We start from the raw sequence: 56,908 nt of genomic DNA, 5'->3' as shown, positions 1-56,908 counted from the left end.
CCTTTGCCCACCCTACAAACTACGAATTCACCTCACGCCTCATGCCGCCGCTGCGCCTTGCGGATGTACATCGCGCTATCGGCCTCTTCCAGCGCGCGGCCCAATTCCGCGTGCAGGCCGAGGATCGTGACGCCGGCGGAGGCGCCCGCGGTTACGCTGCGGCCACCGAACACAAAGGTGAGGCGATCGATCGCCTCCTCCAGCAACGCCGCCTTGGCCCTGGCGTCGGTTTCGCTGAGATTCCACAACAGCAGCGCGAACTCGTCGCCGCCGAGCCGGCCGATCACGTCAGATGCGCGCACATGGGCCAGCAGCGTCTTCACGATGGCCTTGAGCACCTCGTCGCCGGCGGCATGACCGAAAGCGTCGTTGATCGGCTTCAGGCGATCGACGTCGAGCACGATCAAGGCGCCGCTCGCGTGGTACCGCTTGATGAAGGCGATCGCGCGGTGCAATTCGCGCTCAAAACCGCGCCGGTTCGGAATATCCAGCAGGAAGTCAGTATCGGCCGAGGCCTGCAGCTCCTCTATTCGTGCCCGAGCCCGCGCCAATTGCGTCTTGAGCCGGCGGATCGTCGATTTGGGGTCAACGGACGGGGCCGGGGGCGGGTTTGCGGACTTGCGGATCCCGCGCGGCGCGGCTTTTGGTCCTGCCGGGGCCGTTTTCGGGCGTTTTGCGGTTCCCGCAGCCGTCGCCCTGGTTTTCTTCTTCATGACCTTCCCTGTGCAGGCATGCGTATGAAGGCTTGCCCGGATTCACCAAGACAGGATAGTCCATTCCTAATCCCTTGCCATGCCTTGGATGACGCCCGGGCCGCCCCTATAATCGGCCTATGTTTCTGGATTCCCCAATAGAATTGACGAGATGACCGCACCGATCGCCATCATTATGGGAAGCCAGTCGGACTGGGAGACCATGCACCACGCCGCCGACACGCTGGCGGCGCTCGGGATCGACTGCGAAAAACGCATTGTCTCGGCCCATCGCACCCCCGACCGGCTGTTCGCTTTCGCCAAGGGCGCCAAGGCGGCCGGCTTCAAGATCATTATCGCCGGTGCCGGGGGTGCGGCGCATCTGCCGGGTATGGCGGCGGCGCTGACCGAGCTCCCGGTGTTCGGCGTTCCCGTCGAATCCAAGGCGCTGTCCGGCCTCGATTCGCTCTATTCGATTGTGCAGATGCCCGCGGGCGTCCCCGTCGGCACCCTTGCGATCGGCAAGGCCGGCGCGATCAACGCCGCCCTGCTCGCCGCCAGCGTATTGGCGCTGCACGATCCGGCGCTGGCGACGCGCCTAGCCGCCTGGCGCAAGCAACAGACCGATGCGGTCAAAGAGCGGCCGGAGGGCTTGGCGTGACGGCTTCCAACAATGTGAAGCTGAAGCCCGGCGACACCATCGGAATTCTTGGCGGCGGGCAACTGGGCCGGATGCTGGCGATGGCCGCGGCGCGCCTCGGCCTCCGCTGCCAGGTGTTTTCGCCGGACCCGGATTCGCCGGCCTTCGACGTGGTGCTGAACGCGACTTGCGCGGAATATGCCGATGTCGAGGCGCTCGAACTGTTCGCCAACGACGTCAACGTCATCACCTATGAATTCGAGAACGTGCCGGCCGCCACCGCCATGGTGCTGGCGGCGCGCCGTCCGGTGCTGCCGGCCCAGAAGATCCTGGAGACCACGCAGGACCGGCTGGTCGAAAAGGATTTTGTGAAGCGGCTCGGTATCGGCACCGCCGACTATGCCGATGTGTCGTCGGTGGAAACCTTGCGGGCGGCGATCAAGAAGATCGGCCTGCCCGCCGTGATCAAGACCCGCCGCTTCGGCTATGACGGCAAGGGCCAGGCCATCATCCGCGACGGCGACGATCTCACCCGGGTCTGGGAAGACCTCGGCACCAAATCGGCGATCCTCGAGGCCTTCATTCCGTTCGAACGCGAGATCTCGGTGATCGCTGCGCGCTCGGTCGACGGCCAGGTCGAGAGTTTCGACGTCACCGAAAACGAGCACCGCGACCACATCCTGAAAATCTCGCGCGCGCCGGCGCAGATATCGGATGCGCTGGCAGCGCAGGCACGCGGCATCGCCGAGCAGATCGCAACCGCGCTGAACTATGTCGGCGTGCTCGCGGTCGAGATGTTCGTGGTAGCGGAAAATGGCGGGCCGAAAGTGCTGGTCAACGAGATCGCGCCGCGGGTGCATAATTCCGGACACTGGACGCTGGACGGCGCCTCGATCTCGCAGTTCGAGCAGCACATCCGCGCCATCGCCGGCTGGCCGCTCGGCAAGCCGGTCCGTCATGGCGAGGTCACCATGACGAACCTGATCGGCGACGACATCCTCGGCTACGAGCAGTGGCTGACGGTTCCCGGCGCCACCGTGCACCTTTACGGCAAGGGGGCGCCGAAGCCGGGCCGCAAGATGGGTCACGTCACCGAAGTGTCGCCGCGCAAAAAATAGCCGCAAGCCCGCATCACGCGGGCTTGCGTTTAGGCGGCCTCGCGCTAGGCCGGCCTGCGGCCCTCAACGACGCCGGAGGGCTCCTCGCTAAGCCAGCGATAGATCACCCCGCCCAGCACGCCGCCGATCAGCGGCGCCACCCAGAACAGCCAGAGCTGCGCCAGCGCCCATCCGCCGACGAACAGCGCGGGGCCCGTGCTGCGCGCCGGATTCACCGAGGTGTTGGTGACGGGAATGCTGACGAGGTGGATCATGACAAGCGCCAATCCGATCGCCAGCGGTGCAAAGCCCGCCGGCGCCTTGCCATGGGTCGCGCCCATGATGATGAACAGGAACATCATGGTCATCACCACCTCGGTGATGAAGCAGGCAACCATGCTGTATTTGCCGGGCGAATGCGCGTCATAGCCGTTCGACGCAAAACCCTTGGTGACGTCGAAACCGGCAGCGCCGCTCGCGATCACATAAAGCAGCGCCGCCGCCGCAACGGCGCCGATCACCTGCGCGATGATGTAGGGCGCGATTTGCCCGGTTGGAAAGCGCCCGCCGGCCGCAAGCCCCACCGTGACGGCCGGATTGAGATGGCAGCCGGATATATGGCCGATCGCGTAGGCCATGGTGACGACGCTCAGTCCGAACGCAAAGGACACCCCCACCAGTCCGATACCCACCTGCGGAAAGGCGGCGGCGATGACGGCGCTGCCGCATCCCGCAAATGTCAGCCAGAACGTGCCGATGGCCTCGGCGGCATATTTCTTCGTATCCATGGTTGTCTCCCCAGATTGTCGTTGCCGGGTTGCTCAAAACACCGGGAACAGCCTCGATCTGGGCACATAACTTCCCAAATCAGGGCCGAACAGCGTCAGATTTGCCGCATTTCATGGCTTAACTTGGTCCGGCTGTTCGCTTCACAGGTGGACATCACAGGTTTTGTCTGGTAAATGCCCGCCTTCAGGTTAAGGGCTAGGCCTTTCGCCAGCTCTTCGCTTTACCAGAATTCCTATCCGATCAATTGAAAGAGGATGCCGCGTGCAGGTTCTCGTCCGCGATAACAATGTCGATCAAGCCCTCAAGGCGCTGAAGAAGAAGATGCAGCGCGAGGGTATTTTCCGCGAGATGAAACTCCGCGGCCATTACGAAAAGCCCTCCGAGAAGAAGGCCCGTGAAAAGGCCGAAGCCGTGCGCCGCGCGCGCAAGCTGGCTCGCAAGAAGCTGCAGCGCGAAGGCCTGCTGCCGATGAAGCCGAAGCCGGTGTTCGGTGCTGGCCCCGGTGGCGACCGTGGTGGTCCCGGTGGCGGTCGTGGCGGCCCGGGTGCAGGTCCGCGCGGACCGCGCTGAACGACCGAGCAGATTTGAATTGGAAAGCGCGGGCCCCGGCCTGCGCTTTTTTCTTTGGATTTTTTTCCTTTAGGTTTTTTGTTTGTCGGCCCGTGGGCCTTACGGGTTCGGTCCGCCGGTTGCGGCTATTTTGACCGATGCATTTTGCGGCGTGCCGGGCTACCTATGCGCCATGAACGCGCGAGCATTTCGTCATATGGCCATTCCGGCCGCCTGTTCGCTTTCTCGTGGCGTGCGCCGTACGGCCGTACTCGTCGCGCTGCTGACGATGCCGCTTGGCGGCTGCTCGTTCGATCTGGGATCGTGGGGCGCGGACAGCCCAAAGCCGCAGCCCGTGGCGCAGAAACCGACCGACAATATCAGCGCGCGTAGCGTCAGCGACTCGCAAGGCTATGCCACCCGCGGCCAGGTGCTCGCCAAGTCCGGCAAGAACCAAGAGGCGCTGGCGGAATTCGATCGCGCCCTCGCCCTCGATCCGTACAACGTCCAGGCGCTCTACGGCCGCGGGCTGATCTATCAAGGCGAGAAACAGTACCAGCAGGCGATCGAGGATTTCTCCGCCGCCAACGGCCTGACGCCGCAGAAGGTCGAGCCGTTGCTCGGCCGCGCAACAAGCTTTCTCGCGATCGACAAGGCCAAGGAAGCGGCCGCCGACCTCGACGAGGCGGTGCAGGCCGATCCCAATAGCGCACCGGCGTGGTCAGCCCGCGGGCAGGCCTATGAACGGCTCGGCGACAGGGCCAAGGCGGCCGCTTCCTATGGCCGCGCCATTGCGATCCGCCCCAAGGACGAAGCCGCGCGCAGCGGCCTGGCCCGCACCGGCGGGTAGCCTTTTCAAGCAAGGTCCCGTTCCGGTTCAATCGGAACACGGCTCTAATTTAGACGCAAAATCGCGAAATCAACCCCATGCAAAGTAGAAGCCCCGGTCGCGGCCTGCGTCCGGGGCGCGACAAGACACGGTCTTATGGATTATTTCGGCAGGACCGCGTGGAACAGCGACTTCGCCGTCGACAGTACGTCTTCGGCTACAGCCGTGCTGCGCTCGCGCACCGACGGCTCCGGCACATCGGCCCGCAAATCGAGCGGGCGCGAAACCGGGATTTCGGCCGGCGGCGTCGGACGGCGCGGATCGACAGACGCATTGGCGGCGTAAGGCGGCCTGCCCTGATCGAAGGTCTCCCCGCCTGAAGGCGTCGAAACCGAGATCGGCGGCGGCAGCGGGCGAAGCGCCGGCGCGGTTGCGACCCGCGGCATTTCGCTTCGTGGCGTCTCGATCCGGGGCGTCTCGATCCGCGTAGTCTCGACTCGCTGAGCTTCTGGGGTGCGCACCACTTCGGGTGCACGTGGCGAACCATCATTGTTGACCCGCAGACGCTCGATCGCAGCGCGCGCGAGGTCGTTGGCGTCGCGGCGGTCATCCGGCACAACAGCGGTTTCGACCGGCGGCGCGGCAACAGGCGCCGGCGGCGCGGCCGCGACGGCCGGCGCCACGGGCTGCACCGGTGACGGCAGCACGACCCTGATCTTTTCCTTTTCGCGTTCGCGCGGCGCGGCGCGGGTGGCGCGCGGCTCGGCCGGAACGCTCGCGGTCTCGGCCGGCGCGTCGGCGGGCTTCGCGTCAGCCTTTACGTCCGCCTTCACATCCGCTTTGGCTTCAACCTTCTCGACCACCGTCGGCCGTTCGGCCGCGGTCTTCTCGAGCAGTGCTTTTTCGGAAATGCCCTTGGCCCTGACGCCCGCCGTCGGCGGGTTGCCGGTTTCAGCGGCCTTGGCTGGCGCTTTGGGGTCGGCAGCCGATGCGGCGGCGGCGACAGGGGCGTCCGTGCCCGGCCTGGTGACGATGTAATGATTGACGATGTAAGCCCCGATGACGGTCGCTGCCACCGAAGGCAGGATGTCGATCGTGAATTTCGAAATATACTTCTTCAGCATGCCGGCCACTCCCCGCGGCAAGTTTGATGCGGGAACTTCTGGGCATATTGAGGGATCAACTAAGACGGATCGGTGGCAATTGTGCAGATCCTCATGAGGTTCCGTTTCTACCGCCCTGAGGCGACCCCGCCGGGCCTCCTTGTTGCGGGACTTTCCGGGAGCCGCACTATTAACGGCTTGTCAGGACCTGCGGCCGAAATGGGTCGGTTGCGGCGCTGCCGATAACGGACGGTCAGGGCTTCAGCTCGACCTCCAGGAACACGATCTCGGTTGCCGTCTCATTGAGCACGTCGTGCTCGACACCCGCTTTGCGGAAATAGGATTTACCGACGGCGAGCTGCGCCTTCGAGCGTTCGCCGTTCGGCGCCACGATGGTCATTTCGCCCGATGTCACCGGCACGATCACATAATCCATCCCATGGGTGTGGTGGCCGGTAGCACTGCCCGGCGCCAGCCGCCACTCGGTGACGCGAACTTCCGGGGTGTCGACCTGAACGTCTGACGTGGCGCTGAGCATTTTGGATGAACTCCGGGGAACGACAAGGGAACTACGGCACGAATACCATGAACAGGAACACGGCGAATACCACCATGTGCACCAGCCCGAACAGGATGTTGGTGCGCCCGGTGCCGAAGGTGAGCATGCTGAGGACGAAGGTCAGCACCAGCAGCACCATTTCCTGCGTGTTGAGCCCGAGCACCAATTGCTTGTCGAGCGTGTAAGCCGCGATGGCGACGGCGGGGATCGTCAGCCCGATGGTCGCAAGCGACGAGCCGAGCGCCAGATTGATGCTCTTCTGCAGATCGTTCTTGCGGGCGGCAGAAATGGCGGCGACGCTTTCCGGCAGCAGGATCAGCAACGCCACCAGCACGCCCGCGAAAGCCGGCGGCGCGCCGATGCTGGCAATCGCGATATCGACCACCAGCGAGAATTTCTTGGCCAGCAGCACCACCGCCAGCAGCGAGACCAGCAGTAGCGCGATGCTCAGCGCCAGCATCCGGTTCGACAGCAGCGATCCGTCAGCCGCGTCGCCTGTGGCATCGTTGATGAAATAATCGCGATGCCGGATGGTCTGGGTATAGAGAAACACACAATAGAGAATGAGCGTAACGACGCTGACAAAACCGAGCTGGGCGGCCGAATAGATCGGCCCCGGCGCCGTCAGCGTATAATTGGGCATGATCAGCGTGATGGTCGCCATCACGAACAGCACGCTGAGATACAGGTTGGCGCCGGAAACCTGAAAATCCTGCTCGCGATAGCGCAGCCCGCCGATGAAGATGCAGATGCCGACGAGGCCGTTGCACACGATCATGATCACCGCGAACACCGTGTCGCGCGCCAGCGCCGGCACCGGCTTTTCGCCGAGCATGATGGTCGCAATCAGCGCGACCTCGATGATGGTGACCGCCAGTGTCAACAACAGCGTGCCGTAGGGCTCGCCGATCCGCTCCGCGATCATTTCGGCGTGATGCACGGCCGCAAACACGGTGCCGAACAGGATCGCCAGCAGCAGCGCTGCGAACAGCAAACCGCCGGCCGTCGGTGTGAAGGTCAGCCCGAGCGCGGTGGCGACCACGAACAGCGCCACCGCCAAGGCGGGGAAAATCCACGACGATTTCGGCATCGGGCCGTGCGCGCTCATGCGGTCAAAATCCTTGAAATCATTGCCGTCCGACTATGCAGTAAACCATCGCCGCCGTCAGCCTTTTGCGGCGTTGATGAATTGCCGCGCTGCTGCCGTCGCGCCGTAAGCGTCGAGATCGTTGTGGCCACCGTCGGGGAACCTGACGAACGTCTTGGGCTCGTGCGCGAGCGCGAACAGGCGCTCGCCAAATGCGATCGGGATCGTGGCATCGCGCGCGCCATGCAGGACCAGCATCGGGGCCTTCACCCCGGTGATGCGCCGGTCGGAATAGAATGGATCTTTCATCGCCCAACGAACGGGGAAGATCGGAAATGCGGCAGCGCCAACGTCGGCAAGCGATGTATAGGGCGCCTCCAAAATGATCTTGCCAATCGGCTGCTCCGCCGCCAGCGCCACCGCGACGCCGGTGCCAAGCGAAAAACCCCAGGCCACGATCCTGTCCGCGCTGTATCGCGCTGTCGTGAAGGCATAGGCCGCAGCCGCATCCTGCAGCAATCCGCGCTCGCTCGGGTGTCCGCTCGAACCCGCATAGCCGCGATAGGACAGCGCGACGATGCCAGTGCCGTCGGCGATCAGTTCGCGAAAGCGCCCGAAGAAGCCGGCGAGGAAATCGCCATTGCCGTGGAAGTACAGAATGACGGGACGGCCGGGCCTGGCCGCAACATGCCAGACAATGACCTTCTCACCGTCCGCGGTGGTCAGCACATGCTCTTCGGCTTCCGGAAAACCGGCCGCCTGCGGCGTCGTTCGTGTGGCCGTTGGAATCGGAAACAGAAACGAGCGCTGCGCGAAGAACAGCCCGGCGAGCCCACAGGCATAAGCGACCGAAACGACAATCAGCAGCCATTTCAGGACGGTCATGACTTCCCGTGAGCGGGTTACATCCCCTTGACGATGTTCTCGGTCACCTTCTTGGCGTCGCCGAGCAGCATCATGGTGTTGTCGCGGTAGAACAAGGGATTGTCGATGCCGGCATAGCCCGACGCCAGCGAGCGCTTGATGAACATCACGGTTCCGGCCTTCCAGACCTGCAGCACCGGCATGCCGTAGATCGGCGAGGTCTTGTCGTCCTCGGCCGCCGGATTGGTGACGTCGTTGGCGCCGATCACGAAGGCGATGTCGGCCTGCGCGAATTCGGAGTTGATGTCCTCGAGTTCGAACACCTCGTCATAGGGCACGTTGGCTTCGGCCAGCAGCACGTTCATGTGGCCGGGCATGCGGCCCGCGACCGGGTGGATGGCGTACTTCACCTCGACGCCTTCCTTCTTCAGCAGATCGCCCATTTCGCGCAGCGCATGCTGGGCCTGCGCCACCGCCATGCCGTAGCCGGGCACGATGATCACCTTCTGCGCGTTCTTCATGATGAAGGCCGCGTCGTCGGCCGAGCCGAGTTTGGCAGGCTTCTGCTCGCCACCGCCACCGCCGGCCGCCGCGGTCTCGCCGCCGAAGCCGCCGAGGATGACCGAGATGAAGGAACGGTTCATCGCGTGGCACATGATGTAGGACAGGATCGCGCCCGACGAGCCGACCAGCGCGCCGGTGATGATCAGCGCGGAATTGCCGAGCGTGAAGCCGATGCCGGCCGCGGCCCAGCCGGAATAGGAGTTCAGCATCGAGATCACGACCGGCATGTCGGCGCCGCCGATCGGAATGATCATGAGCACGCCGAGCACCAGCGCGATGATCGTGATCAGCCAGAAGTCGAGCGCGCTGCCGGACCGCACCAGACCGAAGATGAAGAACACCAGCGCCAGAGCCAGCGCGATGTTGATGATGTGGCGCGCCGGCAGGATGATCGGCGCACCGCTCATGCGGCCGGACAGCTTCAGGAACGCGATCACGGAGCCAGTGAAGGTCAGCGCACCGATCGCGACACCGAGCGACATTTCGATCAGGCTCGCGGCGTGGATCTGCCCGGGCTTGCCGATGTCGAACGCTTCGGGCGCGTAGAACGCGCCGGCGGCCACCAGCACCGCGGCCATACCGACCAGCGAGTGGAAGGCGGCGACCAATTCCGGCATCGAGGTCATCGGCACCCGCCGCGCGATCACCGCACCGATGCCGCCGCCGATGGCGATGCCAAGGATCACCAGCACCCAGGCGAGGCCGTCCGCCGGCGGATGACTGGCGAGCGTGGTCGCGACCGCGATCGCCATGCCGACCATGCCGAACAAATTGCCCTGGCGGGACGATGCCGGACTGGACAAGCCGCGCAGTGACAGGATGAACAGCACACCCGCCACGAGATACAACAATGCAGCCAGATTGGCGTTCATCTCAGGTCCCCTATTGTCTTCGCCACCCCGAGGTGCACGCCGCTCACTTTACCTTCTTCTTGTACATCGCCAGCATGCGCTGGGTGACAAGGAAGCCGCCGAAGATATTCACGCAGGCGAAAATCAGCGCGATGAAGCCGAAGCCGCGCGCCCAGCCTGAGCCGCTCGAGATCATGGGAACGCCGACCGCGAGCAGCGCGCCGACCACGATCACCGACGAGATCGCGTTGGTCACCGACATCAGCGGCGTATGCAGCGCGGGGGTCACCGACCAGACCACGAAGTAGCCGACGAAAACGGCAAGGACGAAGATCGACAGCCGGAACACGAAGGGATCGACGGCCTGTGCAATATGATCCATGGCGGCTCTCCTGGGCTGGCTATTTAGGCTGGAAGTTCGGATGGATGACGGCGCCGTCTCTGGTCAGCGCCGTGGCCTTGACCAGTTCGTCTTCCCAATTGACCGCGAGCGCCTTGTTCGGCTTGTCGATCATGGTCTCGATGAAGGAAAACAGGTTTCGGGCGTACAGGCTCGAGGCGGACTGCGCGACACGGCCCGCGACATTGGTGTAGCCGACGATCTTGACGCCATCGGCATCGACGATTTCGCCCGCTCTGGCGCCCTCGACATTGCCGCCGCGCTCAATTGCCAGATCGATCAGGACCGAGCCGGGCTTCATCGACTTGACCATGTCGGCGCTGACAAGCTTCGGCGCCGGGCGGCCCGGGATCAGCGCGGTCGTGATGATGATGTCCTGCTTCTTGATGTGTTCGGCGGTCAGCGCGGCCTGCTTGGCCTGATACTCTTTCGACATTTCCTTGGCATAGCCGCCGGCGGTCTGGGCGTTCTTGAACTCCTCATCCTCGACAGCGAGGAATTTGGCGCCGAGACTTTCGACCTGCTCCTTGGTGGCGGGCCGCACGTCGGTCGCGGTGACGACGGCGCCAAGCCGGCGCGCGGTCGCGATCGCCTGCAGGCCGGCGACGCCGACGCCCATCACGAACACTTTTGCCGCGGGAACCGTGCCCGCTGCCGTCATCATCATGGGGAAAGCGCGGCCGAACGCCTCAGCGGCCTCGATCACCGCGCGGTAGCCGGCGAGGTTGGCCTGCGATGACAACACGTCCATCACCTGCGCGCGGGTGATGCGCGGCATCAATTCCATCGCGAAGGCAGACACGCCGGAGTCGGCGATAGTCTTGAGCGCCGCCTCGTTGCCGTAGGGGTCCATGATGGCGATGACCAGGGCGCCGCGCTTGTATTGGCCGAGTTCAGAGGCCTCCGGCCGCTTCACCTTGATGATGATGTCGGCATCCTTCAGCGCGTCCGCACTGATGGTGGCGCCGGCCGCGGTATATTCAGAATCCGGCAGGCCCGACTTGATGCCTGCTCCCGGCTCCACCACCACTTCGGCGCCGATCGCCTTGAACTTCTTCACGGTGTCGGGGGAAGCAGCCACCCGCGGTTCGGACGGATCGATTTCCTTGGCAACGGCAATCTTCATGGGGCCTCCGGCGGCGCGAGGGCGCGCGCGCAAGCAAACTAGCGTTATTTCCGCTTAGTTGGATACCGGTTTCATAACCGGGCGACGTGCATATTTTTCTGGTCACCGCCGCCCGGGCGGTGCAGCCGGCGACGCATCAGGTCAGGAAGTAGCCCATCAGGGCGACGATCACGACGACGGCCATGGTGCCGTATTTGACCAGCATGATGAACCCTTCATAGGTCTGCTCATGGGCCGGATAATCGTTGCCGTCAGCGGTCGTGTAGGCCACTTCGCTATGGTCTGCCATCGGTATCCCCAGTCAATCCACGATCTGGCGTGCAATTACCGCAAAGCCGCCAGCAGGGCAACGGGACAAAGCCTATCGGGTCATTCGGAAGGCCAATTATCCCGAATCCAGCGGGTCAGGCTTTCCTCGCTGACCTCGCCCGCGGCCAGGGAAAGAATGATGGCCGTCGCGTGCGCCGGATCGGGCGCGAACGGGATGTCGTTGACCCGCAAAAACACCATCATGGCGTGGAATGCGGTGCGCTTGTTGCCGTCCACAAAAGCGTGGTTCCGGGCAAGACCGAACGCATAGGCTGCGGCGAGCGCGGCCATATCAGTCTGTCCATAAGCCCATTGATTGACCGGCCGCATAACCGCCGACTCCAGAAGGCCGTGATCCCGGAGGCCTTCTGGTCCGCCAAACATCGCCAGTTGCTCGGCATGCATGTCGATGACTTCGTCGACATCGAGCCAGATTGGCTCACTCATTTTGCAAGCGCGGCAAACGTATCGCGGTATTCGTGCATGATCTGGCGGGCGATTTCCATCGTCCGCGCATGCTTGGGGTTGAACGGCGAAAGACGCAGGCTGCCATCCGGTTGCTCGACCGGATAGAACTTGTCGCCCTCCTTGAGATTCAGTCGGGCAAGGAGCTCTTTCGGCAGGATCACGCCGACCGAATTGCCAATCTTCCGAATTTGAAGCGCGGTATCCTCGATCTTGTACTCACGAGGGGCTTCATTCATGCCGCGAGGGGTCTTGGTCATAGCACCGGCTCCGTTATACGGAACGTATAACACGGCGGCCCCGCCTGTTCAACAAATGTTTTACCGGAAATGCCAGTGCGGCGCGAAAGCGCCTAGCCGACCACGAAGTCGAACCGCCCGGCGAGCCATCCAGCGTTCTTGGCGGTGCGCACCAGCAACGCCTTGCGGAACAGGCCGTCGGAGCGGTTCTGCGATTCGCCCGGGAAATAGAGCTGGGTGGTCAGCACGCGGCCGCCGCGCGGCTGTACCTTCACATGGATGTGGCGGGTGCGGCCGGGATAAACGCCCGGCACGACGCTGCGCAATCGATAGCGCCCTTCCGCATCGGTGAACTGATGACCGCGCAGCCGGAAACCGGAATTGTCATACTGGCCCTTGCCATCGGCCTGCCAGAAATCCAGCAAAGCGCCAGAGACCGGCTTGCAGGCACGGGTAAGCACGAACCCGACCAGTTCGACCGGCTGCCCTGCCATCCCCTCTTCAAACAGTTCGATCCGCTCGGGCGAGGACGGCTTGAAATACGGCCCTTCGGTCTGCGCCAGCGTTGCCGCCTCGCCGTCGTGGCAGGCGGGCGTGGGCGGAAGCGGCGCCTGGGCAACACTGCTTTCGATCCCGAACAGCGAACCGGCCACGAGGGCGCCCGCTCCAAGCACTGCGCGTCGTGTCGGCGTGTCGACCATGGGCGCTCCACTCCTGACGTTGCCGTCATGATGGGATGCGACGACGGCTGAAGTTTGTCGCCGCGGCGCGTGCGTCAGCCCATCGTTTCCAGTTCGTCGATCATGCCGGCGATGACCGACAGCCCGCCGTCCCAGAACTTGGGATCCTTGGCATCGAGCCCGAACGGCTTCAGCAGTTCGGAATAATGCTTGGTGCCGCCCGCCGCCAGCATCGCAAGATAGCGCTCGGCAAAACCGTCGGAGGCATTCTCGTAGACCGCATAAAGCGAGTTCACCAGGCAATCGCCGAACGCATAGGCGTAGACGTAGAACGGCGAATGGATGAAGTGCGGGATGTACATCCAGAAATTCTCGTAGCCCGGGCGGATGTCGATAGCCGGCCCGAGGCTTTCGCCCTGCACGCTGAGCCAGATCTCGCCGATGCGCTGGGCGGTCAATTCGCCGTTCTTGCGCTCGGTGTGGATGGCGCGCTCGAACGAATAGAACGCGACCTGCCGCACCACGGTGTTGATCATGTCCTCGACCTTGCCGGCGAGCAGCGCCTGACGCTGTTTCGCATTCTTGGTCTGTCCGAGCAGCCGCTTGAAGGTCAGCATTTCGCCGAACACGCTGGCGGTTTCGGCTAGCGTCAGCGGCGTCGGCGCCATCAGCGCACCGTTTTTGGCGGCCAGCACCTGGTGCACGCCGTGGCCGAGCTCATGTGCCAGCGTCATCACGTCGCGCGGCTTGCCTTGATAGTTCATCAGCACATAGGGATGCGCCGACGGCGTGGTCGGATGCGAGAACGCACCGGGCGCCTTGCCCGGCCGCACCGGCGCGTCGATCCAGCGGTCGGTGAAGAAACGCTCGGCGATATCGGCCATCTCGACCGAGAAGCCGCGATAGGCCGTCAGCACCATGTTGCGGGCTTCGGGCCAGGCGATCGTGCCGGTCGCCGCGAACGGCAGCGGCGCGTTGCGATCCCAATGCGCCAGCTTCTTCTTTTTGAACCAGCCGGCCTTGAGCGCGTAATAACGATGCGAGAGCCGTGGATAGGCCGACCTGACCGATCCGACCAGCGCATCGACCACCTCGCGCTCGACGCGGTTGTTGAGATGCCGGGAATCCGCGACATCCGCAAAGCCGCGCCAGCGATCGGAAATCTCCTTGTCCTTGGCGAGCGTGTTGGTGACGAGCGCAAAGGTCCGCTCATTCTCCTTGAAGGTTTTCGCCAGCGCCTGCCCCGCGGCCTTGCGCTTTTCCGGCGCGCGGTCCTGCAGGAAATTGAGCGTCGGCTCGATCGCCAGTTCTTTTCCGCCGACCTTGAAGCGCAGGCCGGAGATGGTCTGGTCGAACAGCCGGTTCCAGGCGGCATAGCCGCTCTGGGATTTTTCGTGAAACAACTGCTCGACGCGATCTTCGAGCTGATACGGCTTGTCCTTGCGCAGATCCTCGATCCACGGGCGATAGTAGGCGAGTTCGTGCGTCTGCAACGCGCGCTCAATCACGGTGTCGTCCACACGGTTGAGTTCGAGCCCGAAGAACAGCAGATGCACCGATGCGGCAGTTAGCCGTTCCGAGACGTCGCCGTAGAATTTCGTGATCGCGGGATCGACGCTGTCGCCGGCGTGGATGAGGCCGGCATAGGAGCCAAGGCGGCCTGCGAGGTCGTCGATCGCCTCGTAGCGCTTGACCGCTGCGGCGAGCCACTGCCCGCCATTATCCTTTGCAACGTTCTCGGCCAGCTTGCCCTTGTAGTCTGTCTCGAACGCGATGCATTCGGCATCCATCTCCTGCAAGTCACGCGCGACTTCGGGGGCGTCGATGCCGGAATAGAGGTCGGCCAGATTCCATTCCGGCAATTTGCCGGTTTTCGATTTGGCTGCGGTGGCCTTGCTGACGGCAGTTCCCTTGCTGATTGCGGTTTTGCGGGACGTCTTGCTGGCGCGGGATGTCGCAGATTTCGCGTTCATGAACACTTTCAGATTGGCGTGATGATTTTTGACGAGGCGATCAGGCGAACGCTGCCAGCTGCGGCGCGAGCTGCACCAGCAGCTCTTCGGTCTCCGCGATCATCGGCTCGAGTTTTTCGTGAAAGGCGCTCCGAATCGCACACCACAGCGTGATCGCCTTGACCATCAGCCACGACGTGGACGGGACCGCCGCCCTTGCGTGCAGCGCGACGATATCGAGGTTTCGATGCTCGAACAGCAGCCGGCCCGATCCGTCTTCCAGAATATAACGCCCCCCGATCCGGGACACACACAGCTCGCAGGCCTGATCCGGAAGCGGGCCCAACAGATAGAACTGGGCATCGCCTTTTTCGGTGATGCCGGTTTCCCATTCGCGGCCGGTCGATGGCGCGAGCGCAGCCTGCAATGCCGCGCAGATTGTATTGAGTTCCCGTTCGCTCCAGATGCCGGTTTCCTGTGTGCGCTCGAACGCAACCACGCTCATTTGCTTTCCGCTCCGAACAGCAGCCGGTGCAATTCCGGCTCGTAGTACAATAATAGATGCCTAGCGAACGCCGCCTGTTCAAGACCCAACTCGCTGGCCCACGCGCCCATAATTTCAGTTGGAACGCGGCTGAACCCGTTCTCGACCTGTGAGATGAACGTATAATATTTGAGACCGAGGCGCGCGGCGAGATCTGCCTGCGACAATCCGGCATCGGCCCTGCGCAGCTTGAGCCAATCCCCAGCCTGTTTCCGCAATTGCTTGGCTTCCGTGGCGACCTTGCCAGGCACCTGTACAGCGAAAACATCTTGATGTTTTGCTCGTTTCATGATTACTAAACTACCTAGATTGAATTCCGGAACAGGCAATGTTCCCTACCACAATCTCGCGGTTTCCCTCAGTTCGCGAATCTCTGGGAGGACAATAATCCATGGCTATCGCAGATCGCGGCCCGATTGTCCGGACCAAGGGCCAGGAAAACACCGCCCGTGGCAAGGAGCTGATGGCCGGCATCCTGCTGGTGGCGCTGGTCGCGACGCTCGGAATCCGCAACCTCGTGCCTGTTGATGCGCTGACGCCAGCGATTGTCACCCTGCTGTTTGCGATTGGCGCGACGACGGCCGGCTTCGCGCTGCTGTGCCGGCGCGACCGGTTCCGCACCATGTGGTTCGACCTCGCCGGCAGCGTGACTTTCATCGGCGTCGTGCTGTCCGTTCTGATCGAGCCGGACCAGATGATCAGGCTCTTCGCCCTTTCGGACCAACCTGAGTAGCGGGAGCAGTTTTCCGCGGATCGACCTTTCGTCTTTTTTTGACTGTGCACGTCCAAGCCCGGGCCCCTCTGGCAGTTCAAGCGAACTGCGATGTCGGATTGGACTCCTGAACGGAGTGGCCCCGCATGCTGGACTTAATTACCTCGCAACACCTGACAGCGCTTTTTCAGGTCATCATGATCGACCTGGTGCTCGCCGGCGACAATGCGATCGTCATCGGGCTCGCAGCCGCCGGGCTACCCGAGGGTCAGCGCAAGAAGGCGATTTTGATCGGCATTTTGGCCGCCACGGTCCTGCGCATCGGTTTCGCTTCCGTCACGGTTCAGTTGCTGCAAATCATCGGACTGCTGCTTGCGGGCGGCGTTCTTCTGCTTTGGGTATGCTGGAAGATGTGGCGTGAGCTGCATACGTCGCATCAACCGAAGTTTCAGAGTTTGTCGTCCGCAGCGATCGATACCGATGCGGGCCGCCAGAAGACGCTTGGCCAGGCCGTTTGGCAGATCACGCTCGCCGACGTGTCGATGTCGCTCGACAATGTGCTCGCCGTCGCGGGTGCGGCGCGCGAGCATCCAATGATCCTGATATTCGGTCTGGGACTTTCCATTGCGCTGATGGGGCTCGCCGCCAACTTCATCGCGCGGCTCCTGGAAAAGCATCGCTGGATCGCCTATGTCGGCCTCGCCATCATCCTCTATGTGGCTTTCGACATGTGCTATCGCGGCGTCCTGGAGGTGTGGCCACACCTCAACGCCTAGCCGCCTCACACAGCCGCCCTCCAACAATTAAGTGTGCGTTAATCGCCATAGGCGAGAGTGCCCCGATTCGATACAGTTAGCGTAACGTGCGGGGTAAACCATGGCTGCCACCATTCTGATTGCTGATGACGACGCGGTGCAGCGCCGTCTGGTAGAAAACATGGTGCAGAAATGCGGCTATGAGTCCCTCGTGGTCGACAGCGGCGACGCCGCCGTGGCCTTGCTGACCGCCCCCGACGCACAACCGATCGATGCCGTCGTTCTCGATCTCGTGATGCCCGGTCTCGACGGGCTCGGCGTGCTCGCAAAAATTCGTGATGCCGGATTGACCGTTCCCGTCATCGTGCAGACCGCCCATGGCGGCATCGACAATGTGGTTTCGGCGATGCGCGCCGGCGCGCAGGATTTCGTCGTCAAGCCGGTCGGCTTCGAACGGCTGCAGGTCAGCTTGCGCAACGCGCTCAACACGCAGGCCTTAAAGGGCGAATTGCAGCGCATCCGTCACAGCCGCGAAGGCCGGCTGACCTTTGCCGATATCATCACCCGCAGCGAAACCATGGCAGGCGTGCTGCGCACTGCGCAGAAGGCCGCCTCATCGGGCATTCCGGTGCTGATCGAAGGCGAGTCCGGCGTCGGCAAGGAATTGTTTGCCCGCGCCATCCACGGCAGCAGCGAGCGCAAGGCCAAGCCGTTCGTGGCCGTCAACTGCGGCGCGATCCCCGACAATCTCGTCGAATCGATCCTGTTCGGTCACGAGAAGGGCGCTTTCACCGGCGCCACCGAACGCCACATGGGCAAGTTCGTCGAAGCGTCCGGCGGCACGCTGTTCCTCGACGAGGTCGGCGAACTGCCGCTTGCAGCCCAGGTAAAACTGCTCCGCGCATTGCAGGAAGGCACGGTTGAGGCCGTCGGCGGCCGCAAGCCGGTGAAGGTCGACGTCCGCATCATTTCGGCGACCAACCGCAAACTGCTCGACCTCGTGAAGAACGGCGCCTTCCGCGAGGACCTGTTCTATCGCCTGCACGTGCTGCCGCTGACCATTCCTCCGCTTCGCATGCGCCGGGAAGACATCCCGCATCTGTTGCGGCACTTCCTGGCGCGGTTCAGCGCCGAAGAGAACCGCACCATCACCGGCATCAGCGGTGAAGCCATGACGCATCTGGCGCAGCTCGATTGGCCCGGCAATATCCGCCAGCTCGAAAACACCGTGTATCGCGCCGTAGTGCTGAGCGAGAGCGACCAGCTTGGCCTGTCGGACTTCCCGCATGCCGCCGCCCACCACATCGTCCCGGACACGGACACCCAGGCTCTGCACGGCGAACCGCTGATCGTGGGTCCGTCGACCGCGCCTGCGATGGTTTCCGGTAGTGAGATACCGATCGCGCCGCTGAGCAACAGCGGCAGTCTCGCGATGCTGACTCCCGCGGGCGAGGTGCGGCCGCTCGAGGAAATGGAAAACGAGATCATCCGTTTCGCGATTTCGCACTATCGCGGGCAAATGTCGGAAGTGGCGCGCCGGCTGAAGATCGGCCGCTCCACGCTCTATCGCAAACTCGATGAGGCCGCCGCCAACGATCCGGCTGAGGGCGCGCAAGATACCAATTGAGCAGCAACTGAGCCCCACGGACGATTGTGGCGCTCCGGTGGCAAGGCTTGAGCGCCATCGGCGATTCGGGAACCTTCGAACCGTGGCTTGCCGGTGACAGACAAATGTCAGGGGGCATGGCAAAACCACGCCACCCGAATTGCAACTGGTGGTTTGAGGTCAGTTTGTCGTGAGTTGCCCCCCATGGCGCTGGCTGCATGAAAGGGGCGCATGTATCGTCTGCGTTTGAATCGTTGCGTGCAGGCGTACCGACTTAAAGCGATCGAGGCCGGCGCTTTCGCGCAAGCTGTGACGAGCGATACCTGAAGGACTGCTCCATGCCGGGGTAGTTCCGCCCAAGGGGGTGTGACGATGCGTGACTGTTCGACCAACCGTGCTGGGTTTGACCGCGTGCTGATCGCTGTCGCGGCAACCTTCCTCGCGGTGTCCGCGACCTCTGCACTGGCCGGTCAGAGCGATACGCCCCGGACCAGTGCTGCAGAGCTCGCAATCGATGCAGCGGTCCCGCGTCCCGAACCGGCCAACGTTCCACCGCCGACCATCGGCGATTTCAAGATCGAGAGCACCGCGTCGGTGCCCGATCCAGCCAAGACGGCAGCGCCCGCACCGGGCACGACTGCAACCGTTCCCGATCCGAAGCCGGCCGAAACCGTCGCCGCGCCTGCGGCTGCGCCCCCCAAGATCGACGCTCCCAAGAGCGACACCGCGACCACGACGCCCGCAACGCCTGCGCCCGCAACGGCTGCGGCACCTGCCGCGGAGCCGGTCAAGGCCGCGAGCAGTGTCGCGCCGGCGGATCAGCCGGTCGCCGACAAATTGCGCGACATGCTTGCCAGCAAGGCGCTGCGCACGTTCGATCGCAAGGGCGAGCGCGCCGCGGTCGAAAAATTCTACAGCGCCCGCGAATATGCGCCGCAGTGGACGCAGGCCGGCAAACTGACCGCCAGCGCCAAGGGCGTCGTCGCGCGCCTGAAGGACGCTGCTGCCGACGGCCTCAACCCTGCCGACTATCCGGTGCCGGATTTCGCAGCCGCCACCTCGCCCGACCATCTGGCCGACGCCGAACTGAAGCTGACAGCCAGCATGCTCGATTATGCACGCCAAGCGCAGAGCAGCCGGATGCACTGGTCGCAGGTCGCCGCCGACATCCTCTATCCCGAGCATCCGACCGATCCGGCCGAAGTGCTGGCCAACATCTCGACCGCCAAGGATGCTTCCGCAGCGCTCGAGGGCTACAATCCGCCGATCAAGCTGTACAAGGATTTGAAGGCCAAGCTCGCCGAACTGCGCGGTCAGGGTGAAGGCCCGGTGGTGCCGATCGCCGAAGGCGCTCCGCTCGCATTCAAGGCCGCCACCAAGAAACAGCCGGAGGTCGCCCCCGAAGATCCGCGCGTGCCGCAACTGCGCGCCAAGCTCGGCGTCACCGAAAATCCTGACGACACCAGGTACGACGCCAAGGTCGCCGCCGCCGTGCGCAAGTTCCAAGAAAGCGCCGACCTCAAGCCGACCGGCGTGCTCGACGACAAGACCGTCAAGGCCATCAACAGCCCGAAGCGTGATCGCCAGATCGACATCGTGATCGCCAACATGGAGCGCTTGCGCTGGCTGCCGCGCCAGCTCGGCGTGCCGGCGCTCAACAATGCCTATGTCATCCTCAACGTGCCCGACTTCACGCTCAAGGTGATGCAGGGCGGCGCCCAAGTCTGGACCACCCGCGTCGTGACCGGCAAGCCGGGAAACCACGCCACGCCGATGCTGACCGAGACGATGAAGTTCATCACCGTCAATCCGACCTGGAACGTGCCGCCGTCGATCATCTACAACGAATATCTGCCGGCGCTGCAGCAGGATCCGACCGTGCTGCAACGCATGGGATTGAAGCTAGAACGCAACCGCGACGGCTCGATCCACATCTCGCAGCCGCCGGGTGAAGCCAATGCGCTCGGCCGTATCCGCTTCAACTTCCCGAACAAGTTCCTGGTCTATCAGCACGACACGCCGGACAAGAACCTGTTCGCCAAGGAAGAGCGCGCCTTCAGCCATGGCTGCATGCGGGTGCAAAATCCGGATCAGTACGCCTCGACGCTGCTCAACATCGTCATGCCGAACGACAAATACACGCCGGAAAAAATCCGCAGCATGTATGGCCGCAGCGAGATCGACCTGAGATTCCCGACGCCGATCCCGGTCCACATCACGTACCAGACCGCGTTTGTGGATGATTCCGGCAAGCTGCAGATGCGCCGGGACGTTTACGGCCGCGACGCAAAAATGCTGCCGCTGATCAAGAACTCCGGGAGCAGGGATCTGGAGAACGTCGTCGCCCATGCCAACCCGAGCTACGTCCGGCCGAGCGGCGCGTCACTGCCGTCCAACGTCGCCTTCAACAATGATTACGGCAGCTCCGGTCCTTCGTTCTTCGAGCGGCTGTTCGGCGGACCATCGGTCACGCCCCCCGCGCCGGTCGGCCGCCGGCCGCAAGCGCAACCCCAGCAGCAACGGCGGGTGATCACCCGTTAATCTCCGGGGGTCTTAATCCCCGGGTCCCCGCCACCTGTCGAAATGTTTAAGTAAAATCAATGATCTCGCCGCTTTGGCGAGATCGTTTACGTTAACCATTATCCATCTCGGTTTTGGCACCGGGCACTTTTTCGCCACAGTCGGCGGGTTAGGTTAAGCCTAACTTGGGGGCGGGTCGGTAAACTTCGGTTAACCCTCCCGCTTTAATAAAGCGTTCACCCTCTTTCGCAGGTCCTTGGGAGGCCTGGTTTGCGAAAGAGATTCGTGATCGCTGGTCGACTGGGTGGGCTCATACGTGCTGGCTGGTTTCGCGCGCCAACTTAATTCGCTTCGTCTGCCGAAGGCCGGATATCAATTCGGCCTGACTTCCCTGTTGCTCCTTGCCGGAGCCGGGTCGGTGCATGACGCGACCGCGCTGAACGAGACCCGCACGCTTTCTTTCCACCACACCCACTCCAACGAAGACCTCACCGTCACCTTCAAGCGCGACGGGCGTTACGACGAAGAGGCGCTGAAGAAACTCAATCACTTCCTCCGCGACTGGCGCAGCCAGGACCAGACCACGATGGATCGTCACCTCTTCGACATCCTCTGGGAAGTAAACCGCGACGTCGACGGCAAGCAGCCGATCCAGATCATCTCCGCCTACCGCTCCCCCGCCACCAACGCCATGCTCCGCCGCCGCTCGTCCGGCGTGGCCCGCCACAGCCAGCACACGCTCGGCCACGCGATGGATTTCTTCATCCCAGGCATTGCGCTCGAGCAGATCCGCGCCGCCGGACTTCGCCTGCAGCGCGGTGGCGTCGGCTTCTACCCGACCTCGGGATCGCCGTTCGTCCATCTCGATACCGGCAGCGTCCGTCACTGGCCGCGCATGACACACGACCAGCTGGCCAGGGTGTTCCCCAACGGTCGTACCGTCCACCTGCCCTCGAATGGTGGTCCGCTGAAGGGTTATGAACTGGCCCGCGCCGACATCGAGAGGCGCGGCAGTGGCGGCGACGCTGCAACGGTCGGCAAGAAGCCCAGCCTGTTCGCCTCGCTGTTCAAGGGCGGCAAATCCAACGAAGAGGATGATGAGGGCGGCGCCCCCGTCACCGTCAGGAACGAGAAGCCCGCTCCTTCTGTTGTGGCCGCCGCCGCGGCCCCGAAGGCCGCCGAGATCGTGCCGACGCCGCGCGCAAAGCCGGTCGCGGCAACGATCCAGCTGGCCTCGGCTGATGCGCAGATCGTTCCGGCGCCCAAATCCAAGCCGGAGGCATCCAAAGCGGAGGCCAAGCCGGCCGCGCAGGCTTCCGCCGACAAGCCAGCCGAGCCGAAACCGCAGACACCCGCCGACATCATCAACGCCCGCGGCTTCTGGGGCGATGCGCCGACGACGGCCAATCAGCCCACCCCTGTGCAGCTCGCGGCCCTCAGGGCCCGTCAGGCCGTCGGCGCCGCCGATCCGCAGCCGACTGCCAGCGTTGCCGAGACTTTCAACAAGGCGCTGGCCTACGCGCCGGCCGCCTCCTCGCCGGTTGACCGCGCCAACGTGGTTGCCGCCTCCGCGCCGATCCCGCGCACCGTGCGGCCGGCGCGCAACGCCGCCGCCGCCACCGAAATCAACACCGTTGTCGCCAAGGGAGCCCAGGGGGGATCGCAGGGCCAGGGCAGCGTGATTTCGACCTCGACGCGGCTTGCCGCCGCCAAGGGCAACGATGTCTGGATGCGGGTCGTGATGCTGGCGCCGAGCGCGAGCAACGCAATGTCGACGACCGTGCTCGGCGATACCGACATGACGCTGATGCGCAGCTATTTCATCAAGCCGCCGTTCGCGATCACGATGGGCTTCTCCGAAGATCCGATGCTGGGGATGACCACCGACCGGTTTACCGGATCGGCGACCGCCAAGCTCACCACGCAGTCTTTCGTCGTGCGCACGGCGTCACTGCGCTAAGCGCGCACAACTTCCATTAATCTCGAAATCATCCTCGCGAGCGCGCGGCCCCTCTACGCCGTGATCAGCGTGTTCGTGCTCGGCTGCGTTCAGGCCGGCAAGCCTGCCTTGAGCAGGCCAGCCTCGTGACGCTGGCGGTCGATGGCGTGCTTGTAATGCTGGGTGGCGAGGTAAACGGCCACCGAGAATGTCGGCTCTGACTTTAGAACCTCGGCCGCGTGCGCAGCGGCCGCGACCGCGTTGCCCATTTGCGCAAACGTGGCTGCGAGGAAGGCATGGTGGGTGTAGTCGGGCCGCGTGATCCGCGAAAAGGCCTCGATGGCGTCGGCATACTTCTCGGCGCAATAGCAGGCACGCCCGAGGTGGCTCCAGAAGCGCTCCGGATGGTACGGGTTGAGGCGCATCGCCTTCTTGATCCAGTCGATGCCTTCCTCCGGCCGCCCGAGCCAGGTTAGAAGCTCGCCCTGCTGCACCACGACGAGGTCGTAGTTGGGATTGAGCGCGAGCCCTCGCTCCTGGTGATACGCGGCCTTGTCATGGTCGTTACGGTTCAGGTTCAGCGCGGCGAGAATCCGGTGCACGTCGCTGTCATTGTCGTCGAGCGCCAGCGTGACCTCCAGCTCCGCGGCCACCTGATCGAAGGTGGCATCGCGATCGGCACACCAGCCATAGACCCACGTCTGGCCCAGCACGCATGCCTTCCAGGCGTGAGCATGCGCATAGTTCGGGTCGAGCGCGAGGGCGCGGTCGAGCAGGCGCTGCGCTTCGGCGTTGTCCTCCCGCGTCGAGCGGTGGTGCCGCACCTTGGCGGCCAGCACGCACTCATAAGCCGCCATGCTTTCGGTCGGCTTGCGTTTTGCGCGGTCGTGCCTGGCGGCCTCGACCCTGCCGGGGAGCGTCGCGACGATCGCATGGGTGATCTCGTCCTGGATGGCGAATATATCCTCAAGCTCGCGGTCATAGCGTTCGGCCCAGACGTGCTGGTCGGTTTCTGCATCGATCAGCTGCACGGTGACGCGGACGCGATCGCGCGCCTTGCGCACGCTCCCTTCGAGGACGTAATCGACGCCGAATTCGCGCGCGATCTCGCGCACGTTGACCGCCTTGCCCTTGTGCACGAACGTCGAGTTGCGCGAGATGACGAGCAAATCGCGGAAGCGTGACAGCTCGGTAATGATGTCCTCGGTGAGGCCGTCCGAGAAGAATTCCTGCTCCGGATCGCCGCTCATGTTGGCGAGCGGCAGTACGGCGATCGACGGCTTCTTGGAGGCCGGCGCCGCCACCGCAGCGTCCTTTGCGCCATGTGGCGCGACTTCTGAATCGGCGTCGAGCCGGACCCGGAAAACGCGGATCGGACGGACGATGTTCTTGACGCTCTGCTCGCCGAGATCCTCGAATGCGACGTTATCCAGCCGTTGGCCGACCTGATCGCGCACCGCGCCGGAGACACAGATGCCGCCAGGCTCGGCGAGCATTTCGAGACGCGCCGCCACGTTGACGCCGTCGCCAAAGATGTCGTTGTCCTCGACGATCACGTCGCCAAGATTGATGCCGATCCGGAACTGTATCCAGCGCGCCGGCGAGACGTCGGCGTTGCGCCGCGCCATCCGGCGCTGAATCTCGGCGGCACACAGCACGGCGTCGGCGACGCTGCGGAATTCGACCAGCATGCCGTCGCCGGTGGTCTTGATGATGCGGCCATGGTTCTTCGTGATGGAGGGATCGATGAGTTCGATCCGGTGGGTCTTGAGACGGGCAAGCGTCCCCGTCTCGTCAACCTCCATGAGCCGGCTATAACCGACCATGTCGGCGGCAAGGACCGCCGCGAGCCTCCGCTCTGGTCCAGGCACGTCCATTTCCAGCTTCCCTCGCGGGCAGCCTAACAGACGCGGGGCCGTGGCCCAAGCTGGTTGCGCCGGAAATGCCCGCTGGAGCGTTTTCCAGCGACGTGGACGGCGGTTCGCGTCAAGAAAACGCGTCAATCCAAGAATCCAGGGCCCCGTTCCGATTCCATCGGAACGGGGCTCTGGCTAACGCTTCACAGCATCCCGAGCGCCTGCATGTAGGTTTCCAGAATCGTCTCCTGTTCGGCGCGCTCATTGGCGTCCTGCTTGCGCAGGCGGACGATGGTGCGCAGCGCCTTGACGTCGTAACCATTGCCCTTGGCTTCGGCATAGACGTCGCGGATATCGTCGGAGATCGTCTTCTTTTCCTCTTCCAGCCGTTCGATGCGCTCGACGATGGCCTTGAGCTGGTCTTTTGCGAATTTCGTCGCGGGTTCTTCCTGGACGGCGGCGGCAGAGGTGGCCATCGGGTACTCCTGAGTGGAACTGAATGGGTGGGCTGAAAGATCAAGCGCCGCACGCTTCACCGCGCGGCGCTTTCTGAGATTGACCCTCAAGAGTGCGGCGCCTTGCGTCAAGGCACCATCGCGCTCATCCACAGCGCGCCCACAGGAAGGTAGAACTCCTCATGGTGAGGAGGCGCCCTTGCGCCGTCTCGAACCATGAGGCCCATGGCCCATCCTTCGAGACGCGCGCAAGAGCGCGCTCCTCAGGATGAGGTCGAGAATGGGGCTACCGATGGAGAAAGACCATCAATGCCCGCTATGGGTCTTCTTCATCGCCTCCAGCTGCTCGGGACTGGCGGTGCCCTGAAACTTCGACTTCCAGGTCTCATAGGGCATGCCGTAGACCGCCTCGCGGCTCTCATCCTTGCTGATCGCCACGCCCTTGCCGTCGGCCGCTTCCTTCATCCAGTTGGACAGGCAGTTGCGGCAGAAACCGGCCAGGTTCATCAGGTCGATGTTCTGGACGTCGGTCCGGGTGCGCAGGTGCTCGACCAGGCGTCGGAAAACGGCGGCTTCCAGTTCTGTTCTGGTTTTGTCGTCAATTGTCATGGCTTGGTCCCGCAGGGTTATTCCTGAGCATATTGATATCAGGTGGGAATTGTCACAGATTTTGCCATATCGGCGCGCAAACCAGCACGGGGCCGGTTAATCCGGACGTCCCGCATCGTGGGAAACGCGCCTGCCCGGCGTTGACAGCTCCCGCCGGGCAAGCGAAATCGTCAATGATTTGATATAGCTTCGCCATATGATCGGAACAGATTCTCTGCCCTCACGCCCCTTCCACGCTCGCCTGACCGGCGGCCTCCTGCCGGCGCTGGCGTTGGCGGTGATGGGCCTGTGGAACAGTTCGGCGGCGGCTGACTTTCGCCTCTGCAACAACACCTCGAGCCGGGTCGGCATCGCGCTCGGCTACAAGGACGCCGAGGGCTGGACCACCGAGGGCTGGTGGAACGTCTCCTCGCGCAGTTGCGAGACGCTGCTGCGCGGAACGCTTGTCGCACGGTTCTATTATATCTACGCGCTCGACTATGACCGCGGCGGCGAATGGTCGGGACAGGCCTTCATGTGTTCGCGTGACAAGGAATTCACCATCAAGGGTACCGAGAATTGCCTGGCGCGCGGTTTTGACCGCACCGGGTTCTTCGAGGTCGACACCGGCGAACAGAGAGCATGGACCGTGCAATTGACCGAAGCCAATGAACAACCCGCGCAGCAGCGCGTGCCGGGGATTCCGGGAACGGTCGGCCCCGGTGGTGTGCCGGGCCTGTCGCCTGGCGGACCCGGGCAGCCGCCAGCTTCGGCGCCCAAGCAATGAGGCGTCTCCGTCGTATCAAGATCCTCGCCACCCTCGGCCCGGCATCGTCGGACAGCGCGATGATTCGCAAGCTGTTCGAGGCCGGCGCCGATGTGTTCCGCATCAATATGAGCCACACCTCGCACGACAAGATGCGCGAACTGGTCGCAACCATTCGCAATGTCGAGTCCAGCTACGGCCGGCCGATCGGCATCCTGGTCGATCTGCAAGGACCGAAGCTGCGTCTCGGCTCGTTCAATGAAGGCGCCACCCAGCTCAAGAACGGCCAGAGCTTTGTTCTGGATTCCGACAAGGCGCCGGGCGACAACAGCCGCGTCCAGCTTCCGCATCCGGAAATCCTGGCCGCGCTGCGGCCGGGTCACGCATTGCTGCTCGACGACGGCAAGGTGCGGCTCATCGCCGAGGAAACCTCGCCCGATCGCGCGGTGACGCGGGTGGTGATCGGCGGCAAGATGTCGGACCGCAAGGGCGTCAGCCTGCCCGACACCGACCTGCCGGTCTCGGCGATGACGCCGAAGGATCGGGCCGATCTCGAAGCGGCGGTGACGACCGGGATCGACTGGGTCGCGCTTTCCTTCGTGCAGCGCGCCGAGGACGTCAATGAGGCCAAGCGGCTGATCCGCGGCCGCGCCGCCGTGATGGCCAAGATCGAAAAGCCGCAGGCGATCGACCGGCTCGGCGAAATCCTCGAGGTCTCCGACGCGCTGATGGTGGCGCGCGGCGATCTTGGCGTCGAATTGCCGCTGGAGCGGGTGCCCAGTCTTCAAAAGCAAATGACGCGCATGGCGCGCCGCGCCGGCAAGCCGGTGGTGATCGCAACGCAAATGCTGGAATCGATGATCCAGGCGCCGGTGCCGACGCGCGCCGAAGTCTCCGACGTCGCGACCGCCGTTTACGAAGGCGCCGACGCCATCATGCTGTCGGCGGAATCCGCTGCCGGTAAATTCCCAGTCGAGGCGGTCTCGACCATGAACCGCATCGGCGAGGAGGTGGAGCGCGATCCGACCTATCGCTCGGTGCTGACGGCGCAGCGGCCCGAGCCGGAGCAGACCGTCGGCGATGCCATCGCGTACGCCGCGCGGCAGATCGCCGAAACGCTGGAACTGTCCGCGATCATCTGCTGGACCAGTTCGGGCTCGACCGCGTTCCGCGTCGCGCGCGAACGGCCAAAGCCGCCGGTGGTGGCGATCACGCCGAACCTTGCTACGGGCCGCAAACTATCCGTGGTGTGGGGCGTGCATTGCGTGGTCGCGGAAGACGCGCACGACCAGGACGACATGGTCGATCGCGCCGGTTCGATTGCGTTCCGCGACGGCTTCTCCAAGGCGGGCCAGCGCGTGATCGTCGTCGCCGGCGTGCCGCTCGGCACGCCCGGCTCCACCAACATGGTGCGCATCGCCTCGGTCGGGCCCGAAGACAAAGCGGATAAGTGACGGCGTGCCGTCATTCCGGGGCGCGTCGAAGACGCGAACCTCAGATGTGCAATTGCACATCGGGGAATCTCGAGATTCCCCGATGCGCAATTGCGCATCTGAGGTCTGGTCCTTCGGACCATGCGGAATGACTGCTAGGCAAGCGTCGCATCCAGCGTGATCTTGGTGTTCAGCAGTTTCGATACCGGGCAGCCGGCCTTCGCCTTGCCCGCCAGTTCCTGGAATTTCGCATTGTCCGCGCCGGGAATCTTTGCCGCTAGCGTTAGATGAACGGACGTGATCGCAAAGCCGTCGCCTTGTTTCTCAAGCGTCACGTCGGCCTTGGTTTCCATCTGCTCGGCGGTGAGCTTGGCTTCACCGAGGATCAGCGACAGCGCCATGGTGAAGCAGGCGGCGTGCGCGGCGCCGATCAATTCTTCCGGGTTCGAACCCGGCTTGCCCTCGAAGCGGCTGGCGAAACCGTAGGGATATTCGTTCAGCGCGCCGCTCCTGGTCGAGATTGCGCCCTTGCCGTCCTTGATGCCGCCCTGCCACTTGGCCGAGCCTGATGTCGTCGTCATGGAATGCTCCTTCACCGGTGAATGACCGATCACGCGCAATCTGGCTGATGGTTGCGTCAGAGCGATGTCAATTGCCGGTGATATCAGCGCAAAACGCGTTCCGCGTTTTGTCGCGACTAAGCCCCCACCAGCGCCTTGGCCGGCAGCACCGCCTGCACCACGAGGCCGCGGGCGCGGGCGTCCATGACGCCGACCGCGCGGAGCGCCAATAGCGTCACGGTCTGCACGGCGTCGCGCAGTTTTGCGGAATCGTCCATATTGTCAGGGGCCAGCGGGCCGACCAGCGCCTCGTGCAATGCGCCGAGCAGCGCGGTGGCGGCGAGCGCGGTATCCTGCGCCGGCAGATGTCCGGCACGCACGGCCGCCTCGATCCTTGCGGCGATCTCGCCGGAGATTTCGCGGCGGCTGGCGAGCCGCGAAGCCGACACGTCGACATCGACCGGTTCCGCCAGAATTCCCCAGGCGAGCTTGCGCTGCGACAGCACATGGACGGCAACCGTCGTGACCGCCGCGGCCAGTGCCGAGGACGGCCCGGGCGCCGCCTCCGCCGCACGGCGGATCGCGGCCAGTTCGTCGCGCGAAACTTCGGCGATCAATTCGGAAATCAGTTCCGCCTTGGACGGGAAATAGCGATAGACGGTTCCGGCCGCGACATTGGCGCGGACCGCCACGGGGGCGATCTGCACCGCCGCCATGCCGCCATCCGCCGCAGCGTCCCGCGCTGCCGCCAGAATGGCGCTGCGCCGCGCCGCCAGCCGTTTCACCACTTGCTGGGTTCGCCGATAGACCATGGCGCGCTTCCCCATCCCCGGCGCGTCCGCCCCCCGGGAGGGTTGCAAGATCGCGCTGCGTCTTCATGTTTTGAGCGATTGTCCCCAATCGCTTTGAAGAACTGAACAACTATTCAGGCCGGAAGACAAGAAGCAAATATGACGGTCTGGGGCGCAAATGGCCGCTGAACGCAGCGTCCAATTGGTGGGCCGATAACCATAGCCGTTTCCCGAATATTAAGCCTTCCCGCGCAACTGTGCCCTACAACCTCGCAGGGTGCGGTATGGTCAATTCGAACGCTTTCACGGCCTGGCGGCTGTTTCAGCTGAACTGGATTCCGATTGCCGCCATGGGCGCCGTGGTGCTGCTCGGGGGCGCGCTCTGCGGTTTCACGATAAAACCGCTCGCGCTGGCCGTTACCCTGGGAATCGTCACGGCATTGGCGCTGACCGCCTACCTTTATGCCTTCGCCAAGGGCGATCAGGCGGATCCCAAGCTGATCTTTCCGCTAGGGGCGATTTCCCAGCTGCTGTTGATCGCGACGATCATGGGGCCGCTGACCTACGTCGCTGCTGTGACCAACTGGCCGCTGCAGGACCGCGCCTTGCTCGCGATCGATCGCGCCATGGGCATGGATCCGGAAATGATCGCGCGATACGTCAACGACCGTGACTGGCTGGGAGCTTTGCTGGTACGCAGCTACACGCTGATCAAGATCATCCTGGTCGCGATCCCGCTGGTCCTTGCCCTGACATCGCGTTTTGTGCGGCTGCAGGTGTTCGTGCTTGCGTTCAGCCTGACGCTGATCATGACGCTCCTGATTTCGACGTTCACGCCGGCGGTCGGAACCTACTACGGCCTCAACATCGACCCTGCGCAATTCTCGTCGCTGGATGCCTCGATGTATCAGGCGCAGCTGCGTGACATCCTGGCGCTGCGCGACGGCTCGCTGCGGCATCTCGAATTGCTCAAGATCACAGGCATCGTATCCTTCCCGAGCTTCCACGCAGCTTCCGCCGTGCTCTACATCTGGGCGCTTTGGCCGGTGCGCTATGTCGGAGGGGCCGCGGTCGTCCTCAATCTGTTGATGATGGCTTCGACGCCGGTGATCGGCGCCCATTACATGATCGACGTGTTCGGCGGTGTCGCGCTGGCCGTGATCGGCATCTGCCTTGCCAAGTATCTCGTGAACATCGTGGCGCCCTCCTCGTCGAAGGCACAGGCTGCGCCGCAGGCAGCTCTGGTGCCGGCACTGGATTAGCCCGCCAGCGTCGCGCTTTTGCGATGGTAAATTCTGACTAAAACGCTTGTCCGCCCGGTTAACGGCTTCTTCGCCAAAGAACATCATTGTCAGGCACGTGAGCCTGCAATTCACGCAAAAATAGCGCGGCTGTGGTCAGCTGGCGAAAATTCCTGCGGCACGCCGTGACCGTCACACCAACGCAAGAAGCCGGCCCAAAATCCGATGTCCATTTCCTTCGCCAATCCGACTGTTAATAGCGCCAGTGTCCGCAGCCTCGGGCGCGTGCTGATTCCGCTGTTGACCGGGCTCGTCGCCTATCTGATCTTCCTGTCGCTCGGGGAAATCCTGCTGCGGGATTCCGACACGCTCTGGCAGATCAGGATCGGGCAGTGGATCGTCGAGCACGGCGCCGTGCCCTACACCGACGTTCACACCTTCACCCGGTTTGGCGAACCCTGGATGTCGAGCTCCTGGCTGTCCCAGGTGCTCTATGCCGTTTCCTATGAATCGTTGGGCTGGGCCGGCCCGGTCATCCTGACCTCGCTCGCGATCGGGGCGACGGTCACGATCTTCATGTACCTGTTTGCCGACTATCTCGACCCCACCCGCGCGATCCTGCTGGTCACGCTTGCGGTGCTGGAGTCGGCGACCCACTTCCTGGCACGCCCCCACATGCTGGCGTTCCCGTTCATGGTCGCGTTCCTCGGCGGGCTGCTGGCGGCCGCGGATCGCCGGTGCGCGCCGTCATGGTGGCTGCTGCCGGTGCTTGCGATCTGGGCCAATCTGCACGGCGGTTTTGTTCTCGGACTGGCACTGATCGGACCGATCGGCCTGGAAGCGCTGTGGACCTGCGAACGCAAGGACCGCATCAGGCTGACGATTCAATGGGCGATGTTCGGTGTTGCCGCCGTCGTGGCGTGCTGCTGCACCCCTTATGGCTGGAACACGCTGATCGGCGCGGCAAAAATCCTCAGCCTCGGCAAGCTGCTGTCCATGATCTGGGAATGGATGCCGGCCAACTTCGCCACCTGGAGCTTCTTCGAATTCACGCTGCTGGGCCTGATCGGTCTCGGCTTCTATCGTGGCCTCTCATTGTCGGTGCCGCGAATCATCCTGCTGCTCGGCCTGCTCTGGATGGCGCTGTCGCATTCCCGGAACATCGAAATCTTCGCCTTCATCGCGCCACTGGTCGTGGCCAAGCCGTTTGCCGAGCAGTTGGGAACGCTGCGCACGGCGATGGTGCCCGTTCGGGAAGGGCAGTCGCGGGCGCCTGTCGTGATGCTTGCCGCGCTCGCGGTGGCGGTGGCCGGATGGGCATCGACGCAAGTGTTCATCGCGCACCACCCGTTCTCGTTCCTGCCGTCCCAGACGCCGGTCGCAGCGGTGGAAGTCCTGCAGAAGCGGCAGGCTCAGCGCATCTTCAGCACGTCGCCGTTTGGCGGCTATCTGCTGTCTCGCGACATCAAGGCCTTCATCGACGGCCGCGCCGAACTCTACGGCGAACAGTTCGTCCTTGACTATTTCGACGCGGTCACCGCCAAGGACGTCAACATACTGCTCGCCACGCTCGAGAAGTATCAGATCGACGCCACCTTGCTCGGGCCGGATTTGCCGGCCACCAAGGTGCTGGATCATATCGCGGGGTGGAAGCGGGTGTATGCGGACAACGTCGCCGTAATCCACGTCCGCGACGATCACCGCAAGGCTGCTCCGTCTTCCGCGCCGGGTTCGTCGAACTGACGCCCGGCTCTCATTCCCAGGTCAGCGCGCCACCGTTCTGATATTCGATGACGCGGGTCTCGAAGAAGTTCTTTTCCTTCTTCAGGTCCATCGCCTCCGACATCCACGGGAACGGGTTCTCGGTCTCGTCGAACACCCGCGCCAGCCCGAGCTGCGCGCAGCGGCGGTTGGCGATGAAGTGCATGTAGGTCTCGCACAAAGCCGCGTTCAGCCCGAGAAAGCCGCGCGGCATGGTGTCCCGGCCGTAGGCGGCTTCGAGCTCGGCTGCGGTGCGCACCATGTCACGAACCTCGTCCTGGAACGCCTTGGTCCACAGATGCGGATTCTCGATCTTGATCTGGTTGATGACGTCGATGCCGAAATTCAGGTGAATGGATTCGTCGCGCAGGATGTACTGGTACTGCTCGGCAATCCCCACCATCTTGTTGCGGCGGCCGAGCGATAGGATCTGGGCAAAGCCCGTGTAGAACCACATGCCCTCGAAGATCACATAGAAGGCGACGAGGTCGCGCAGGAACGCCTGGTCGGCCCCGGGCGTGCCGGTCTTGAAGTCGGGATCATCGAGATGCTGGGTGTGCTTCAGCGCCCACGCCGCCTTGTCGGTAATCGACGGCACCTCGCGGTACATGTTGAACAGCTCGCCCTCGTCCAGGCCCAGGCTCTCCACGATGTACTGGAAGGTGTGGGTGTGCACCGCCTCCTCGAAGGACTGCCGTAGCAGATACTGCCGGCATTCCGGATTGGTCAGATGGCGGTAGATCGCCAGCACGATGTTGTTGGCGACAAGGCTCTCGGACGCCGCGAAGAAGCCGAGATTGCGCTTGATGGCGCGGCGCTCATCCTCGGTGAGGCCGTCGCGCGACTTCCATAGCGCGATGTCGGCCTGCATCGAGACTTCGGTCGGCATCCAGTGATTGTTGCAGCCGGCGAGATATTTCTCCCACGCCCATTTGTACTTCAGCGGCAGCAATTGATTGACGTCGGCACGGCAATTGATCATCCGCTTGTCGTCGACCGACACACGGCCGCCGCGGCGGTCGATGGTACCGAGCCCGGTTTGATCGGCCTCGGCAGGAGGTGATGCCGCAAAGGGCGGCGGCGCGTGAGATGCGGGCGAGGAAGGTTCGGACCAGTCGAGCATTTGATTTATTTCCTGATGTTTCTTGCTGCTTACTGGCAGGCTTCGCATTCGGGATTATCGATGGAGCACGCCACCGCACCGGACAGGTCCGGCGCGGTGGCGGCCAGCGGGACGATGATTGGGGCTGGAGCCATCATCGTCACGGAGGCGACACTGTTAAGCTTGCCGTCGGTGCCCTTGAGCGTGGACTTCTCGACATGCGTCGCGCTGCGCGAGCGCAGGTAATAGGTGGTCTTCAAGCCGCGGGTCCACGCCAGCCGATAGAGCGCGTCGAGCTTCTTGCCGGACGGGTTGGCGATATAGAGGTTGAGCGACTGCGACTGGTCGATCCATTTCTGCCGCCGCGCCGCCGCCTCGATCAGCCAGGCGCTGTCGATCTCGAACGAGGTGGCGTAGAGCGCCTTGAGATCATCGGGGATGCGGTCGATCGAGCCGACGCTGCCGTCGAAATATTTGAGGTCGTTGACCATCACCTCGTCCCACAATCCGCGCGCCTTGAGGTCACGCACCAGAAACTCGTTCACGACGGTGAAGTCGCCGGACATGTTCGATTTGACATAGAGGTTCTGGTAGGCGGGTTCGATCGATTGCGCGACGCCGCAGATGTTGGAGATCGTCGCCGTCGGCGCGATCGCCATCACGTTGGAGTTGCGCATGCCGGTCGATCTGACGCGCTCACGCAAGCTGCCCCAGTCGAGCGTCATGGAACGATCCATCGCAACGCCGCCGCGCGCTTCCGCCAACAGCTCGATCGAATCGATCGGCAGGATGCCCTGGCTCCACAACGATCCGTCGAACGAGGGATAGCGACCGCGCTCGGCGGCGAGATCGACCGAAGCCGAGATCGCGAAGTAGGAAATCGCCTCCATGCTGGTGTCGGCGAACGTCACGGCCGCATCGGAGGCGACAGCGATCCGCATTGCCTGCAGCGCGTCCTGGAACCCCATCAACCCGAGACCGACCGGACGGTGCCGCAGGTTGGAACGCCGCGCTTCCGGAATGGTGTAGAAATTGATGTCGATGACGTTGTCGAGCATCCGCATCGCGATCGTCACGCTCTTCTTCAGCCGTGTCTCGTTCAGGCGGCCGTCCTGGATGTGATTGAGCAGGTTGATCGAGCCGAGATTGCAAACCGCGGTCTCGTCGTCAGAGGTGTTGAGCGTGATCTCGGTACAGAGATTGGAGGAATGGATGACGCCGGCATGGCGCTGCGGCGAACGGAGATTGCAGGGGTCCTTGAACGTGATCCAGGGATGCCCGGTCTCGAACAGCATGGTCAGCATCTTGCGCCAGAGGTCAGTGGCGCGGACCTGCTTGAAGACCCGGATTTCGCCGCGCGCCGCCTTGGCTTCATAGGCGGCATAGCGTTCGGCGAACTTCGCGCCATAGAGGTCGTGCAGGTCGGGCGTCTCGTCAGGCGAGAACAAGGTCCATTCGCCGTCGGTTTCGACGCGTTGCATGAACAGGTCAGGCACCCAGTTCGCCGTGTTCATGTCGTGGGTGCGGCGGCGGTCGTCGCCGGTGTTCTTGCGCAGATCGAGGAATTCCTCGATGTCGATATGCCAGGTCTCCAGATACGCGCAGACCGCGCCCTTGCGCTTGCCGCCCTGGTTGACCGCAATGGCCGTGTCGTTGGCGACTTTCAGGAACGGCACCACGCCCTGGCTTTCGCCATTGGTGCCCTTGATGTGGGCCCCGAGGCCGCGCACGCGGGTCCAGTCATTGCCGAGCCCGCCGGAATATTTCGCCAGCAGCGCGTTGTCCTTGACCGACTTGAAGATGCCGTCGAGATCATCCGCGATCGTGGTGAGGAAGCACGACGACAGTTGCGGCCGCAGCGTTCCCGAATTGAACAGTGTCGGCGTCGAAGCCATGAAATCGAACGACGACAGCAAATCGTAGAATTCGATCGCGCGGGCCTCGCGGTCGATCTCGCGAGTCGCAAGTCCCATCGCGACGCGCATGAAGAACGCCTGCGGCAGCTCGATGCGGTTGCCGCCTTCATGGAGGAAATAGCGGTCGTACAGCGTCTGCAGGCCGAGGAACTGAAACGCCAGATCGCGTTCCGGCTTCAGCGCCGCGGCGATTTTCTTCAGGTCGAAGCGCGCCAGATCCGGATCGAGCAACTCGGCCTTGATGCCGGTCTTGATATAGGCCGGGAAATACTCGCCGTAACGCCCGGCCATATCGGCCTGCGAGGCGTTGGTCGGCACGCCATGCACGTAGGACAGCACTTCGGTGCGAAGCTTGTCGAGCAGCAGCCGCGCGCTCACGTAAGCGTAGTTGGGCTCCTGCTCCACCAGCGTCCGCGCTGCCATCACAGAAGCGAGCGCCAGTTCGTCCTGGCTGATGCCGTCGTAGATATTGCGCTGGGTTTCCGCGATGACAGGCGCGGCGTCGACGCCGTCAAGACCGGCGCAGGCCTCGCCAGCGATCAGCGCGAGCCGTGCGGTATCGAGCGGCACTTTGGTGCCGTTCGCCAGCGTCACATGCAGCACGGGTCCCTCCGCAGGCTTGGCCGACTTGGCGGCCTCCTGCTCGGCGCGCTGCCTGGTGCGCTCGTCGCGGTACAGCACATAGGCGCGCGCCACCTTGTGGTGCTCGCTGCGCATCAGCGCCAGTTCGACCTGGTCCTGCACGTCTTCGATGTGAAAGGTGCGGCCTTCGCTCATCCGGCGCGACAGCGCGCCGACGACCTCGGCGGTCAACTGCTCCACCACCTCGTGCACCCGGCGCGAGGCCGCCGCGGTATGGCCCTCGACGGCGAGAAATGCCTTGGTCATAGCGACCGAGATCTTGCTGGCATCGAATTTCGAAACCGTGCCGTTGCGGCGGATCACCTGCATCTGAAGTTCGGCGTCCGGCGCGGCGAGCGATTCGGGACGCAACTGGAACAAGGGAGCGGTTTTGGCTTCGAGAGAAATGAGACCGGAAGATTCGGACATCGGCAGACCCCGTGGTGTTGTTGAGGCCGGATGTCTTTGGGGACGCTGCATCGAATGCGCGGCGGCAAACGCCGGCATGGATCTGCAAGCGACCGCCGGGACACCCCGCCCGTGGACGTTTTTTCGGTGTCGCGGCAGGTCTCCTGGCTCGCAGGTCGTCGTCGTTCCCTGGTCTTCCCAATGCGCGCCGGCGCATCAGTGACGTAAAAATCGGGAGCGACTCACTGCTTACAGTTGCGGGGGCAGCGCCGGAATTTCGCACTTTCGCGCGATTCACCAGCTTCCCTCTTAGCCACCAAATCTTGCGATCAAGCGGACCGTGACATCTACATGTGGTGATATTCGTGGGAATGTGTCAATGGGGCGTTAAGATCAATGCCCGCTATTCTCAAAAAATTTTCGGCGGCCAGACGTCGGAGCGGTAGCAGGACCTGATTCTTCCGCCGCATGAAAGAAGTTTCCCGCAAATCCCCGGGTCAACCCTCCCCGGGTCACGACGTGGCATAGGGCGCAAAGCGCGAGCGCGTCTCATCGATGCGCAATGCCCGACCGATCGGCGGAAAGGCGCGCTGCGCGCAATCCGGACGCTCGCACACCTTGCAGCCCATCCCGATCGGCGTCGCATTCGCAGCCTTGAGGTTGATGCCTTCCGAATACACCACGCGTTCGGCGTGGCGTACGTCGCAGCCGAGCGCCACGGCAAACGTCTTGGTGGGCGCGCCGTATTTGCCGCGGGCGTGCGACACGGTGCGGGCGATCCACAGATAGGTCCGCTCGTCCGGCATGCGTGCGAGCTGCGTCAGGATGCGCCCCGGGCTCGCAAAGGCTTCATAGACATTCCACAGCGGACAGGTGCCGCCGACCCGCGAGAAGTGAAAATCGGTCGCCGATTGCCGCTTGGAAATATTTCCGGCGCGGTCGACGCGAATGAAGAAGAACGGCACGCCGCGCGCGCCGTTTCGTTGCAGCGTACTTAGGCGATGGCAGACCGTCTCGAAGCCGACCGCGAACTGATATCCCAATAATTCGATGTCGTAACGCCGCTGCTCGGCCGACGCGAGAAAACGCCCATAGGGCATGATCAGCGCGCCGGCGAAATAATTCGCAAGCCCGATCCGCGCCAGCCCGCGCGCCTCCTGGCTGGTAAAACCGGCACCATCGACCAGCGCGGTCAGTTCGCGGTCGAACGCCAGCATCGCGATTTGGGTTCCGATCTGGAAGGCGCGCTGTCCCGGCAGCAGACCGGGTGCGAGATAGAGCGTGCTGGTTCGCGAATCGAATTTCCGTTCATTGCCCGAAGGCAGATCGTCGATCGTCTCGAAAACCAGTTTTATGCCGTGGCGGTCGGCCAGATAGGCGGCCAGCGCCGTATCCATCTGCCCGATCGGAAAATCCATCGCCTGCGCGATGGCCTCGGCGGCTTCGTCGAGCTCGACGATGTAGTTGTGCCGCAGATAGAAGAAATCGCGCACTTCCTCGAAAGGTGTTGAAGGCAGCACCGGCACGTCCGACTGCCGGTCTTCGCCCAACCGTGCCGCCAGCAGGCCGGCCTGCTCGATCGACTGGCGATATTTGCGATGGATCGTGACCAGCGCGCGCCCGACCGCCGGCATGTTCATCGCGAGTTCGCGAAGCTCGACTGCGGCGATGGTTTCGCCGAAGGCGGCGTCCGACAGCGCCTCGCGCAAATCCGCGATCAGCCGCGCCTCGTCGCCTTCGGAGAACACCTGCAGATCGAGCCCGAACACGGTGTTGAGCGCCAGCAGCACCTGCACGGTCAGCGGCCGCTGGTTGTTCTCGAGCTGGTTGAGATAGCTCAGCGAGATGCCGAGCCGCTGCGCCAGTGCGGCCTGGGTCAGGCGCTGTTCTTCCCGCAGCCGCTTCAGCCGCAGCCCCATGAATGCTTTCTTCATCCGGCCCTCGACTTTGCAAACTTTGCAAATGCGCGAAAAATCTTCGCAAAACTACACTTTTTCAGCCATTTCTAAGCACTCTCGTTTGTGGATATTGCGAACTTCTGACGGAAATTCAAGCCGTGCAGCCGCCCTCGTCCTTGGTTTGCCCGCAAGTCCCAGAGGAAGCCGTTCCGTGAAGCACCACAAAGTCCGCACCTACAAATCCGCCGAACGTCTCGACCGCGCCGATCAACTGGCCTGGAAGATCGCTTCCGTCGCCGCCGACCCGGTCCGCATCGAGGACGAGGTGGCAGAGATGATCGGCAACCGCATCATCGACAATGCCGCGGTTGCCGCCGCGTCGATCGCGCGGCGCCCGGTGGTCACCGCGCGGGCGCAAGCAGTGGCGCATCCAAAGCAAGGGGGCGCGACGATCTTCGGACTGCCGGCCAGCCAGCGCTATTCGCCGGAATGGGCGGCATGGGCCAACGGCGTCGCCGTGCGCGAACTCGATTTTCACGACACGTTTCTGGCGGCGGACTATTCGCACCCTGGCGACAACATTCCGCCGGTGCTGGCGGTGGCGCAGCATTGCGGATCGTCGGGCGAGGAACTCGTGCGCGCGCTCGCGGCGGCCTATGAGATCCAGGTCGATCTGGTGAGGGGCATCTGCTTGCACGAGCACAAGATCGATCATATCGCCCATCTCGGTCCCTCGGCGGCGGCCGGCATCGGCGCGCTGCTCGGGCTACCCGCCGAGACGATCTATCAGGCGGTACAGCAGGCGCTTCACGTCACCACCACCACACGGCAATCGCGCAAGGGCGAGATTTCGAGCTGGAAGGCCTATGCGCCGGCCTTCGCGGGCAAGATGGCGATCGAAGCCGTCGACCGCGTGATGCGCGGCGAAGGCGCGCCGTCACCGACCTATGAGGGCGAAGACGGCTTTATCGCGTGGCTGCTCGGCGGACCCACGGCAGAATACACCGTGCCGCTGCCGCAGAAGGGCGAACTCAAGCGCGCCATCCTCGATACCTACACCAAGGAACATTCGGCGGAATATCAGAGCCAGGCGCTGATCGACCTCGCGCGCCGGATGAAGCCTCACATCGGCAACCTTGCCGGAATCGAAAGCATCGTCATCCACACCAGCCATCACACCCACTACGTGATCGGCACCGGCGCCAACGATCCGCAGAAGATGGACCCGAAGGCCAGCCGCGAGACCCTTGATCATTCCATCATGTACATCTTCGCCGTCGCGCTCGAAGACGGCGGGTGGCACCATGAGAAATCCTACGCGCCCGAACGCGCAGGCCGCCCCGAGACGGTCGCGCTCTGGCGCAAGATCTCGACCGTCGAGGACCCCGAATGGACCCGGCGCTACCACAGCCATGACCCCAGGCAAAAAGCCTTTGGCGGCCGCGTCGTCGTCACGCTGAAGGGCGGCTCTGTTATCAGCGACGAGATCGCGGTCGCCGACGCCCATCCGCTCGGCGCCCGGCCCTTCAAGCGGCCGGACTACGTCCGGAAGTTCAGGACGCTGGCGGAAGGCGTGATTGCCGCAGCCGAACAGGACCGCTTCATCGCCGCCGTCGAACGGCTGCCGTCGCTGCGGGCCGGTGGGTTGTCTGAGCTTAGCTTTGTGGTCGAATCTTCGCGGCTGGGAGCAGCTCCCCAGCGCGGCATCTTCGATTGGCAGCCTGATACGCAGACTTCCGCGCGACGCGCGGCTGCATCATGAGGGAGTACGCGATGACCGACGTAAAACCTGCGCCCAAGAAATCCGTCGCGCTCTCCGGCGTCGTCGCCGGCAACACCGCGCTGTGCAGCGTCGGCCGCAGCGGCAACGACCTGCATTACCGCGGCTACGACATTCTCGATGTCGCCGGCGTCTGCGAATTCGAGGAGATCGCGCATCTATTGGTGCATGGCAGCCTGCCGACCCGCAGCGAACTGGCCAATTACAAGGCAAAGCTGAAATCACTGCGCGGCCTGCCGCGCGCGGTACTGAACACGCTGGAACAATTGCCGGCGGCGGCGCATCCGATGGACGTGATGCGCTCCGGTGTCTCCGCGCTCGGCTGCGTGCTCCCCGAAAGCCATGACCACAACCCGCCCGGCGCCCGCGATATCGCCGACCGCCTGATGGCCTCGCTCGGATCGATGCTGCTCTATTGGCACCATTACGCCCATCATGGCCGCCGCATCGAGGTCGAAACCGACGACGGCTCGATCGGTGCGCATTTCCTGCATCTGCTGCACGGCAAACCGCCGTCCGCCTCGCACGAGCGCGCAATGCATACGTCGCTCAACCTCTATGCCGAGCACGAATTCAACGCCTCGACCTTCACCGCGCGCTCGATCGCAGGCACCGGCGCCGACATCTATTCGGCGATCACCGGCGCCGTCGGCGCGCTACGCGGGCCGAAACATGGCGGCGCCAATGAGGTCGCGTTCGAGGTACAGAAACGTTACGCCGATCCCGACGAGGCCGAGGCTGACATCCGCCGCCGGATCGCGGCCAGGGAAGTCGTGATCGGCTTCGGTCATCCCGTCTATACGATCGCCGATCCCCGCAACAAGGTGATCAAGCAGGTCGCCCGTCAGCTCAGCGCCGAGGGCGGCAGTACGCGCATGTATGAGATCGCCGACCGCATCGAGGCTGTCATGTCCGAGACCAAGCGGATGTTCGCCAACCTCGACTGGTTCAGCGCAGTTTCCTACCACGCGATGGGCGTGCCGACCGCAATGTTCACGCCTTTGTTCGTGATTTCGCGCACCTCGGGCTGGGCGGCGCATGTGATCGAACAACGGATCGACAGCAAGATCATCCGCCCCGCAGCCAATTATGTCGGCCCTGACAACCGCGCCTTCGTCCCGCTGGAGGCGCGCGACCTGCCGCCTTCGTCCGTGCGCGCCGCATAAGGAGACATGGATGCCCTATCTCGTTGCATCTGATCTTCCGCATCAGACCGCAGGCCGCCGTTTTCGCGCGCTGCTGCAGCGCCCCGGCATCCTGAGGCTGCCGGGCACCCATAACGGCATGTCGGCGCTGCAGGCCAGGGCCGCAGGCTTTGAAGCCCTCTATCTGTCGGGCGCCGCGATGACGGCGTCGATGGGCTTGCCCGACCTTGGCATCATCACCGTCGACGAGGTCGCGTTCTTCATCCGCCAGGTCGCCCGCGCAGCCGGACTGCCGCTGCTGGTTGACGGCGACACCGGTTATGGCGAGGCGCTCAACGTCATGCACATGGTGCGCGTGTTCGAGGAAGCCGGCGCCGGTGCTGTTCATATCGAGGATCAATTGCTGCCCAAGAAATGCGGCCATCTCAACGACAAGAAGCTGGCCGATGCCCATGACATGGCCGCCAAGGTTGCCGCCGCCGCGAAGGCGCGCCGCGATCTTGTCGTGATCGCGCGCACGGATGCGGTTTCCAGCGAAGGCCTGGACGGTGCGGTTGCCCGCGCTAAATTGTACATGGAGGCCGGAGCCGACGCGATATTCCCCGAAGCGCTCAACACCGCCGAGATGTTTCGCGCCTTCGCCAAGCGTATGCCCGGCGTGCCGCTGCTTGCGAATATGACTGAGTTCGGCAAGACGCCATTTTTTACCGCGCTCGAATTCGAGCAGATGGGCTATGCGATGGTGATCTGGCCGGTGTCATCGCTGCGCGTCGCCAACAAGGCGCAAGAACAACTCTATGCCGCGATCGCGCGCGACGGCGGAACGCACAACATGATCGAGTGGATGCAGACCCGCGCTGAGCTTTATGACACGATCAAGTTGCACGAATACGAGGCACTCGATCGTTCCATCGTCCGGACCATCCTCCCCGAGGGGATGCCGCAACGCGAAAATGATGCGTTGACTGCCATGCACACTTGTCGATAAACCGGAGCCGTCGTGGTTCTTCGGGATGGTTTTCCCGAAGCTAAGAGGGAAGCCGGTGTGAAGCCGGAGCTGCCCCCGCAACTGTAAGCGGCGAGCCGCTGTCCAACAAAGTCACTGAGACCCGCGAAGGTTTTGGGAAGACCGGACAGGAGCATTGACCCGCGAGCCAGGAGACCTGCCTCGACAACATAAACGTCCTCGGGCGGGGTGTCCCGGTGGTGCGGTTGCGATTCCGCGCGCCTCCTGACGCCTGGAATCCAGACGTGTCACTTCGGCCTTTGCCCCCAACTTTTGGGGTTAAGCCAATGACTGCTTCGACAAATTCTACTTCTTCACTCCCTGTCGCCTCGCTCGGCACGCCGCGCATCGGCCCGCGCCGCGAGCTCAAAATGGCGTTGGAGAGTTTCTGGTCCGGCAAGTCCAGCGAGCAGGCGCTGCGTGAGACGGCGCTCGGGCTTCGCGCCGCAAACTGGGCGCGTCAGAAATTGCTCGGCGTCACGATCATCCCGTCCAACGACTTCTCAATGTACGACCAGGTTCTCGACACCAGCGTGATGGTCGGCGCCATACCGGAAGTGTACGGCTGGAAAGGCGGCGAGGTCTCGCTTGCCACCTATTTCGCGATGGCACGCGGCGCACAGGGCGGCGGCCATGGCGCAAGTTGCGGACATGCCCATCACGAACACGGATCGTCGCATGGCGCCCCGGCGCAGGAAATGACCAAATGGTTCGACACCAACTACCACTATATGGTGCCGGAGTTCAAAAAGGGACAGACGTTCAAGCTTTCCTCGCGCAAACCGATCGAGGAGTATGAGGAAGCAAGGAGCCTCGGCTATCACACACGACCGGTTCTGGTCGGTCCGGTCACCTTCCTCAAGCTCGGCAAGAGCTCGGACCCGACGCTTGATCCGATGTCGCTGCTCGATGCGTTGCTTCCGGTTTATGTCGAAGTCCTGCAGGAGCTGGCAAAGCGAGGCGCCGAATGGGTGCAGCTCGATGAACCCTGCCTGGTGCTCGATCTGAACGATACCGCCCGGCAGGCGCTGCAGCGCGCCTATTCGACGTTTGCAAAGGCAGTCCCCTCGCTCAAGATCATGCTGACGACATATTTCGGCGAGATCGGCGATAACCTGACCACCGCATTGGCACTCCCCGTTGCCGGGCTCCATCTCGATCTCGTTCGCGCCCCGGACCAGTTGAAGAATGTCATCACCGGCGCTTCGAAAAATCTGATCATCTCGCTCGGCGCCATCGATGGACGCAACGTCTGGCGGGCGAATCTATCCGCCACGCTTGAACGGCTCAAACCGACGATCGCCGAGCTTGGACCCGGCCGGGTCCAGATCGCGCCGTCATGCTCGCTGCTCCACGTCCCGATTGACCTCGAACTGGAAACCGATCTCGATGCCGACGTGAAAAGCTGGCTTGCGTTCTCGGTGCAGAAGATCAGGGAACTTGCCGTGCTCGGCCAGGCACTCGCCGGCAACCGCGACAAGGTCGCCGACGCGCTGGCCGCGTCGGAAGCGGCAGCCGTCGCCCGCGAGACATCGCCGAAGATTCACAATGCGAGCGTTGCCAAGCGCATGGCCGCAATCGACGAAAAGATGCGGCAACGCAACAACGTTTTCGCCGAACGGGCCCCCGTGCAGCGATCGCGGTTCGGATTGCCGTCATTTCCCACCACAACGATCGGTTCCTTTCCCCAAACAGCCGAGGTTCGCAATGCGCGGGCGGCACACGGCAAAGGCGCGATGAGCGACGCGCAGTACGAGCAATTCCTGAAGGAGGAAACGGCGCGCGCCGTTCGCTGGCAGGAAGAGATCGGACTAGATGTCCTCGTGCATGGCGAGTTCGAACGTAACGACATGGTGCAGTATTTCGGCGAGCAATTGTCAGGCTTCACCTTTACCAAGCATGGCTGGGTGCAGTCCTACGGTTCGCGTTACGTCCGCCCGCCGATCCTGTTTGGTGACGTGTCCCGTCCCGAGCCCATGACAGTCGAGTGGTGGCGCTACGCGCAGTCCCTGACCAAAAAGCCGATGAAGGCGATGCTCACCGGACCGGTGACCATCCTGAACTGGTCGTTTGTGCGCAACGACATCCCGCGCAGCCAGACCTGCCGGCAGATCGCACTCGCGATCAGGGACGAAGTCACCGACCTCGAAAAGGTCGGGGCGAAAATGATCCAGATCGACGAAGCAGCCTTGCGTGAGGGTTTGCCGTTGAGGAAGTCGCAATGGAACACTTACCTCGACTGGGCCGTGGAAAGCTTCCGCATCTGCTCGACTGGCGTTGCCGACGAAACCCAGATCCACACTCACATGTGCTACTCGGAGTTCAACGACATCATCGACGCGATCGGCGCCATGGATGCGGACGTGATTTCGATCGAAACGTCGCGCTCCAAGATGGAATTGCTCGACGCCTTCAAGAGCTACAAGTATCCCAACGAGATCGGCCCCGGCGTCTATGACATCCACTCGCCTCGTGTTCCGGAAGTCAGCGAAATGGCGGAATTGCTCTCGCTGGCGCGCAAGCGGCTGACGGACGCGCAGCTCTGGATCAATCCGGATTGCGGATTGAAGACCCGGAAATGGGAAGAAGTGCGGCCGGCTCTGGTCAACATGGTTGCCGCGGCGCGCGAAATGAGGGCTGCATCTTAACGAGATATGGAGCGCGCGGACTTGCCGCGCGCTCCGCTTTTCAGTGAGGTCGAGGATGCGATTCTGGATCGAATGCACGAGATTTGAAACCGGGCAGGCCACCCACATCAATATCGCGCTGGTCGGCAGCATGTGGCGCGACGGCGAGCGCACCGTGCTGGCCTTCGTCGGCGGCGACGGCCAGCGCATCGAGGTCACCGAAACGCCGGAGCAGATCATGGCGCTGCATCTCGGACCGCTGGCAAAGGCGTAACGACGCGATGACGGTGAGGCCGGATAATGCCTGGTCGGAAGCTTCCGTCGATCTTCGCAAGGTCGGCGCTAATCCGGATCACTGGTATCCGGTCGCATGGTCGCACGAGGTGAAGTCCGGCCAGACTTTCGCGGCGCGGTTCGCGGGCGAGCCGATCGTGCTGGTGCGCCCGAGGGAGGGTGCGATCTTCGCGCTTGAGGACCGCTGCGCGCACCGCCAGGTGCCGCTGTCGAAGGGAACGGTCGATGGCTGCACCCTGCGCTGCGTCTATCACGGCTGGCGCTACGACGCGTCGGGCGACTGCGTCGACGTCCCCTATCTCGGCAAGGGCAAGCGGCCGAACGGCGTCCGCCGCTATCCCTGCTTCGAACGCGACGGGTTGATCTTCGTATGGCCCGGCACAGGGCCTGCCGCCGCCCCCTTACCGCAGATCGGCGCAGCCGCTGATACCGCTTACAAGACACGGCGGTTCGGCAAGCTCGTCGCCTGCCACTACACTTTCATGCATGAGAACCTGATGGACATGAACCATCAGTTCCTGCACCGGCGCACCACCGGAAAAGTCGTGCCGCGCTATCTCGGCAGCCGCGCCGGCGAACGCTGGATGGAAGTCGACTACAGCTTTGCCCGGCCCGGCGAGAAGCCGCCCCTTGGCGAGGCCGTCATCGTTGGCGGCCTGCGCGGCCGTGCCGGCACGGCGCGCGACCTGATGACGGTGCGCACCGAATATCCCTACCAGACCCTGCGGATGTGGACGAAGGGCGACGCACCGGTTCTCAGCGTATGGCTCGGTTACACGCCCATCGATGCCGCGCAGCGCCGTAACCGGACCTTTGTCGTGCTGTCGGTGCGCAAACCCAGAATTCCGGGAATCCTCGATCTCGGCTGGCCGGTGCTGGCCTGGTTCACCAACCGGGTCTTTTCGGAGGATTGCGAGATCGTCGAGATGGAACAGGCCGCCCATGACGCGCAAGGCGCCGACTGGAACAGGGAAGTGTTTCCGCCGATCCACGCGTTGCGAAAACTGTTGCGGGAGTGCGGGGAGCCTGGAAGTAGCCCGGATGGAGCGCAGCGAAATCCGGGACGCACGTGACGTCGCGGCATACCCCGGATTTCGCTTCGCTCCATCCGGGCAACAGCCTGCGCCTCCCCATCAGGTCTTGCCGTCAAGGCGCATGATCAGGGCCATGGCATCGCCATAAAAAAACGCGGCGTCACCGCCGCGTTTTCTATTCCGGGTGCAAACCCACTTAGGCCTGCGGTTGCGGCTCCAGGCCGGGATCCGGATCAGGGCGCGGGCGCGACTTGCCGGCGGGCGGCACAGCGGAGGCCCGCGGCGTGGTCGGCTCAAGCACCGACTCGCGGTTCGGTTTCTTGCCATTGAGCAGGTCGATGATCTCGTCGCCGGACAGCGTCTCGAACTCGAGCAGACCCTTGGCAAGCGCTTCGAGGTCGGCGCGCTTTTCGGTGAGAATGCGCGTCGCTTCGTTGTAGCCGTCTTCGACAAAACGCCGGATCTCGGTATCGATCTTCTGAACCGTGGCTTCCGACGCGTTCTGGGGGTGCGCGACACCGACATCCCCAGGAAAACCTCGTCCTGGTTCTCGCCATAGGACACCGTGCCGAGCGCCTCGGACAGACCCCAGCGCGTCACCATCATGCGGGCCAGGCGCGTGGCCTGCTCGATGTCGGACGACGCACCCGAGGTGACCTTTTCGCGGCCGAAGATCAGCTCTTCGGCAACCCGGCCGCCCATCATGATCGCGAGTCGCGACGTCATCTGCTCGAGCGACATCGACAGCTTGTCGCGCTCGGGCAGCTGCATCACCATGCCGAGCGCACGGCCGCGCGGAATGATCGTGGCCTTGTGGATCGGATCGGTGGCGACGACGTTGAGGCCGACGATGGCGTGACCGCCTTCGTGATAGGCCGTCAGCAATTTCTCTTCCTCGGTCATGACGAGCGACTTGCGCTCGGCGCCCATCATCACCTTGTCCTTCGCCTCTTCGAACTCGGCCTGGGTCACCATGCGCTTGTTGCGGCGCGCGGCGGTCAGGGCGGCTTCGTTGACGAGGTTCATCAGGTCGGCGCCGGAGAAGCCCGGCGTGCCGCGCGCGATGGTCTTGAGGTTGATATCCGGCGCCAGCGGCACCTTGCGGACGTGGACCTTGAGGATCTGCTCGCGGCCGACGACGTCCGGGTTCGGCACCACCACCTGGCGGTCGAAACGGCCCGGGCGCAGCAGCGCGGGATCGAGCACGTCGGGACGGTTGGTCGCCGCGATCAGGATCACGCCTTCATTGGCCTCGAAGCCGTCCATTTCGACCAGCAACTGGTTGAGGGTCTGTTCGCGCTCGTCATTACCGCCGCCGAGACCGGCGCCACGATGGCGGCCGACCGCGTCGATTTCGTCGATGAAGATGATGCACGGCGCGTTCTTCTTGGCCTGTTCGAACATGTCGCGGACGCGGCTGGCGCCGACGCCGACGAACATTTCAACGAAGTCGGAGCCCGAGATCGTAAAGAACGGCACGTTGGCTTCACCCGCGACCGCACGCGCGATCAGGGTCTTACCGGTGCCGGGAGGGCCGACCAGGAGCACGCCGCGCGGAATCCGTCCGCCGAGGCGCTGGAACTTGCCGGGGTCGCGCAGGAATTCGACGATTTCCTGCAAATCCTGCTTGGCTTCGTCGACGCCCGCGACGTCCTCGAAGGTGACGCGGCCATGCGCCTCGGTCAGCATCTTGGCGCGCGACTTGCCGAAGCCCATCGCCTTGCCGGCGCCGCCCTGCATCTGGCGCGACAGGAAGATCCACACGCCGATCAGCGCGATGAAGGGCAGCCAGGAAACCAGCAGCGAGACGAACCACGGCACGTTGTCGCCGGGCGGCTTCGCGCTGACGTTCACCTTGGCATCAACCAGGCGCTTGACCAGCGACGGATCGTTCGGCGAGTAGGTCTGGAAGCTGGAGCCGTTGGTGAAGGTGCCGTGGATTTCCGGCCCCTGGATCACGACGTCGCGGACGGTGTTCTTTTCGACCTCGCTCACGAACTGCGAGAACGTGATGTCCTGCGAGGACGCGCGCTGACCCGGATTCTGGAAAAGCGTGAAGAGTGCCAACAGCAACAAAACAATGATTACCCAGAGGGCGAAATTGCGCAGATTGGCGTTCATCGATCTTCCTTCGTGGCCGCGCGGATCGCGGCCTTATGTCCTTGGCAGTAAACCTTGGGTCGTCCTAGAGCAGTCAGGCGAGAATCCCCGGAGCACTGCATACAATCTAGGTGGCGCCCGGGTCGATGCCAAGGGAACCACGCAGGACTATTTAGCGCATCTTAACGGGATTCCCGGTCAAATAATGGCGTAAAAATCAGCGTTTTTCGGGGGTGGTTAAGACTCCGCGCCGGTTTATGACGGGATATCGAGGTTTGGGCTTGCTCTCATCCCGGCCTGCGACGACGCGGGGGAGCCGGCTCGACGTGAATTCGACCTCCAATCAGGCTGATTGCGGCGCCCGCGAGGGTCTGTTTCAGTCTCGGCTGGCCTTCCGATACCGCCCGATCCAGCACCGTCAGCAGGGCCTCGACCTTGCCGAGTTCCGCAGGCCCCTCGTGACCGACGCGGTCGATGGCCCGCATCAGCAACCGAAGCCGGATTTCCTCCGGCAGACCGGCAAAGGCTAACGCATCGAAGCCAAAGCGCGCGGCGTCATGGCGATCCCTCAGCGCCAGATAGCGCTCGGCGCCATCGACCAGCACTTCCAGCGCGGCATTGGCGCGCGCCAACCGCGAGGCCAACCGCACCAGATTTCTGGCATCGCCGCCCTCTTCCGCCAGCGCCGGCATCAGCGCGCGTAAGCGAGGCCGCGTGTAATTGACGTCGCGATTGGTCGGATCATCGGCGAAGGCGATCTTGGCCTTGTTCAAGGTCGCGATCAGTTGCGATTTCGGGACATCCAGCAACGGCCGCGCCAGCCATACGCCATCGCGTTCGCTCTGGCGCGCCATCGCCGCCAGCCCGGCGATGCCGCTGCCACGCAGCATCCGCATCAACAATGTCTCGGCCTGGTCGTCGCGGGTGTGCGCGGTGAGGATATGGGTCGCACCATCAGCGCGTGCTGCCTGCGCCAGCAGGCGATAACGCGCCGCCCGCGCCGCGGCCGGCACGCCCGTGTTCGGCTTGGCGCCATGCCAGCGCAGCGTGCGGTGGGGCAGATCGAGATGCCTGGCGAGCCTTTTGACGTCACGCGCCTCGCGCGCGGCTTCATGCCGCAAGCCATGATCGACGGTCACCGCGATCAATCGCGGCCCGCGCTTCAGGGCACGGCGCCAGCGCGCCGCGAGCCACATCAGGGCGATGGAATCAGGTCCGCCGGAAATGGCGAGCACGATCGCGGGCGCAGCCTTCCAGTCGGCGAACAGAAGTTTCGCCTGGCTCGCCGTGATCGCGGAATGGTCGTCCTCTGCCATGGGCCGACCATAGCGTTTTCGGGCGAGGGCTGTCCCGCACTTGATGGGGTTCAGCCGAACGAGCGAAAGCTCAGCACTTCACCCGCTTCTGCTCCCGGTCCACGGCGGCCTTCACGCCGGCCGAGGCGCGCGGATATTTCCGCGTCACTTCGCCGAGCGCGGCGCAGGCCGCTTCCTTCTCCTTCAGTGCCGCCAGCGACTGGCCGAGCCGCAGCAGCGAGTCCGGCGCCTTTGCGGACTTGTCGAACTTGGTGGTCACGCCGAGAAAGGCCTCCGCGGCATCACGATATTGCTGGCGCTGGAAGTAGCTTTCGCCAAGCCAGTATTGCGAATCTGCGATCAGGGGATCGCTCGGATATTTCTGCGCAAAATTTTTCATGGTCTCTTCGGCGAGCGCATAGTCCTTGCGCTGCATGTAGCCGATGCCGAGATCGAACTCGTCCTTGGGCGTGGCCGAAGGAGGCAGCGTCGTCAGCGCGGCGCTGGCGCCGGGCGCACGCACGGGCGGCGACGCGCCGCCGGGATCGCGCGGGCTGGTCGCACCGAGGTCGAGCGGCTCGCCCCGTCCGCGGCCACCGGGAGCGCCGACCGGCGCGTCATTGGCAACCGGCAACTGACCGCCGCCCAGTGCGCGCGGCGCGCCGGGGGCGTTCGGATTCTGGTTGGGATCGAAGGCGTCGCCGCGGCGGCGGCCGGGCGCCGGTGCTGCTGCCTGCTCCTGCATGATCGGCGGCGGTGCCGCGATCTGCGGCTGCTCATAGGTCGGCTGCGCCTGCGGATAGCCCTGCTGTCCCTGCGGGTAGCCTGGCTGACCTTGCGGATAGCCGGGCTGCGCCTGGGGTTGCCGCGCGGGCGGATAGGCCTGGACCGGGGGCGGCACCGCGGCCACGCTGGGCTGGGCCGCTGGAGGCTGACCGGCAGGGGCTACCGCCGCACCGCCACCGAGCTGCCTCAGGCGCTCCTCGAGCTGGCGGTTGCGATATTGCAGTTCCTCGTTCTGGCCGGTGAGCTGCCGCAGCTGGTTCTCGAGCCGCTGGATCCGCATATCCGCGTCGGCGTCGTCGGATTGCGCCTGGACCGGCGGGGAGCTTTGCGGAGAAGAGGACCACGGGAACGATACCTGCGCGAAGGAGGCCTGCGAAGACAAGGAGAGCATCGCGGCAATCGCCACGACGCTGATCGAATTGAGAAACCTGAATGACATTTTGCCCTGACGACGAAAATTCGGCGTGACATCGAAAGCCGAACACATTGAGAGAGGGAGTACGCCAGAATTGTGACTGGCGTTTCCGAATCCGGAAGCTGGATTTCGGTATGGTTTAGTATCAGCTTCAAAACAAGCAAGCGGCTTTGGTCGGCGGGCCGTTCATCAACGGAAGGGATCAGGCCCATGCACGCAGCCGTGAACGGGGTGCGGCTGTTCTTCGACGTCGAAGCCGCGAAACTGGCGCCCGACGGAGCGGACGCTGGCCGTCATTCGCGGCTTCATCATGAGACCAAAATGAAACCGGCGCCCGAAGGCGCCGGTTCCGAACTCGGTAGTCGCAGCCGCTCAGGCGCCGGCGTTCAGCACCGTGACCGCACGGCGGTTCTGCGACCAGCAGGAGATGTCGTTACACACGGCGACCGGGCGCTCCTTGCCGTAGGAGATCGTGCGCATGCGGTTCGGATCGACGCCGCGCGAGGCGAGATAGCTCCGTACCGACTGGGCGCGCCGTGCACCGAGCGCGATGTTGTATTCGCGGGTGCCGCGCTCGTCCGCATGGCCTTCGATGGTGAAGGAATAGCGGTTGTAGGTCTGCAGCCACTGCGCCTGCTTTTCCAGGGTCGCGATCGCCTGCGGGCTGAGCTCGGTCTGGTCGCTCTCGAAGAACACGCGGTCGCCAACATTGACCACGAAGTCCTGCTGGCTGCCCGGGGTCGCCGCACTCGCCATCGCCCCCTCGGCGCCGACGTTCTTGTTGGCGCAAGCGCCCATCGACAGGGCCACCGCGAGTACCGCGGCCAGTTTCAATCCCTGGAGGATGCGCATCTGATGTTTCATTCCGGAGCCTCCACGCTCACGTTTTCCGACTGTTATCCGGTCTACAGGGCGATGGTTAAGCGAACGTTCCGTCAACCTTGATGGAACCTTGCCAGACCCGATCAAATGCCGACAAACCGTGAAAAGCGCCCACGATGGTTAATGGTTTGTAAATGTGGCGCGACGGTGAAGGCAAGCGGGCTGAGGCCGGAATCATCGCTTTGGGCGCCCGGCACAGGCGGTTTGTGCACCGATTGGGCAGCCTCCTGCCGCCGGACAGCAAATTCCTGCGGATTCCAGCCCGGCAGCTTCAGGAACTGGGAACGATCGAGGCTCGCTCGAAGGTCGATATTTCGGCTTCCTGGAAGGCGTGAGGCGCACGCTGGAACAGCATCCGCCGCTCGAATGCACTGGAGCGCATGATGGGAAACCGGGTCATGACGTGTTCCCGCACAGCGCGGAAATCGGACGCCATCAATGCCACCTTTGCCAATGCGTTCGGAAACTGGCGCGGTTCGGCGATGGTCTCGTTAAGAAAGACCCGGCGATAAAACGACTGGTGCGCGGGGCGAACGAGCGCAAGCCCGGTATCGGCGTTGAAATACTCGCATGCCAGATAGGCCAACCGCACTGTCAAATAAGGAAGCTCCGGGAAACGCTGGGCTTTATCCGGATCTGCAACGAAACGGGCCGGATCGATGAAAACTTCGCCGCGGTCGAGGCGAGGGTGAAGAACATCGCCGAACAAATCGGTCGTGCAGGACATCCGCTGGTCGGACGTCAGGACGTGGAGACGGATCGAGCTGTAAAGTTCACCGTCGACATAGATTCCGAACGTCCAGGCATTGGGCGCATCGTCGTAGCGATCACTGTAGCGCTCGGTTCCTGACGGCGGAATTAAATTGCCGTGCGTATAGGCCCGGTAGCGCATCAAATAGAGCTGGTCTTTCGCCTCAGGAGTTTCGATGGGCCGGTAATCGACGCGGTCAAACAGCGCGCCTCCCCGCACAGCAAACGAAGCGCGCGGTTCGGCTCCGGATTTCATCTCGTACTCCATCACTTCCAAACAACCTGAGCGAGTACGAAAAACTTAACAGCTCCTTAACAAAATTGCAAAGCTATCGACACGTTAGGGTTAACCTTTGCAGCCGCCACCGTCCGTAGTATTACGGGAAGTTGTATTGTGTCACGCGATCGAACGCGACGGCACCACGACCAGCGGCTCGTCCGGCGAACGGCGGCCGTGGGAAGCATTCAGCAACTGGCGAACCCGAACCGAGGGGACCGGCCGGCTGAACAGATAGCCTTGCGCCTCGGTCACCGTGCCATCGGTGCTGATCAATTCGAGTTGTTCGTTGGTCTCGATGCCCTCGACCACGACCGACATGCCGAGATCGGCCGAGAGCCGCGCCACGCCCCGCAGCAATGTCAGCGGACGATCGGTATCGATGCCTTCGAGGAAGGAACGGTCGATCTTCACTTTCTGCAGTGGGAAGTTGTGCAGATAGCTCAGGCTCGAATAGCCGGTGCCGAAATCGTCCAGCGAGATCCGCACGCCGAGCGAATGCAGTTGCGACAGCACATCATGCGTCAGCTGCGTGTTGCGCAACAACGAGGATTCGGTGATCTCGATTTCGAGCCGGTGCGCCGGCAGGCCGGAGACCTCGAGCGCGTAGCGTACTTCGCTCAGCACGTCGCGCTGATGGAATTGCTGCGGAGAGAAGTTGACGGCGACGCTGACGGCCTCGGGCCACTTCATGCACTCCATGCAGGCCTTGCGCAAAATCCAGCGGCCGAGATCGACGATCAGGCCCATATCCTCGGCGACCGGAATGATATCGATCGGCGATACCGTGCCGCGGACCGGATGATTCCAGCGCAGCAGCGCCTCGCAGGTCGCGATCTTGCCGGACTTGATATTGACCAGCGGCTGATAGAACAGCTCGAACTCCTCGTTCGCCAGCGCCTTGCGCAGGTCGAGTTCAAGGATGCGGCGCGCTTCGACGGTTTGGGCCATCTCGTCGCGGAAGAAGCAGAAGGTACCGCGGCCGTCGGCCTTGGCGCGGTACAGCGCCATGTCGGCATTCTTCAGCAGCGTATCCGCACTGACCCCGGCAGAGGTCATGGCGATGCCGACGCTGGCGCCGATCTCGACCAGATGATTGTCGATCTTGTAGCGCTCGCTCAGCCGGTCGACGATGCGCCGGGCGAGGCCTGCCGCGTCCTCGTGGGAATGAATGTCCTGCTGGAACACGACGAATTCGTCGCCGCCAAACCGCGCCACGAAGTCCTCGGGACGCAACATCTCGCGCAGCCGTCCGGCAACCGCGCACAACAACTGGTCGCCGCAGGGATGACCCAGCGTGTCATTGACCTGCTTGAATTGATCGAGGTCGACGAACAGCAGCGCCGACAACCTGTCGGCGCCTTGCTGAATGGCCAGCAGGCGCCCGATTTCGTCGCGGAAATTGACCCGGTTGGGAAGCTCGGTGAGTTCGTCGTAACGCGCGAGATGGCTGATCTTGGCTTCCGCGTCGCGCCGCTCGGTGATGTCTTCGAGCAAGACCACCGCGCCTCCGCCCGCCATCGGCTGGAACGTCCATGACAGAGACCGGTTGCGCGTGAAGTCGGGATCGGTCGTGATCATGTCCCGCGCCTGCGAGCTCTCGATTTCCGACAGGATCATGCTGCCGCTCGCGTTCGAAATCGAACCAGAGGCGACGCAGGCTGCAATAATGTCGGACGCACTGGCGGCACCCTGCACCGAAGCGTCAGGCAGGCTCATCATCTCGCTGAAGCGGTGGTTCATGACCGCAAGGCGGCCGTCAGCGCCGAACATGCAAAGCCCGTGCGGCATGTTGTTCAACGCGGTATCGAACTGGCCGGCCAGCGCCGCCTCGCGCTCGCGCGCCATCAGCGCCTGCATGAATATTCTGTGCAGATTGGCCGAAATTTGTATGACCGCCACGAGGAATGCTGCGCACAGGACCGACATGGCCATGTAATAGGGCGTGCCACGCAATGCCAGCGCGATGACCGTTGAACCGAAGCAAAGGTAAGCCTGCAGCTGGAATATCCATTGCCGTCCATAGGCCCTGCCCGCACCGCCCGCCACGAATCCGGTGGTTGTGGACAGACAAATCATATGAGCGACGGCGTCGTCCGAGACCAACAGGGTGGTGCAGCACCAGATGCCGACCGCGGCGGCCTGGATGATCGCCCCGATCTGATGCCGGCTCTTCCACCGCGCAGCCTCATCGGCGGTCAGTGTCGCTTTGCGTGTATCGTACCGCCGCAAGTCGAACGCCCGGAGGGCGGCGGCGAAGATGAGAAGCACGACACACGCCCAGATGAGCGGTTCTCCCGTCTTCAGCGCGGTCACGGCCGCCGCAACGGCGCCGAAGAAAAGACCCGTGAGCAGCGGAGCGCGGGTTTCGAACAGCGAATCGATCAGCGCCGCGCGAAGATACGGCGACATCTTCTGATCGGACTCTCCGTTCTGGTTTGCGAGCTGCATTTCGGGTGTACGCCGTCCTGTTCGGGTGCGTAGTCTTACCCTTTGCAGATGAAGTCTTTCTGAGGGAATATCGTTACCAAGACGTTGCTTTCGGTTTCAGGCTGCAGAAATCCGCCTGATAAATCAGCACGCTAGGCAATGTTTGCCGATTAACGCCCTAACCCGTGGAACGCTCAGGACAACAGCGGAGACCATGCCGGATCGGAGGCGAAGCCAGGGGTCGGGACCCGCAGCTCGTTGCGCCCGGAGATATCGACGGTGAACAATGAAGGGCCGCTGTTGCCGCCGGGCTCGCGGAAGAACATCAGCACCCGGCCGTTCGGCGCAAAGGTCGGGCCTTCGTTATGGAAGCCCGAGGTGAGAATGCGTTCGCCCGATCCGTCCGGCTTCATGATGCCGATCGCGAATTGACCACCGCCCTGCTTGGTGAAGGCGATGTAGTCGCCGCGCGGCGACCACACCGGCGTCGAATAGCTGCCCTCCTGGAACGAAATGCGCTGCGCCCCACCACCGGTCGCCGGCATCACATAGATCTGCGGCTTGCCGCCGCGATCGGACTCAAAGCAGATGCGGGCGCCGTCCGGCGAATAGGACGGCGAGGTGTCGATCGCCGGCGTGTCGGTCAGCCGCGTCGTCGATTTCGAGCGCAGGTCCATCACGAACAAGTTCGAATTGCCACCCTGCTGCAGGCTCATGATGACGCGCTGGCCGTCCGGCGAGAAGCGCGGCGAGAACGACATGCCCGGGAAGTTGCCGACGATCTCGCGCTGCCCGGTCTCGATGTTGAACAGGTAGACCCGCGGATCGCCCTGCCCGAACTCCATATAGGTAATTTCCTGGGTCGACGGCGAAAACCGCGGCGTCAGCACCAGGTCGGCGCCGCGCGTCAGATATTTCACGTTGGCGCCGTCCTGATCCATCAAGGCCAGCCGCTTGACGCGGCGTTCCTTGGAGCCGCTCTCGTCGACGAACACCACGCGGCTGTCGAAGTAGCCTTTTTCGCCGGTCAGGCGCTCGTAGATCTGGTCGGAGATGATGTGGGCGATCCGCCGCCAGTATTCCGGCGAGGTGAAATACTGCTGGCCGGTGAGCTGCTGGCCGGTGTTGACGTCCCATAGCCGGAATTCGGCCTTGAGGCGGCCGTCGCCCTGCCGCGTCATGCGGCCGGTCACCAGCGCCTGCGCGTTGATGCTCTTCCAGCTCTGGAAGTTCGGCGCGGCATCGATGTTGATTACTTTCTCGATATAGGCCGCCTGATCGATCGGCGCGAACAGACCGCTGCGCTTCAGGTTGTTGGTGATGACCTGCGTGACGCCGACGCCGACCTCGGCGTCTGCCGGCGTGCCGGCGGCGAAATTCGGGATCGCGATGGGGAGCGGCGTGAATTCGCCCTCGGGCACAATGATGCGTTTCGGCGCCTGGCCGAAGGCGCGCTGGCCGCCCATCAGCAGGCCCGCTGACGCCATTCCGGTAATGATCTGCCGGCGGCTCGGGCGAAACAGCATGTTCGGCAATCCCTCTTTGTCAGTCATCGCTTCGACTTTGCTCATATCCGTGATTGCCGGGAGGTGACCACCAAATTACAAAAGCTTCAGGTCTTCTGTTCGGTGAACACCGGCGCAAAATATTTCCATTCCTCGAAAAACGCCGCAGGCAGCTTGTACGGCTGGCATTCGATGATCGCGCGCAACGCGCTCTCCTGATAGACGCGCAAATACGGCGTTGCCGGCGTTCCTTCCGGAACCGGCATTCCCTCCAGCGTACCGTCGCGCTTCAGGCGGATCGCAAACGCCGCTTCC

The 56,908-nt window shown here is 63.4% G+C and carries 50 protein-coding genes, 1 pseudogene and 2 riboswitches (1 of these 53 running past the window's edge); of the genes and pseudogenes, 19 read left to right on the top strand and 32 right to left on the bottom strand.

From position 1 onward, the window contains the following. Positions 1-32: 32 nt before the first annotated feature. Positions 33-713, bottom strand: coding sequence for a GGDEF domain-containing protein (locus ABIE49_RS26630; protein ID WP_192736784.1), 681 nt, complete (start codon positions 711-713; stop codon positions 33-35). Between the two features lie 151 nt (positions 714-864). On the opposite strand from ABIE49_RS26630, the gene purE reads away from it, so the two are divergent. Both purE and ABIE49_RS26620 read left to right on the top strand, forming a co-directional pair. Continuing rightward, positions 865-1,353, top strand: coding sequence for a 5-(carboxyamino)imidazole ribonucleotide mutase (purE, locus tag ABIE49_RS26625; RefSeq protein ID WP_192736785.1), 489 nt, complete (start codon positions 865-867; stop codon positions 1,351-1,353). Further along, on the top strand, positions 1,350-2,450 hold the full coding sequence (locus tag ABIE49_RS26620; protein ID WP_192736786.1) for a 5-(carboxyamino)imidazole ribonucleotide synthase: 1,101 nt from the start codon (positions 1,350-1,352) through the stop codon (positions 2,448-2,450). The genes purE and ABIE49_RS26620 overlap by 4 nt, the downstream gene beginning before the upstream one ends. Before the next feature lie 44 nt (positions 2,451-2,494). Here the strand turns inward: ABIE49_RS26620 and aqpZ are convergent, their stop codons facing one another. Then, on the bottom strand, positions 2,495-3,217 hold the full coding sequence (gene aqpZ / locus ABIE49_RS26615) for an aquaporin Z (protein ID WP_192736787.1): 723 nt from the start codon (positions 3,215-3,217) through the stop codon (positions 2,495-2,497). Between the two features lie 262 nt (positions 3,218-3,479). Here aqpZ and rpsU point away from each other — a divergent pair, with 262 nt between their 5' ends. Then, the gene (gene rpsU, locus ABIE49_RS26610; protein ID WP_192736788.1) at positions 3,480-3,788 is read left to right on the top strand and encodes a 30S ribosomal protein S21; all 309 of its coding nucleotides are present in this window, start codon (positions 3,480-3,482) and stop codon (positions 3,786-3,788) included. A gap of 196 nt (positions 3,789-3,984) precedes the next feature. After that, a complete protein-coding gene (locus ABIE49_RS26605; RefSeq protein WP_192736789.1) occupies positions 3,985-4,617 on the top strand; it encodes a tetratricopeptide repeat protein in 633 nt (210 codons plus the stop codon). 140 nt (positions 4,618-4,757) lie between these two features. On the opposite strand, the gene ABIE49_RS26600 is transcribed toward ABIE49_RS26605, so the two are convergent. The 14 genes from ABIE49_RS26600 to ABIE49_RS26535 all read right to left on the bottom strand — a co-directional run bounded on the left by ABIE49_RS26600 (position 4,758) and on the right by ABIE49_RS26535 (position 15,629). After that, positions 4,758-5,720 carry a hypothetical protein gene (locus ABIE49_RS26600; RefSeq protein ID WP_354066986.1) on the bottom strand — a complete coding sequence of 321 codons (963 nt, stop codon included), beginning with the start codon at positions 5,718-5,720 and terminating at the stop codon, positions 4,758-4,760. A 232-nt stretch (positions 5,721-5,952) separates the two neighbouring features. Then, positions 5,953-6,237, bottom strand: a complete 285-nt coding sequence (locus tag ABIE49_RS26595; protein WP_192736790.1) for a cupin domain-containing protein — start codon at positions 6,235-6,237, stop codon at positions 5,953-5,955. Between the two features lie 31 nt (positions 6,238-6,268). After that, entirely contained in the window at positions 6,269-7,366 is a 1,098-nt protein-coding gene (locus ABIE49_RS26590) for a calcium:cation antiporter (protein ID WP_354066985.1), read from the bottom strand. 57 nt (positions 7,367-7,423) lie between these two features. Continuing rightward, entirely contained in the window at positions 7,424-8,230 is an 807-nt protein-coding gene (locus ABIE49_RS26585) for an alpha/beta hydrolase (protein WP_192736792.1), read from the bottom strand. Between the two features lie 17 nt (positions 8,231-8,247). Beyond that, a complete protein-coding gene (locus ABIE49_RS26580) occupies positions 8,248-9,645 on the bottom strand; it encodes an NAD(P)(+) transhydrogenase (Re/Si-specific) subunit beta (protein WP_192736793.1) in 1,398 nt (465 codons plus the stop codon). Positions 9,646-9,688: 43 nt separating this feature from the next. Further along, positions 9,689-10,006: a proton-translocating transhydrogenase family protein gene (locus ABIE49_RS26575; RefSeq protein ID WP_009398926.1), complete on the bottom strand. Its 318-nt coding sequence runs from the start codon at positions 10,004-10,006 to the stop codon at positions 9,689-9,691. Positions 10,007-10,025: 19 nt separating this feature from the next. Continuing rightward, on the bottom strand, positions 10,026-11,150 hold the full coding sequence (locus tag ABIE49_RS26570; protein ID WP_192736794.1) for a Re/Si-specific NAD(P)(+) transhydrogenase subunit alpha: 1,125 nt from the start codon (positions 11,148-11,150) through the stop codon (positions 10,026-10,028). A 136-nt stretch (positions 11,151-11,286) separates the two neighbouring features. Continuing rightward, entirely contained in the window at positions 11,287-11,439 is a 153-nt protein-coding gene (locus tag ABIE49_RS26565) for an aa3-type cytochrome c oxidase subunit IV (RefSeq protein WP_192736795.1), read from the bottom strand. An 80-nt stretch (positions 11,440-11,519) separates the two neighbouring features. Then, positions 11,520-11,906, bottom strand: a complete 387-nt coding sequence (locus ABIE49_RS26560) for a type II toxin-antitoxin system death-on-curing family toxin (protein ID WP_192736796.1) — start codon at positions 11,904-11,906, stop codon at positions 11,520-11,522. Then, positions 11,903-12,163: an AbrB/MazE/SpoVT family DNA-binding domain-containing protein gene (locus tag ABIE49_RS26555; protein ID WP_192736949.1), complete on the bottom strand. Its 261-nt coding sequence runs from the start codon at positions 12,161-12,163 to the stop codon at positions 11,903-11,905. The genes ABIE49_RS26560 and ABIE49_RS26555 overlap by 4 nt, the downstream gene beginning before the upstream one ends. 113 nt (positions 12,164-12,276) lie before the next feature. Next, a complete protein-coding gene (locus ABIE49_RS26550; RefSeq protein WP_192736797.1) occupies positions 12,277-12,864 on the bottom strand; it encodes a dioxygenase family protein in 588 nt (195 codons plus the stop codon). 74 nt (positions 12,865-12,938) lie between these two features. After that, positions 12,939-14,816: a M3 family oligoendopeptidase gene (locus tag ABIE49_RS26545; protein ID WP_192736798.1), complete on the bottom strand. Its 1,878-nt coding sequence runs from the start codon at positions 14,814-14,816 to the stop codon at positions 12,939-12,941. A gap of 40 nt (positions 14,817-14,856) precedes the next feature. After that, entirely contained in the window at positions 14,857-15,294 is a 438-nt protein-coding gene (locus tag ABIE49_RS26540) for a hypothetical protein (protein WP_192736799.1), read from the bottom strand. Between the two features lie 2 nt (positions 15,295-15,296). Beyond that, positions 15,297-15,629: a helix-turn-helix domain-containing protein gene (locus tag ABIE49_RS26535; RefSeq protein WP_192736800.1), complete on the bottom strand. Its 333-nt coding sequence runs from the start codon at positions 15,627-15,629 to the stop codon at positions 15,297-15,299. A gap of 101 nt (positions 15,630-15,730) precedes the next feature. On the opposite strand from ABIE49_RS26535, the gene ABIE49_RS26530 reads away from it, so the two are divergent. The 5 genes from ABIE49_RS26530 (at position 15,731) to mepK (ending at position 22,892) form a co-directional block, all read left to right on the top strand. Next, positions 15,731-16,072 (top strand): hypothetical protein, encoded by a 342-nt coding sequence (locus tag ABIE49_RS26530; protein ID WP_192736801.1) that lies wholly within the window; start codon positions 15,731-15,733, stop codon positions 16,070-16,072. A gap of 125 nt (positions 16,073-16,197) precedes the next feature. Next, positions 16,198-16,827, top strand: coding sequence for a TerC family protein (locus tag ABIE49_RS26525; RefSeq protein WP_192736802.1), 630 nt, complete (start codon positions 16,198-16,200; stop codon positions 16,825-16,827). Between the two features lie 100 nt (positions 16,828-16,927). Further along, positions 16,928-18,433: a sigma-54-dependent transcriptional regulator gene (locus tag ABIE49_RS26520; protein WP_192736803.1), complete on the top strand. Its 1,506-nt coding sequence runs from the start codon at positions 16,928-16,930 to the stop codon at positions 18,431-18,433. A 351-nt stretch (positions 18,434-18,784) separates the two neighbouring features. After that, the gene (locus ABIE49_RS26515; protein WP_192736804.1) at positions 18,785-20,953 is read left to right on the top strand and encodes a L,D-transpeptidase family protein; all 2,169 of its coding nucleotides are present in this window, start codon (positions 18,785-18,787) and stop codon (positions 20,951-20,953) included. Between the two features lie 283 nt (positions 20,954-21,236). Then, the gene (gene mepK / locus ABIE49_RS26510) at positions 21,237-22,892 is read left to right on the top strand and encodes a peptidoglycan L,D-endopeptidase MepK (protein ID WP_192736805.1); all 1,656 of its coding nucleotides are present in this window, start codon (positions 21,237-21,239) and stop codon (positions 22,890-22,892) included. A gap of 89 nt (positions 22,893-22,981) precedes the next feature. On the opposite strand, the gene ABIE49_RS26505 is transcribed toward mepK, so the two are convergent. The 3 genes from ABIE49_RS26505 to ABIE49_RS26495 form a co-directional block, all read right to left on the bottom strand. Beyond that, positions 22,982-24,748 carry an adenylate/guanylate cyclase domain-containing protein gene (locus tag ABIE49_RS26505; protein ID WP_192736806.1) on the bottom strand — a complete coding sequence of 589 codons (1,767 nt, stop codon included), beginning with the start codon at positions 24,746-24,748 and terminating at the stop codon, positions 22,982-22,984. 182 nt (positions 24,749-24,930) lie between these two features. After that, complete coding sequence (locus tag ABIE49_RS26500) at positions 24,931-25,203, bottom strand: DUF2312 domain-containing protein (RefSeq protein ID WP_079600063.1); 273 nt, start codon at positions 25,201-25,203, stop codon at positions 24,931-24,933. Positions 25,204-25,488: 285 nt separating this feature from the next. Then, a complete protein-coding gene (locus tag ABIE49_RS26495) occupies positions 25,489-25,791 on the bottom strand; it encodes a DUF1244 domain-containing protein (RefSeq protein ID WP_192736807.1) in 303 nt (100 codons plus the stop codon). A 196-nt stretch (positions 25,792-25,987) separates the two neighbouring features. Here ABIE49_RS26495 and ABIE49_RS26490 point away from each other — a divergent pair, with 196 nt between their 5' ends. Beyond that, positions 25,988-26,557 carry a DUF1036 domain-containing protein gene (locus ABIE49_RS26490; RefSeq protein WP_192736808.1) on the top strand — a complete coding sequence of 190 codons (570 nt, stop codon included), beginning with the start codon at positions 25,988-25,990 and terminating at the stop codon, positions 26,555-26,557. Then, positions 26,554-27,990 (top strand): pyruvate kinase, encoded by a 1,437-nt coding sequence (gene pyk, locus ABIE49_RS26485; RefSeq protein ID WP_192736809.1) that lies wholly within the window; start codon positions 26,554-26,556, stop codon positions 27,988-27,990. The genes ABIE49_RS26490 and pyk overlap by 4 nt, the downstream gene beginning before the upstream one ends. Positions 27,991-28,124: 134 nt before the next feature. Here the strand turns inward: pyk and ABIE49_RS26480 are convergent, their stop codons facing one another. Next, positions 28,125-28,550, bottom strand: coding sequence for an OsmC family protein (locus ABIE49_RS26480; protein WP_192736810.1), 426 nt, complete (start codon positions 28,548-28,550; stop codon positions 28,125-28,127). A 116-nt stretch (positions 28,551-28,666) separates the two neighbouring features. Continuing rightward, positions 28,667-29,341: a TetR/AcrR family transcriptional regulator gene (locus tag ABIE49_RS26475; RefSeq protein ID WP_192736811.1), complete on the bottom strand. Its 675-nt coding sequence runs from the start codon at positions 29,339-29,341 to the stop codon at positions 28,667-28,669. Positions 29,342-29,604: 263 nt separating this feature from the next. Here ABIE49_RS26475 and ABIE49_RS26470 point away from each other — a divergent pair, with 263 nt between their 5' ends. Then, positions 29,605-30,582, top strand: coding sequence for a phosphatase PAP2 family protein (locus ABIE49_RS26470; protein WP_192736812.1), 978 nt, complete (start codon positions 29,605-29,607; stop codon positions 30,580-30,582). Positions 30,583-30,786: 204 nt separating this feature from the next. Next, positions 30,787-32,304: a hypothetical protein gene (locus ABIE49_RS26465; protein WP_192736813.1), complete on the top strand. Its 1,518-nt coding sequence runs from the start codon at positions 30,787-30,789 to the stop codon at positions 32,302-32,304. 10 nt (positions 32,305-32,314) lie between these two features. Here ABIE49_RS26465 and ABIE49_RS26460 read toward each other — a convergent pair whose 3' ends face one another. The 3 genes from ABIE49_RS26460 to ABIE49_RS26450 form a co-directional block, all read right to left on the bottom strand. Next, a complete protein-coding gene (locus tag ABIE49_RS26460; protein WP_192736814.1) occupies positions 32,315-33,445 on the bottom strand; it encodes a ribonucleotide-diphosphate reductase subunit beta in 1,131 nt (376 codons plus the stop codon). A gap of 29 nt (positions 33,446-33,474) precedes the next feature. Further along, positions 33,475-36,390 (bottom strand): ribonucleoside-diphosphate reductase subunit alpha, encoded by a 2,916-nt coding sequence (locus tag ABIE49_RS26455; RefSeq protein WP_192736815.1) that lies wholly within the window; start codon positions 36,388-36,390, stop codon positions 33,475-33,477. A gap of 116 nt (positions 36,391-36,506) precedes the next feature. After that, positions 36,507-36,727, bottom strand: a riboswitch (cobalamin riboswitch). A 154-nt stretch (positions 36,728-36,881) separates the two neighbouring features. After that, positions 36,882-38,303: a short-chain fatty acyl-CoA regulator family protein gene (locus tag ABIE49_RS26450; protein ID WP_192736816.1), complete on the bottom strand. Its 1,422-nt coding sequence runs from the start codon at positions 38,301-38,303 to the stop codon at positions 36,882-36,884. A gap of 175 nt (positions 38,304-38,478) precedes the next feature. Between ABIE49_RS26450 and ABIE49_RS26445 the strand changes: the two genes are divergently transcribed. From ABIE49_RS26445 to ABIE49_RS26420, 6 genes are all read left to right on the top strand, one after another. Beyond that, on the top strand, positions 38,479-40,029 hold the full coding sequence (locus ABIE49_RS26445; protein WP_192736817.1) for an MmgE/PrpD family protein: 1,551 nt from the start codon (positions 38,479-38,481) through the stop codon (positions 40,027-40,029). Positions 40,030-40,040: 11 nt separating this feature from the next. Then, positions 40,041-41,213, top strand: a complete 1,173-nt coding sequence (gene prpC, locus ABIE49_RS26440) for a bifunctional 2-methylcitrate synthase/citrate synthase (protein ID WP_192736818.1) — start codon at positions 40,041-40,043, stop codon at positions 41,211-41,213. Between the two features lie 10 nt (positions 41,214-41,223). Beyond that, on the top strand, positions 41,224-42,180 hold the full coding sequence (gene prpB / locus ABIE49_RS26435; protein ID WP_192736819.1) for a methylisocitrate lyase: 957 nt from the start codon (positions 41,224-41,226) through the stop codon (positions 42,178-42,180). Next, a riboswitch (cobalamin riboswitch) is annotated at positions 42,177-42,377 on the top strand. Its footprint overlaps the gene before it by 4 nt. Before the next feature lie 108 nt (positions 42,378-42,485). Next, positions 42,486-44,846: a 5-methyltetrahydropteroyltriglutamate--homocysteine S-methyltransferase gene (metE, locus tag ABIE49_RS26430; RefSeq protein WP_192736820.1), complete on the top strand. Its 2,361-nt coding sequence runs from the start codon at positions 42,486-42,488 to the stop codon at positions 44,844-44,846. A 55-nt stretch (positions 44,847-44,901) separates the two neighbouring features. Continuing rightward, positions 44,902-45,099, top strand: coding sequence for a hypothetical protein (locus ABIE49_RS26425; protein WP_192736821.1), 198 nt, complete (start codon positions 44,902-44,904; stop codon positions 45,097-45,099). Positions 45,100-45,106: 7 nt separating this feature from the next. Beyond that, positions 45,107-46,192: a Rieske 2Fe-2S domain-containing protein gene (locus ABIE49_RS26420; RefSeq protein ID WP_192736822.1), complete on the top strand. Its 1,086-nt coding sequence runs from the start codon at positions 45,107-45,109 to the stop codon at positions 46,190-46,192. 157 nt (positions 46,193-46,349) lie between these two features. Here ABIE49_RS26420 and ftsH read toward each other — a convergent pair. The 8 genes and pseudogenes from ftsH to tolA form a co-directional block, all read right to left on the bottom strand. Then, a pseudogene (gene ftsH / locus ABIE49_RS26415) lies at positions 46,350-48,274 on the bottom strand (ATP-dependent zinc metalloprotease FtsH). 266 nt (positions 48,275-48,540) lie between these two features. Continuing rightward, a complete protein-coding gene (tilS, locus tag ABIE49_RS26410; protein ID WP_192736824.1) occupies positions 48,541-49,569 on the bottom strand; it encodes a tRNA lysidine(34) synthetase TilS in 1,029 nt (342 codons plus the stop codon). 70 nt (positions 49,570-49,639) lie between these two features. Continuing rightward, complete coding sequence (ybgF, locus tag ABIE49_RS26405; protein ID WP_354066983.1) at positions 49,640-50,773, bottom strand: tol-pal system protein YbgF; 1,134 nt, start codon at positions 50,771-50,773, stop codon at positions 49,640-49,642. Positions 50,774-51,121: 348 nt separating this feature from the next. Further along, positions 51,122-51,613 carry a peptidoglycan-associated lipoprotein Pal gene (gene pal / locus ABIE49_RS26400; RefSeq protein ID WP_192736825.1) on the bottom strand — a complete coding sequence of 164 codons (492 nt, stop codon included), beginning with the start codon at positions 51,611-51,613 and terminating at the stop codon, positions 51,122-51,124. 289 nt (positions 51,614-51,902) lie between these two features. Beyond that, complete coding sequence (locus ABIE49_RS26395) at positions 51,903-52,637, bottom strand: N-acyl amino acid synthase FeeM domain-containing protein (protein ID WP_192736826.1); 735 nt, start codon at positions 52,635-52,637, stop codon at positions 51,903-51,905. A gap of 141 nt (positions 52,638-52,778) precedes the next feature. Further along, complete coding sequence (locus tag ABIE49_RS26390; protein WP_192736827.1) at positions 52,779-55,109, bottom strand: putative bifunctional diguanylate cyclase/phosphodiesterase; 2,331 nt, start codon at positions 55,107-55,109, stop codon at positions 52,779-52,781. Positions 55,110-55,282: 173 nt separating this feature from the next. After that, positions 55,283-56,614 carry a Tol-Pal system beta propeller repeat protein TolB gene (gene tolB / locus ABIE49_RS26385; RefSeq protein WP_192736951.1) on the bottom strand — a complete coding sequence of 444 codons (1,332 nt, stop codon included), beginning with the start codon at positions 56,612-56,614 and terminating at the stop codon, positions 55,283-55,285. A gap of 86 nt (positions 56,615-56,700) precedes the next feature. Continuing rightward, positions 56,701-56,908, bottom strand: the end of a protein-coding gene (gene tolA, locus ABIE49_RS26380) for a cell envelope integrity protein TolA (RefSeq protein ID WP_192736828.1). It continues 770 nt past the right edge of the window; the window shows 208 of its 978 coding nt (coding positions 771-978); the start codon falls outside the window, past its right edge; it ends in the stop codon at positions 56,701-56,703.

Source organism: Bradyrhizobium sp. OAE829 (genome assembly GCF_040546575.1).
Classification (GTDB): domain Bacteria; phylum Pseudomonadota; class Alphaproteobacteria; order Rhizobiales; family Xanthobacteraceae; genus Bradyrhizobium.
This window is presented reverse-complemented; position numbering and strand designations above follow the sequence as displayed.

Coding starts and splice junctions, on each gene's coding strand:
- ABIE49_RS26545 (WP_192736798.1), bottom strand. CDS start 14,816: ATGAACGCGAAATCTGCGACATCCCGCGCCAGCAAGACGTCCCGCAAA.
- ABIE49_RS26535 (WP_192736800.1), bottom strand. CDS start 15,629: ATGAAACGAGCAAAACATCAAGATGTTTTCGCTGTACAGGTGCCTGGC.
- ABIE49_RS26450 (WP_192736816.1), bottom strand. CDS start 38,303: ATGAAGAAAGCATTCATGGGGCTGCGGCTGAAGCGGCTGCGGGAAGAA.
- ABIE49_RS26460 (WP_192736814.1), bottom strand. CDS start 33,445: ATGCTCGACTGGTCCGAACCTTCCTCGCCCGCATCTCACGCGCCGCCG.
- ABIE49_RS26390 (WP_192736827.1), bottom strand. CDS start 55,109: ATGCAGCTCGCAAACCAGAACGGAGAGTCCGATCAGAAGATGTCGCCG.
- ABIE49_RS26600 (WP_354066986.1), bottom strand. CDS start 5,720: ATGCTGAAGAAGTATATTTCGAAATTCACGATCGACATCCTGCCTTCG.
- ABIE49_RS26590 (WP_354066985.1), bottom strand. CDS start 7,366: ATGAGCGCGCACGGCCCGATGCCGAAATCGTCGTGGATTTTCCCCGCC.
- ABIE49_RS26560 (WP_192736796.1), bottom strand. CDS start 11,906: ATGAGTGAGCCAATCTGGCTCGATGTCGACGAAGTCATCGACATGCAT.
- ABIE49_RS26555 (WP_192736949.1), bottom strand. CDS start 12,163: ATGAATGAAGCCCCTCGTGAGTACAAGATCGAGGATACCGCGCTTCAA.
- ABIE49_RS26505 (WP_192736806.1), bottom strand. CDS start 24,748: ATGGACGTGCCTGGACCAGAGCGGAGGCTCGCGGCGGTCCTTGCCGCC.
- ABIE49_RS26565 (WP_192736795.1), bottom strand. CDS start 11,439: ATGGCAGACCATAGCGAAGTGGCCTACACGACCGCTGACGGCAACGAT.
- ABIE49_RS26515 (WP_192736804.1), top strand. CDS start 18,785: ATGCGTGACTGTTCGACCAACCGTGCTGGGTTTGACCGCGTGCTGATC.
- ABIE49_RS26480 (WP_192736810.1), bottom strand. CDS start 28,550: ATGACGACGACATCAGGCTCGGCCAAGTGGCAGGGCGGCATCAAGGAC.
- ABIE49_RS26395 (WP_192736826.1), bottom strand. CDS start 52,637: ATGAAATCCGGAGCCGAACCGCGCGCTTCGTTTGCTGTGCGGGGAGGC.
- ABIE49_RS26475 (WP_192736811.1), bottom strand. CDS start 29,341: ATGGTCTATCGGCGAACCCAGCAAGTGGTGAAACGGCTGGCGGCGCGG.
- ABIE49_RS26425 (WP_192736821.1), top strand. CDS start 44,902: ATGCGATTCTGGATCGAATGCACGAGATTTGAAACCGGGCAGGCCACC.
- ABIE49_RS26585 (WP_192736792.1), bottom strand. CDS start 8,230: ATGACCGTCCTGAAATGGCTGCTGATTGTCGTTTCGGTCGCTTATGCC.
- purE (WP_192736785.1), top strand. CDS start 865: ATGACCGCACCGATCGCCATCATTATGGGAAGCCAGTCGGACTGGGAG.
- ABIE49_RS26595 (WP_192736790.1), bottom strand. CDS start 6,237: ATGCTCAGCGCCACGTCAGACGTTCAGGTCGACACCCCGGAAGTTCGC.
- pyk (WP_192736809.1), top strand. CDS start 26,554: ATGAGGCGTCTCCGTCGTATCAAGATCCTCGCCACCCTCGGCCCGGCA.
- ABIE49_RS26530 (WP_192736801.1), top strand. CDS start 15,731: ATGGCTATCGCAGATCGCGGCCCGATTGTCCGGACCAAGGGCCAGGAA.
- metE (WP_192736820.1), top strand. CDS start 42,486: ATGACTGCTTCGACAAATTCTACTTCTTCACTCCCTGTCGCCTCGCTC.
- tolB (WP_192736951.1), bottom strand. CDS start 56,614: ATGCTGTTTCGCCCGAGCCGCCGGCAGATCATTACCGGAATGGCGTCA.
- tilS (WP_192736824.1), bottom strand. CDS start 49,569: ATGGCAGAGGACGACCATTCCGCGATCACGGCGAGCCAGGCGAAACTT.
- ABIE49_RS26500 (WP_079600063.1), bottom strand. CDS start 25,203: ATGGCCACCTCTGCCGCCGCCGTCCAGGAAGAACCCGCGACGAAATTC.
- ABIE49_RS26580 (WP_192736793.1), bottom strand. CDS start 9,645: ATGAACGCCAATCTGGCTGCATTGTTGTATCTCGTGGCGGGTGTGCTG.
- ybgF (WP_354066983.1), bottom strand. CDS start 50,773: ATGTCATTCAGGTTTCTCAATTCGATCAGCGTCGTGGCGATTGCCGCG.
- prpC (WP_192736818.1), top strand. CDS start 40,041: ATGACCGACGTAAAACCTGCGCCCAAGAAATCCGTCGCGCTCTCCGGC.
- ABIE49_RS26525 (WP_192736802.1), top strand. CDS start 16,198: ATGCTGGACTTAATTACCTCGCAACACCTGACAGCGCTTTTTCAGGTC.
- prpB (WP_192736819.1), top strand. CDS start 41,224: ATGCCCTATCTCGTTGCATCTGATCTTCCGCATCAGACCGCAGGCCGC.
- ABIE49_RS26470 (WP_192736812.1), top strand. CDS start 29,605: ATGGTCAATTCGAACGCTTTCACGGCCTGGCGGCTGTTTCAGCTGAAC.
- aqpZ (WP_192736787.1), bottom strand. CDS start 3,217: ATGGATACGAAGAAATATGCCGCCGAGGCCATCGGCACGTTCTGGCTG.
- ABIE49_RS26630 (WP_192736784.1), bottom strand. CDS start 713: ATGAAGAAGAAAACCAGGGCGACGGCTGCGGGAACCGCAAAACGCCCG.
- ABIE49_RS26420 (WP_192736822.1), top strand. CDS start 45,107: ATGACGGTGAGGCCGGATAATGCCTGGTCGGAAGCTTCCGTCGATCTT.
- ABIE49_RS26605 (WP_192736789.1), top strand. CDS start 3,985: ATGGCCATTCCGGCCGCCTGTTCGCTTTCTCGTGGCGTGCGCCGTACG.
- pal (WP_192736825.1), bottom strand. CDS start 51,613: ATGAAACATCAGATGCGCATCCTCCAGGGATTGAAACTGGCCGCGGTA.
- ABIE49_RS26575 (WP_009398926.1), bottom strand. CDS start 10,006: ATGGATCATATTGCACAGGCCGTCGATCCCTTCGTGTTCCGGCTGTCG.
- ABIE49_RS26495 (WP_192736807.1), bottom strand. CDS start 25,791: ATGACAATTGACGACAAAACCAGAACAGAACTGGAAGCCGCCGTTTTC.
- ABIE49_RS26570 (WP_192736794.1), bottom strand. CDS start 11,150: ATGAAGATTGCCGTTGCCAAGGAAATCGATCCGTCCGAACCGCGGGTG.
- ABIE49_RS26490 (WP_192736808.1), top strand. CDS start 25,988: ATGATCGGAACAGATTCTCTGCCCTCACGCCCCTTCCACGCTCGCCTG.
- ABIE49_RS26455 (WP_192736815.1), bottom strand. CDS start 36,390: ATGTCCGAATCTTCCGGTCTCATTTCTCTCGAAGCCAAAACCGCTCCC.
- ABIE49_RS26465 (WP_192736813.1), top strand. CDS start 30,787: ATGTCCATTTCCTTCGCCAATCCGACTGTTAATAGCGCCAGTGTCCGC.
- ABIE49_RS26550 (WP_192736797.1), bottom strand. CDS start 12,864: ATGGTCGACACGCCGACACGACGCGCAGTGCTTGGAGCGGGCGCCCTC.
- ABIE49_RS26520 (WP_192736803.1), top strand. CDS start 16,928: ATGGCTGCCACCATTCTGATTGCTGATGACGACGCGGTGCAGCGCCGT.